The sequence below is a fragment of the Sphingobacterium sp. UBA865 genome (genome assembly GCF_002295765.1).
Taxonomy (GTDB): Bacteria; Bacteroidota; Bacteroidia; order Sphingobacteriales; family Sphingobacteriaceae; genus Sphingobacterium; species Sphingobacterium multivorum.
Window position 1 is genome coordinate 1 of sequence record NZ_DBGB01000013.1, and the last position, 57,671, is coordinate 57,671.

Sequence of the window (57,671 nt, forward strand, 5' to 3'; positions counted from 1 at the left end):
CCAAGAAGTCTGCTTGATCCTTTTTTTATTTACTGACTATTTTTTATACTTAGCTTAGCGTAGTTTCGCGCGGTTCCTTATTCATTTCCAAAATGAATGGTCTTATTCTTCTGGTTCTAAAACTTTTTTCCATTAAAATGTAATAGAAATAAAAAACACCACAATACAGCGTATTATGGTGTTACATGAATATGTGGTTTGATTAGTTTTTTGCTAAGACCATTTCTGGTTCTTCTTTTCCGCCATGACAGGTTTTACAGGAAATAGCTTTGGCAGGCGAGCTATCCCAGCTTCGATTAAAATACTTTTTGTTTATCTTTTGGGTCATCTTAATCATCGCTCGTCCAATCTCTTTTTTGTGGTTATCATCACTCGCAAAATCCATTTTTTTGGGATCTTCCTTCGACGGTGCATGACAGAAACCACATTTTACACCCAATGCGACATTAAATTCCTTCATAGTGGAAATTAATTCATCGTGGGAGATATTTTTGGGAAGAACTTTGAGATTAGTCGGTTTTGGTTCTTCTTTAGGTTTTTCCTGTTGGAAGCTAAATGCACTCAAAGCAATGGCAATAGCAAACACAGATGCAATTGCACCTAATTTATTTATTTTTTTCATTTCTCTTTTCCTTTATGCTTACCTAAATATAGGGAGAAAGAGATAATTTTCAAACAGAAAATGAAGTTAATATGACAATTTAGATTGATTATTATTTACGTACTGCATTATCCACAACCCAAGATTGGCTATTGGATTGATAATTAATTTTCAGCAACTTTCCTTCGATCTTCACGTCTTTTAAGAGTGTTGTATCAGTAGAAGTCCAAGTGCTATCATTGGTTTTATCAAATCGAACGCCTGTAATATTTGGGATGCCTGTGAAAAACTCAATTTTATAAGTATCGGTACCATCACGAAGCACCCGTATCAGGCGATTATCCCGGTCCACTTCAATGGAATTGCCTTGGTATTTAACACGACCGATAAAGCTGCCGGAAGCGTCCGCAGCACCACCTGTATTTTCATTTTTTTTACACGAGATAAATAAGATAACGAATAAAACGGGCGAGACTAAAGGCTTAAACAACTTCATGTGTGTAATTTTTGTGCTAAAATAAGCTTTTTTGGCCAAAATCTCAATTGATCAATCCAGAAATGATGTTAATGGTCAATGCAACGACAAACGTATTTAAAGCAAAGGAGAGGAGGCCATGAAATAATGCTACTCTTCTTATTTTTTTTGACGATATTTCCACATCAGATACTTGAAAGGTACAGCCCATCACAAATGAAAAATAAGCAAAATCTAAATAATCTGGATGGTCATCTCCTGGAAACTCCAGTCCAGCTCCATTTGCGTGATGTTCGTAGTATAATCGCGCATAATGAAAGGTGTATATGGTGTGAACCAATATCCATGAAGCCAACATGGCCAGCATACAAATAATGATAATGTAGGCATCATTCAGCTGTTTATCCTTACTTGATATGATAATCATTAATACTGAAATAAAACAGCCTATGGTCACTAAAATAATAAAAAGGGATACAAAGAGACGGCTGCCATCTTCCTGCTGTGCTTTGCGCGCAATGGTAGAAATAGGTGTGGTGTAGAATGTATACCAAGATATAGAAACGTAGGCAAGACAAAAACCAAGCCAGCACAACATTAAATTGAGCAAGGGAATGGTTTTAATGGGAGAGATGAAGTAGATCAATAAAAAAATACAGACCGAAATCATTGCCCTATGAATGGACTGCATTCGATGTAGGTAATAGTTTATTTTTTCCATTTCAGTTCTATTAACAATCAAACTGTTCTTCTGCATCAAAAATCAATGGATTGCCATGATTGGAAAGCAGCAGTAATAGTGCCTCTTCCTCATAATTCCTTGGATTGGAAAAAATAAAATCCAGCGCGCCATCCCGGTCAATATCTCCAACAAATAATGTCCTCATAAATACATGGTCATATTGATCTACCTGGAAAAGTGTCTTTTCTTTACCTCCATTGGTTGCGCTATAGTTGAGTTTATAATTGGCAACCTCATGAAATACTTTCTCGTGACCGTTTTCGTCGGTTTGCACTTCAGTTGATCTAATATCACCCACTGCTTTGAGGGTAACTTTTTGGTTTTTAAAAGTATACTGGACAGATTCTTTTGGCCAGATTTCGGCTTGATTTATTTTGACATGTTCAATGAGACCAGGCTTAAGTCCGCTTAACTTCAAGAATAACAATGAATTTCTGCGTGATTCGACACTCTTAGACGGTACCTGAGCACACTCGTCAAAACCATCTTTAATCACATAATCCGCCTTTGCCAAGTAATATTGTCCACTTTCTTCGTAAAGATCATACCATTCTTTATTTAAGACAGCCGTTGGGTCTTCCTTCTCCCAGATACGGTAACTACGAACAAGGAAAATCTGACCTTTAGCAGGGTCTGCTTTTTGGTAAATAGAAGATGTTGTATCATCCACAGTCGATACCGCTAAACTGTCTGATACTATTTTTGCATCAGGTCGATCTTGCTGTTGTTTTGTTGTCTGGTTTGAACATGCCTGCAGGGAGAGCAAACCCAATATCAGGCTGAAGGAAAAAAAAACATTCATATGCGGTGAATTTTGCTTAAATATATAAAATTCACCGTATATAAAGTAGTTTGGATTCTTACGTAAGAATTTCTTTCAACAATGATAATGAATGGAGACACTTTTCATCATCAAAGATATAGGAAGTCGCCATGATCTCGTCCACTTTGTGATCGTTTACGAATTTTTCTATTTCCGGAAGGATTTTAGGGCCATCGCCAATAAATGCACAGGAAGCCATACTTTGCACAGCTTGCTCTATCGCGGGAATGCCTTTGTAGATTACCTCTTGAGTAGGTTCTGAAAGTGGTCTTCTGGTATTTGTCACAATACCAGCGAATAGATTATAGAAGCTTGTTGCTAAGAAATTGGCTTCTTCCGTACTATCGGCAGCGATAACATTGACACAAGAGATGAAATATGGTTTTTCTAAGGTATTAGAAGGAACAAAATTTTGATGATAGATCATGCTTGCTGAGGCAAACTGTGCCGGAGCAAAATGCGTTGCAAAAGCATATGGAAGACCTAAGCTAGCAGCTAAATAGGCACTATCGGTACTTGACCCGAGGATATAGAGTGGGATGTCCAACCCTTCTCCTGGAAACGCACGTACTTTTGCGTCGTAGTTGTCTCCACTGAAGTAGCGCTGTAAGTCTTTTACCTCTTGTGGAAACTGAAAGGCTGTATTCAAGTTGTTTCTGCGCAAAGCCATTGCGGTCAATTGATCAGTGCCCGGTGCACGTCCCAAACCGAGGTCAATACGCCCGGGAAACAAGGTTTCTAATGTTCCAAATTGCTCTGCAATGACTAAAGGAGCGTGATTTGGTAACATGATCCCACCAGAACCCACGCGTATAGAACTGGTGTTTGATGCGATATGTTGTATGAGGAGTGAGGTTGCTGAACTGGCAATATATTCCATATTATGATGTTCGGCAACCCATATCCTTTCAAAATCTAATTTTTCTACATGTTGGGCCATTTTTACGGTGCGAGCCAACGCGCTTGCTGTATTTTCTCCTTTTTTGATCGGAGCCAAGTCCAATGCTGATAACGCTATTTTATCCATGCATTAAAATTACGGAGAAGTTATTCGACAATTGTAATGAAAATGTCTATTCTAAAATACGTTGTGTATGTATGACACTAAATTGATCATTCACGGTTGTCGTGAAAAATGTGAACGAGTCACCAGCGTCTTTGATTTTAAATTTCTTTTTGATCTCTTCGGTCTTCAAGGGAAAATTTTTGGCGATGATATCGGAATTCAATGCTCTTTTATTTTTCTTAAAATCTGTAAATGATTCCACCTCTTTGATGATGAATGTTTTACCGGGAAAATTTTCGATCTTTTGATCGGAGGTGTAGAGATGGGTATTTTTATGGAGTTTTTTTACGTTGAATACTTCGGCAATAGTCTTAAATGCTCCGGCTTTGGAGAGAGCTACATCCGGTTCGTATAAATAGGATAGCGGCCTACTGTAGTCATTTGAAATTGCACGTTCATTTTCGTAAGTGAAAGATATAATCTGCTGTTGTTCTTGATATAACCTGACCGCGTGGATGCAAGGTTCAGCTTCGTATCCTTTCTCCTGCACGAAGATAAGTTCTTTGCAGTCATTTTGCAAAGAGACGACATAAACGTCCTTAACATGTTGCAGCATGTGTATTGCTGCAGAAATATCCAATAGTGGAGCTAGCTTACTTATTATTTTGTTGGCATGTTTGAAAAATTCATCTTGCAAGGCAACCAAATTAGGTTCACATTCATCAAGTAGAAACACTTTTTTGTTTTGAACTCTTCTTGAAGGATCCAAATAGATATAATCAAATCTTCTCTTTGGATCGTTTAGTATATATTCAACTCCATTTGCCGCAATGATCTGAAGATTTTCTGCTTTCAATATCTTTGCATTATGTTGGGTGATTGCAGCGAGTTCGGGATTGAGTTCGCAAGATGTTACTTGCTTTGCCCGTTTAGAGAAGTAAAAGCTATCAACACCGAAGCCACTGGTAGCATCAATTAAATGGCTGTTTTTTTCGATGAGTGAACTTTTAAATAATCCGGTTTTCTCGGAAGAACATTGTTCGAGATTGAGTTTGGTGGGGAAGTAAATCCCTGCTGTTTCGGCCCATAGTGGAATTTTGCCGCTCGCCCGTTGTCTACCATCGAGTTGTGCCGCGAGCTCGGAAGATGATATTCCTTCAAAAGGAGATTTTTTTAAAGCGATTTTAGTCGGAGACTCCAGTTTGTTTCGTTCTAAAAACTGTTGAGCCTCCTCTTGAAGGATTAATGTGTTCATTTATATTTTCTTAACGAGAAGTTGGCAAGTATAGGTATCCTTTAGTTCGCTAATAACTTCTTTATCAACCAAAACGCGATCAATGGTTTCTTGATTATAATAACGGATTGTAATGAGTTCTAGCCCAGATTCATACCTGACTTTGAATTTTTGCTCCAGTTCGTTAATTAAGTCGACTAGATTTTTTCCAGTATCATCGACGGAAACCGTAAAGTTGATCGCCGTATTATGCATCATATTAATTTTAATACGATGTTCATGAAATAGGTTGAAGATGTCTCTCAGATTGTCTTCAACGATAAATGAGAAATCCCTCGGGGAGATGGAAATAAAAATCTGGTTCACCTTAAAGATGAAGGAAGGCACAGGTAAAGTTTGGTTTGTACTCTTTATCATTGTTCCAGGTGAGTCAGGGTCCACAAAGGATCGCACATTTAATGCGATCTTTTTATTCTGAAGCGGCTTGATTGTTTTCGGGTGAATAACCGTAGCCCCATAATAGGTAAGCTCGATAGCATCGGTATAAGATAGCTCAGGAATCAACTCGGTTTTCTCAAACCACTTCGGATCCGCATTAAGTACACCTGGAACGTCTTTCCATATAGTTACATTTTCGGCATTTAGACAAGAAGCAAAAATTGCCGCAGAGTAATCGGAACCTTCACGGCCTAAAGTGGTTGTGAAATTTTCAGAGGTAGAACCTAAAAATCCCTGCGTAATTACAATATACTCGTCTAGGATGGCTGGCAGTTCGGCACGGATTTTTTCTTCCGTTTTGTTCCAGTCTACGACAGCTTCGCGATAGGTGTTGTCCGTAAATATATAATCTCGTGCATCTAGCCATTTTACCTTTTCACCAATGAATGCAACGTAGGCTGCAACAATCTTGGTGGAGATAAATTCACCCATCGAAACAATTTGATCGAAAAGATAATCATATGAATCTTGAGGTGCTTCCTCTAAAATCCACTCGATCTCCACAAAGCAGTTGGAAATCTCATCAAATATAGGATGTTCAGCTTCAGGGAATAATTCTTGAAGGATTTGAAAGTGAAATGCTTTCGCCTCTTCAAGTGTCTGAAATTGGTTCCCCGTGTTGTTAAAATATTCTTTGGTCAATTTCTCTAGAAGGTTTGTTGTCTTTCCCATGGCGGATATGACGACTAACAAGGCGTCGCCTTTGTATTTAGAAATAATCCGCGCCGAATTTCTGACACTTTCAGCATCTTTTACTGATGCACCCCCAAATTTAAAAACCTGCATTTATTTATTAGTTTAGTTGATTGCTAGTTGATACTATTAATATAGTGTAATCCTTTTTCTGAAATCAGATGTTTAAATGTTGTATAGGGAATACGTAATTCAGTATTTCCTTCAGCATAAGATTTGATTTCGTATACGTTGTAGTAAAACAGGATGTCGTTTTTTTCAAAAGTGAAGTTATCGGCCAAAGAAAATTTACCATCTTCAAAAAAGTACTTTCCATTTAGGGAATCATCAGCACTTAATCCTTCTTGCTTACGGAAGTATTGCTCGGCGATTTGAACGAATTTATTTTTGTTCTCTTCCTGAATGACATCATTGATTGTAATTGCACTGTTAGATTGACGATCAAAATTGGAGTACAGCGTGAAATGGTCCCCATGCGCTCCACCAGTATATTCCTCTTGTTTGGTTCTTATACCCAAGAAAACAGGTGTATTGACGATCACATCAATCTGTAGATCCCGACTCCAGGTTGATGTAGATTTGCCATTATTGTCTTCCACATATTCGTTGTATGAATTTATAAAGCGATGTGCTGCATCTGCCATGCTTGTGTCGCCTTCAAGATGAACGATACTTGATATGAGGGTATTGATTTTATTTTCTTGGAAAATCGGGTATTTTGCGCGAAAATAAGTTGTGTCCAAGCGATCATCTTCTTTTAGAAAATAATTGCTATGCTCATCGATGATTTTTTGACTATAGGAAAGTGTGTCTGTGGGCTGTTTCGCTATAGCGGCCTTTTTGTGGTCACTGCAAGCGGACAGAACGCAGCTAATAAATAATACTATTAAAAAAAAGTAAAATCGCATTGAATTGATGATTCTCGTTATTTAATACGTGATTGACACATTAATCCATTCGGCATCGAAGTTTGCTTTATATTTTTCATAAAACTTTATAGCTGGCTCATTCCAATCGAGGACCTGCCACACCATGCCATGAAATCCACACTGTTTGCCGTAAGCTAAAGTTTTATCAAAAAGCAGCTTGCCTATCCCTAAACCTCGCATTCTTTCGGTAACAATCAAATCTTCCAAATAGAGTCTTCTACCTTTCCAGGTTGAATACCGGACATAATATAATGAAATTCCGACAATTTCGCCATCAACTTCGGCAACAAATGCACCCCAAACGGGATTCTTTCCAAATCCTGCATCTTTAAATTCTTCAAGCGACACGGTGACCTCGTCCGGTGCTTTTTCAAAAATAGCTAATTCTTTAATTAGCTCAAGCATTTGGATGCAATCACTTTCAATTGCCTCTCGTATCGTTGTTTTAATCATTGTTTTTGAAGTGTTTGATTACTCTTTTGCCAAATATTGTGCTTCCAATCCGTACCATTGTCGAACCTTCTTCAATCGCTAGCCTATAGTCTGAAGACATTCCCATGGATAGGATATTGAAATACTCTTGCTTCCGGTAGAAACTTACCTTAATTCCATCGAATAACATTTTTAACTCATAAAATTCGGCTTTAATTACCTTTTCATTATCTGTATTGGATGCTATGCCCATTAAGCCACAGATCCGAATATTTTTTAATTCAAGAAACTCGTCGTCGCGAAGAAGTTCGATTAGTTCAGCATGGTCGAAACCGAATTTTGTTTCTTCTTCTGCAATATATACTTGCAGCAAACAGTCGATTGTGCGGTTCGCTTTCTGCGCATGTTTGTTAATTTCCTTTAATAATTTTAAAGAATCAACTGACGCAATTAAGCTCACGAATGGTGCGATATATTTGACCTTATTTGTTTGAAGGTGACCAATCATATGCCACTGAATATCATTAGGTAAAAGAGCGGCTTTTTCGACTAATTCTTGAACATGATTTTCACCAAATATACGCTGTCCCGCCTCGTAGGCTTCCATAATGTCCGAATTGGATTTTGTTTTTGAAACTGCTACAAGTTGTACGCCAACAGCCTCGGTTTCCAATCTTAACGCTTCTAAATTACTAGCAATACTCATTTCCGATATAGTTTTGATGATGTAAAAAGTGCCAAATGTCGGTGCTTTTTGTAAATTTGTACAAAACTACAAAATGCTACGATTAATACTGAATCTACTTGCAGTGATTTTTTTATTTGGTTCTTGTATCGGAACTGGAGGGAAAGATATTATCTCCAAAAGTAAGTTTGTGGATGCATTGACCGAAATCCAACTGACAGACTCCTATCTCAATATTTTACCCATTGACAGCGCACGTAAAGTAATGTTGCCTTTGTATCAAGTGACCTTTGATAAATATGGATTGGATTCGGTTTCTTTTCGAAAGAACTTAGACTATTATGGTAAGGATGCTGAAGTGATGTCTGCGATTTATAAAAAAGTGGAGGATAATTTAACGAAGGAAAATAAGATTTACGCCGATATAGAACGGAAAAAGCAAGATTCAATTCGAACGCGCGATTCAATCCAGAATATGCGTATTCAAGATAGCACCAATCGCGTTATGCGTGCACAACAGGCTTATCAGGAACGAGTTGCAGCACTTATCCATTATCTGCCTAATAAGACGAAATTCACCTTTAGAGAAGCTTCTTCCTTGTTTAATACGAACTTTCAAACAAAGACTGGTATAAGCATGAACGGCTATCTCATGAACCAATTGTCGGTCGGTAATTCAAATTTACCAATTGAATCGCCTTCTCCACAGAAAGATACGGTTTCCCAACTGAAAACACCTGGTACTTCAGTCAAGGATACTCTTGTGATACAAAACCATGTGGAGCCACAATTACCAACAAGTGAATTGGAAAAAAGACCAATTCTTACACCGCCACGGCACATTAAGCCGCCGACGGAACTTTAACCATCAAAGAATATAATTTCTATGGTATATCCAATAAATGCAATTGATAAACTCGGATTTTCCGAGATAAAAGATAAAATAAAACAAAAATGCCTAAGTGAGTCTGGACGTGAGCTAGTTGAAAAAATTCAACCTCAAACCCGGTTTGACCAAATCGACCGATTTCTAAGACAGACCAGTGAGTTTAAGGATCTTCTAATGAATGATGGCGCATTTCCTGTTGAAAATTTCTTTCCGCTTAGATCCATTATCGAGAAAGCTCGAGTCGAGGGCGCGTTCTTACTCGAGGATGAATTTTTTCGGGTATTACTATCCCTCAAGACTGTTTACGCTATTATCCGTTATTTTAATGAGCGGGAAGGTCTCTATCCCAATTTAGAGGTATTGTTTGAGCATTTACCGATCGAGAAGGGGATTATTCGCGATATCGAAATGGTCATTGACGAGCGTGGAAAGCTTAAAAATAATGCTTCCCGATTACTGTTGGAAATAACCCAACAAATTCAACGGGCAGAACAGGAGGCCCTAAAACGTATCAATAGTATCTTTAAGAGCGCACAGGACAGCGGATGGACAGCGGATGGGAATCTGACGATACGGGATGGAAGGCTCTGTATTCCTATTCTTGCGGAAAATAAAAGAAAGCTCAAAGGTTTGATTCATGATGAGTCCGCTACGGGACAAACTGCTTATATAGAGCCTGAAGAAGTATTTCAGTTAAATAATAAAATTAGGGACCTAGAGTTTGAACGTAGGCGTGAGGTCATCCGTATTTTAGTCGAACTAACGGACAAGATCCGGCCACATATTCCGCTCTTGCTTTCCTATCACAGCCTATTAACCAAAGTAGATTTTGTGCGAGCGAAAGCACTTTTTGCCTTGGATATTGAGGCGGAGATGCCCGAGTTATCGAAGGAGGCTGAGATTAATTTGGTCAATGGTCGACACCCGCTTCTATTGCTGAATCAGCATCATATTGTTGTTCCATTGAACATTCAAATCGATCATATTCAGCGTATTATTGTTGTATCGGGGCCGAATGCTGGTGGGAAATCTGTGTGTATGAAAACGGTTGGTCTTTTGCAAATCATGGTGCAATCGGGCTTATTAATACCAGCGGAACCAACAAGTAAAGTCGGTGTTTTTAAGCAGCTATTTGCAGATATAGGGGATGATCAATCCATTGAAAGTGACTTAAGTACCTACAGTGCGCATCTATCCAAAATGAAATATTTTACGGAATTTGCAAATGGACGTACTTTGGTACTGATCGATGAGTTTGGAACCGGTACCGACCCTTTGTTTGGCGGACCTATTGCTGAGGCTGTATTGGAATCCCTTAACAAAAAACAAATCAGGGGAGTTGTGACCACCCACTATTCAAATCTCAAAGTTTTTGCCAGCAATACGACAGGTCTGGAAAATGCTTCAATGTTATTTGATAATCGCGAAATGAAACCGATGTATATCCTACAAATTGGTAAGCCAGGAAGCTCTTATGCTTTTGAAATCGCACAGAAAATAGGATTAGGTAAGGATATTTTGGAGTCTGCTAAAAGTAAAATTGGTGTTCAGCAGAAGAAGGTAGATACATTATTGATCGATCTTGAGCGAGAAAAGAAGGAGGTGTTTGATACAAAAGTTGCTATTAATAAGCGTGAAAAGGAACTGGAGTCAATTAAATCGGAGTATTTGGAATTACAAAGTTATTTAGAAGAAAATAAGCGTGTAATTTTGAAGAAGGCGAAAGAGGAGGCGCAGCAAATTATTAAAAGTTCGAACAAGCTAATCGAAAATACGGTAGCGCAGATCAAATCTGCAAAAGCGGATAAGGAGAAAACTCGTGAGTTGCGCAGCAATTTGGATAAGGCACTTCAAGCTGTTCTTCCCAAAGAGCAAAAACCGGCGAAGCAAATCGTCAAAGAAAAAACGCCTGAAGCCACCGAATTAAATATTGGGGATTGGGTACAGATTATAGATAATGGTGCTGAAGCGCAGATTGTCGAAATTGCAAAGAACAACCTTATTCTTGCCATGGGGGAACTTCGCACTGTTCAAAAGCGAAAGAATGTGATTAAACTCGAAGGGCGGGAAGGGAAGAAGTCTGCAAAAAGTCTATCAAGATCATTATCTTCTGGCAGTGTAGCTGATTTCAAGCCAGAACTTGATTTAAGAGGAATGCGCACAGAAGACGCACTGCATGAATTAGAACGTGTTTTGGATCGGGCCGTCATGATAGGTTATCCGTCCTTAAAAATTATTCATGGTAAAGGTGATGGTATTTTGCGCAAATTTATTCGCGATTACCTTCGTAAATATAGTCATGTAAGCCGTTTTGAGGACGAACATCAAGATCGTGGGGGCGATGGTATAACTTACGCTTATCTATAGTCTTAATTGCACGGAGCTGAGCATGTTCGAAGCTCCGTGTTTCATCTTTCTGTAAAGTTCGGTATGGAGAATATCATTAACTTTTTGACTAGTGAGCCATTGTTAAACGCTCTCACTTCAATTCTGTGTGGGAGTTTAATTGGTTTTGAACGTGAGTATAGGAATAAATCTGCTGGATTTCGGACGGTAGTGCTTATTTGTTTCGGTTCGGCGATGTTTACTATTGTTTCCTGTTTGTTTATTGGCAATAGTACTGATCGCGTTGCTGCAAATATTGTGACTGGTATAGGCTTTATTGGTGCTGGTGTGATCTTTAAAGGCAAACTATCGGTTAGTGGTCTCACAACAGCGGCCGTTATTTGGGCGACAGCTGGTATTGGCATGTTTGCCGGATTGGGGCAACTGGTTTATGCGATTTCCTTTGCTGTTTTTATGGTGGTAATACTCGCGCTTTTTCAGCGGATCGAAATTCTTTTGGCTCGTTACTACCTAGTCCGTTCTCTACACGTAAAGTTTAGTTCCAATGAGTTTTATCACTTACATGAGTTTGAACAATTGGCATTGGATTTTAAGATTAAAGCTACCAGGCGTGTTATTGAAAAGATTAGTGGTAAGTTAGAAGTAATGTATGATATTTCTGGGAAAATGACCGATTTAGATCGTTTTAACCAACAATTGGCAGGTTCATTAGTTATAGATGAGTTTTATTATAACAAATAAACACATCTATAACTAACCTCATTGTAGCTTAAGTCGTTTCTTTACCTCCGAAAGTAATCAAAACCATACCTGAAATGATGACAAACATACCCAGTACCTGCTGCCAGCTCAATGAACTTTTAAAATATAGCGCCATCGCCAATTGGACAGTCAGAAATGTGCCACCAGAACATAAGGCTATTACGATAGGTTGAGAGACGTTCTTAAATAACTGCACAAGAAACCAACTTGCTGATAAAAGAATAATGTTTCCTATAATTAAAGTTGTCCATTTATACTTTGGATGTATCCCGCCAAGTTTAAACAGGATAGATGAAATAATTTGACAGGCCCAAAATGCCACAAAATATATATAGTTCAGCATGGATTTTTTATTCGTATCTACTATAAGCACTATTAAAAGATTGGCGCATCAATGCGAATTGATCGATCACACTCTTCAGAAATTCTTCGTCAAGTAAATCAAAGACCCCATTTACACCTCCAATTATATCCATTTCTGCAATTTTATAAGATTGTTCTAAGTTTCCTTGTTCAAATTTAATAATGAATTTTTGATTCATACCAAAGATTGAAATCTTGCAATCGGGATGGGGGAGTTCAGCTATTAATCTCATTTAAATTTTGTGTTTTTTAAAATTAGCATAAAAGTATAAAAAAACGCCCAAATGCAATGCATTTGAGCGCTCAGGATTATGATATGATTAGAAAAAGGCGTGTTATACGATACCTTGTGCTTTCATCGCGTTAGCGACTTTTATAAAACCACCAATATTGGCACCTTTCAGATAATTAACGAATCCACTGTCTTGGCCATATTTCAAGCAAGTTTCGTGAATGCTTTCCATAATGGTTTTTAAGCGATTGTCAACTTCTTCTGTACACCATTGTGTACGGATTGAGTTTTGAGACATTTCCAAGCCGCTGACAGCAACACCACCAGCATTCGCAGCTTTGCCAGGTGCAAAACTGATTTTTGCATCTAGAAAAACTTTAATAGCTTCTGCAGTAGAAGGCATATTTGCACCCTCAGCTACGCAGATACAACCATTTGCTACAAGCGCTTTAGCATCCGATTCTTCTAATTCATTTTGTGTTGCACATGGCAGAGCGATATCACATTTAAATTGCCATGGCTTTTGACCAGGTAAGAATTTGGCGTTTGGATAGCGAGCAGGATATTGATCGAGGTTTCTTCCCAAAGTAGCCCCAAATGCCATTTTTTCAGCATTAAAACCATCAGGATCGTAAAGTGTGCCCAAGCTATTTGATACAGTGATTACTTTGGCGCCAAGTTGAACAGCCTTTTCAACAGCGTAAAAGGCTACGTTGCCAGCACCAGATACTGTAGCTACTTTACCTTGTAAAGATTTTCCTTGATATCTGAATATGCAGTCAACAAAATATAGGAGCCCATAGCCGGTAGCTTCAGGACGAATATATGATCCACCCCATAATTCACCTTTGCCCGTTAGAACGCCTGTAAAATTGTTTTGAAGTCGTTTAAATTGACCGAATAAAAAGCCTATTTCGCGTCCACCAACGCCGATATCTCCTGCAGGAACATCTGTATCTGCGCCAATATGGCGATAAAGTTCTGTCATAAAGCTTTGGCAAAAACGCATAATTTCATTATCTGATTTACCTTTAGGGTCAAAATCAGAACCTCCTTTACCACCACCAATTGGTAGTCCTGTTAAGCTATTTTTAAATACTTGTTCAAAAGCGAGGAATTTTAAAATACTTTGGTTGACAGAAGGGGCGAAGCGAAGGCCACCTTTATATGGACCGATTGAACTGTTCATTTGAACACGATAACCACGATTTACCTGTACTTGGTGATTATCATCCAACCAAGTTACGCGAAAAGATATAATACGTTCAGGTTCAGTAAGTCTTTCGAGAATTTTTTGGTCGAAAAATTCAGGATGATTTTCAGTAATATAAGGAAATAAATCCTCAGTAACTTCTTTTACAGCTTGTAAGAATTCTGGTTCATTTGGATTGCGTTTCTCAACGATTGAAATGAACTCGTTAAAGTTTTTTGACATGTTTTAATTAGTAAAATTTCCCTTTGGCTGGCACTAATTTATATAATTTTTAATAAAAAACCAATATTTGTTAATTATTTACAATTATTGGTCTTTTTTAATGAAATTTCATATTTTTTAAAATTATTTCAAACAGACTAATCAATAGCGAAATGAAGGCATAATGACCATTTAACAGTATTTTATTCGAAACTAAATCTAAAAGATAGAATCATTTTCGTTTTTGATAAAATAGCTATGAATACTCATTACAATTGATGAATATTTAATGTTTAGCTTTTTTTTCTGACTATTTGATAAATGTAGATGACCCCTATTTTCTTTATATATTTGGTAATTATAATTTATATTATGTTAAATAGTAAATATCCGAGTGTGCCCTCTCTATACAGTTGATCTTTAAGCTTGGTTCTTTAAAATAGATTCTGTGGTGTATAAGTTCAACTTCATAAAAAAAAGGAACCCAAACAATGCCTGAGTTCCTTGAATAATATTTAGGTTGAATATTTACGTTTAAAAAAATATTAATCGATTGCCTGAATCATTAAAGCACCAACGGTTAGATTTGTCCGTGGATCAATAACAATCGCTTGAGAATTTGCCGGATTTTCCTGCTGTAGATCAAATACTAGATTCTCAGCGGACTTAATGGCTATTCGACCAATATCATTTAGTTTGATTGGATCATTATATATTTTTTCCTGTGTATTGATATCAAATTTGTATAACACATCTACAATCTTAACCTTGGTTAATTTACTGTGGCTTTGGACAAGATAAACTTGCGCAGTATCCAAAGGCTTATTGTCGAACCAACATAAGTTTGCTTGAATATTGCGCTCAAACTTTGGCGGCTGTTCTACACTTGCAATGGTATCGCCGCGACTAATGTCGACATCGTCACTGAGGTGTACAATGACAGATTGTCCGTTTTCAGCCCGTTGAAGTTGTTGCCCGTTTAATTCAATCGCTTGAATTGTGCTATAGGTTTCTGCTGGATAAACAATAACCTGGTCACCAACCGTCAGCCCCTCTCCTAGTACTCGGCCTGCATAGCCTCTATAGTCGTGTAAATCATCGGTTTGTGGTCTTACAACCCATTGGACGGGAAACCTCCAACTGGCTGCTTCCTGTTCGTGAATTTCTACATTTTCCAGGTAATCCAATAAAGATTCGCCTGCATACCAGCTCATTCTTTCTGACTTATGGACAATATTGTCTCCTTTTAAGGCTGAAACAGGTATGAAATCAATATCCTTAAGTCCGAGATTGTTAGCTAAAGTTAAATAATCAGCCTTGATCTGTTCGAAAACAGAAGCGCTATAATCGACCATATCCATCTTGTTTATGCAGACCAAGACTTGTTTCATGGCCAATAATTTGGCTATAAAAGAATGACGTTTTGTTTGCTCTATTACGCCTTTGCGTGCATCAACCAGAATGATTATGAGATCTGAATTGGAAGCTCCAGTTACCATGTTTCTGGTGTATTGGATATGTCCTGGAGCATCGGCTATAATATATTTTCGGTGTTCAGTCTGGAAATATTTATAGGCTACATCAATTGTTATGCCTTGTTCACGTTCAGCTTTAAGTCCATCAGTCAATATGGCCAAGTCTACCGTCCCATCGTCATTTTTCCGGTTGGCACGCTGTATAGCTTCCAATTGGTCGTCCAAAATGGAGTTTGTATCATATAGTAATCGGCCAATCAAGGTACTTTTACCATCATCTACAGAACCGGCCGTTATAAATTTCAATATATTCATTGTTGTCAATATCAGGTATTTGATTTGAATTAAAAGTATCCTTGTTTTTTACGTTCTTCCATGGCTGCTTCCGATACCTTATCGTCCATTCTAGCGCCACGTTCACTTACCGTTGAGGCCTTGATTTCGGCGATAATATCATCTAACTCCGTTGCTGTTGAATCTACAGCTGCTGTACAAGTCATGTCGCCTACAGTTCTGAAACGTACAGATTTGCGTTCTATGATATCATCTGCATCGATATTTAAGAATGAGGCAGCAGCCATCAGTTGCCCATTGCGGGTAATAACATCCCGTTCATGGCTGAAATAAATCGATGGCAATGCAATCTGTTCACGTTTAATATAGTTCCAAACATCGAGCTCGGTCCAGTTTGAAATAGGAAACACCCGTACATTTTCGCCTTTGTTTATTTTGCCATTAAAGATGCTCCACAGCTCAGGTCTTTGGCGTTTCGGATCCCATTGTCCAAATTCATCACGCACGGAGAAGATTCTTTCCTTAGCACGCGCTTTTTCTTCGTCCCGACGTGCGCCACCGATACAGGCATCAAAACCATGTTTTGCGATTGTATCGAGTAAGGTAACTGTTTGCAAGGCGTTCCGACTTGCATTTTTTCCTTTTTGCTCAACGACTTTTCCTTGATCAATGCTGTCTTGAACATAACCAACGATAAGTTTTTCTCCTATGTCTTCAATCAATGAATCCCTGAACGTAATTGTCTCGGGAAAATTGTGACCAGTGTCAATATGAACTAGTGGAAAAGGAAATTTACCAGGTCTAAATGCTTTTTTTGCTAGGTGAACAAGTGTAATGGAGTCCTTACCACCAGAGAATAATAGCGCTGGTTTTTCAAATTGTCCGGCTACCTCCCTTAAAATATATATTGCTTCCGCTTCTAAATGATCTAAATAGTCCATTCTCTGAAATAATAAAATTTGATTTTAATGAATTTGGGTTTCTACTTCGCTATTTTATGATTTAACGGCGTGCAAACCACATTCTTTTTTACTTTGATCTTCCCACCACCATCTACCAGCGCGGAAGTCCTCTCCTTCTTGTATTGCTCTTGTACAAGGTTGACAACCGATACTTGGGAAACCCTTGTCGTGTAGCACATTGTACGGGATATATTGCTCTTTACAATAATTTTTAACTTCCTCAAAAGTCCAGTCAAATAAAGGATGGATTTTGATGATTTGGTTCGTTTCATCGTATTCGATAAAGTCCATGTCGTGGCGATTGATGGATTGATCTGATCGGATGCCCGTTACCCAAATTTTTTTCCCTTTAATCGCGCGTTGTAAAGGTTCAATTTTCCTTATCCTACAACATTCCTTCCGATTCTCAACCGACTCATAAAAGGAGTTTGGACCTTTTCTGCTGATAAAATCTTCCAACAATGTTGTATCCGCAGTATATGTTTTAATACGCAACTGATAACGTTCCAAGGTGCGGCTCCACAGGGAATAGGTTTCTTTGAACAGTCTTCCAGTATCCAGTGTGAATATGTCGATATTAATATTATTTTTACCGATCCATTCCGTGATTACTTGATCCTCAATACCGAAAGAGGTTGAAAAAACTACCTCATTAGGAAATAGTGAGGCTATTGTTTGTAAGAGCTCCACTCCTTTTTTTTCGCCAATAATTTCTTTAATTTCCTTAACGTTCATAACGTAATATATTTTTGGTATGCTCGTTCAACTGCTTTACTTTGTATTCAAAATCTCCTCGAAGCTGCTCTCGATAAGCACTCATGAGTGATAGTGTTTCGTCAATTTCCTCCGGTAACAAGTCATTTAATAGTTCCTTCACCCTTTTGGCAATCGTCGGTGATTTGCCATTGGTGGAAATAGCTATTTTCAAGTCGCCTTTCTTTACGATGGACCCCAGGTAGAAGTCGCATAATTCGGGTTTGTCCGCGGCATTAAACAGTATGTTATTTTGCCCTGTTAAATTACGCAGCTGCTCGTTGAGCTCCATGTTATTGGTTGCTGCAATAACAAGTTGTTTGTCCGTAAGGTCGTCTGGTCTAAACGGACGCATGTGGAGCTGAATTTGTGTGTAATTTTGTAATAGCTCCTTAAATTCCGGGATGATTTCCCGAGTCACAATGGTCAGTTTTAATCCCTCATCATTGGAAATTAAAGCTTGAAATTTTTCCAATGCAACTTTCCCGCCTCCAACAAGTAAGGTGTCAATTTGATTCAATTTGACGAATATTGGAAATAGCTGGTTCATATCTATAAAGCTAAAGCTTTTTCTTTAATGTGTTGGAATGAACGATGCTTGGCAACGACCTCGCCGATTACAATAATCGCTGGGACACCGACCCTTTTCTCTGTTGATTCATCAAGAATATTATCGATAGTACCTAGTACAACTTTTTCATTAGGCAATGAACCATTTTGAATCAAGGCTATTGGTAAATTATGAAGATTTCTTTGGCGGTAGATTTCCACGATCTCTGCCAATTTTCTGTATCCCATCAAGACAACGACAGTGGCCTTGGATTCTGCCGCCAGATAAAGATCTGTTGAAAGTGAACCGTCCGATTTGGAGCCTGTGATGACCCAAAAGCTCTCACTGATTCCCCGGTAAGTTAATGGAAGTTGCTGTAGTCCGGTAAGTCCAATTGCGGAGGAAATACCTGGCACAACGGTAGTTTCAATACCATATTGCTGTACGTAGTCAATTTCTTCGCCACCACGGCCAAAAACAAATGGATCACCACCTTTTAGACGTACAACATGGCCATAGTTTAAGGCATAATCCACCAAAAGGCGATTGATTTCATCCTGTGAAGTAGAGAGTTGTTCGGCTCGTTTTCCAACATATATCTTGATGCATTCAGCCTGTGCATAATCCAGTAGTTCATCATTCACCAAGGCGTCGTATAAAATGACATCTGCTTTTTCTATTGCTTTGATGCCTTTTAGGCTGATCAGATCCGGATCACCAGGGCCTGCTCCTACCAATGTTACTTTTGCTTTTATTGACATACCTATTCCCTCCTATACCAATACTGGTTTTAAATTTTTCCGTTGATAGACTTCATTGATAAACTTCGTTGCTTCCTGAAGGTAGTTGATTGCAAAATGCTCTGTTGGTTCATTTTTACTAATCTGTAGAACTAATTCTGGAAACGTTTGGTCAAAACTATATTCACCTGTTTCCACGAAATGTGTTTGGAATTCGTTGATTACAATATTTTGCGTGCTGGCGCTAATCCCTTTATCCAATAGTAGGGCTTTTGCTGCTTGTACAAAGGCATTATAAGCATGATAAATCGCATCCGAGAATTTGGATTCCCGAAATGTTTCATTTGCCCATTGTAATTTCTCTTCCGCCTCATAGATCAACGTAGCAACCAAGTCAATCACCACGCCTGCACACTCGCCAACTCCGATTGCCGTTTGGAAAGTTCCTTCATGTCCCCAGTCGACAAATTCGTCCGCAGCAAGATTGGTCAAATCCGATAGAGGCTTTAAAAGATTATAAAAGTAATTTTTACTTTGTCTGTCGTAGTAAGCATGGAAGTTTTCATTTGTTTCCGCATTTTTTTTATAATCATTCAGCACCCATTCTACAACATGCAAGACTCTTTTTGTCGGCACTTTAATAATACGCTCGGCAACACGTCCTTCACCATTACCAATTGTCCCGCCACCAAGCATAACTTGGGCTGCAGGGACCAATTTGCCCTCCGCTTTAACCGAGCTACCATGAAAGCCGATATGTGCCAGACCATGTTGGCCACAAGAATTCATACAACCCGAAATTTTGATTTTTAAATCCCGATTAAAGACAAAATCCTGATGAAATTCGGCGATATAAGATTCGATAACCCGCGCCATTTCAGTACTGTTTGAAATGCCTAGATTACAGGTATCCGTACCAGGGCAAGTTGTTACATCAGCAGTACTATCAAAACCTACCTGCGCTAGATCCAACGATTTAAGTAGTTGATAAATATGTGGCAGTGACTTTTCTGTTGCGTATTTTAGCAGTAGGCTTTGGTTTTGTGTGATACGGATATCGTCCGCGACCAAATCCTTCAGACCTGCAACCAACGCGCGTGCTTTATCTGTACCTATATCACCGGTGGATACCCGCACATAGACACCGTAATATCCTTTTTGTTTTTGTTCGAATGTATTGGTGCCCTTCCAAACTTGATAATTTAGATCACTATCTAGGTTAATCGTTGATAGCTGATTGTCGTCCGGTGGTATTGGCTGTTCGATTTTGGTTCGGTCGATCGGATAGCTTTTCACCTTCGTGGCGATTTTCTCGGCTTCAATTAAACTTAGCACTTCCTCTAACCCTAGTTTCTGAATAAGGTATTTGAATCGAGCTTTATTTCGGTTATTTCTTTCACCATAACGATCAAAGACACGAAGTGTCGCTTCGATATAAGGGATCAATTCATCTTCTGGTAAAAACTCGCTTGTCACTGATGCTAAGAAAGGCTGAGATCCCAATCCCCCACCCAATAACACTTTAAAACCACGAACTTCCACACCATCAACAATTTTTAGTTTTGGAATAAAACCAAGGTCATGAATATAGGAAAACGCAGTGTCTTCATCACTGGCAGAAAATGACATTTTGAATTTTCGTCCCATTTCCGCACATACTGGATTGCGCAAAAAATATTCAAAGGTCGCCTGAGCATATGGCGAAACATCAAATGGCTCCTTTGGATCGATTCCCGAACTTGGAGAAGCGGTGACATTACGGACTGTATTTCCACAAGCTTCGCGTAATGTAATATCGTCTTCAGCCAATTTGGACCAAAGTTCTGGTGTACGGTCAAGACTAACGTAATGAATCTGTATATCTTGACGTGTGGTCAGGTGCAGATTACGGCTTGCGTATTCGTCTGATATTGCTGCAATTTTGTTCAATTGCTTAAACGTAACCTTTCCAAACGGAAGCTTTATACGAACCATTTGAACTCCAGGTTGTCTTTGTCCATATACCCCCCTAGCCAAACGCAACGATCTAAATTTTTCGTCGGCAATTTTGCCCTCGTGGAACAATCGAATCTTTTTTTCAAGTTCGATAATTTCCTTCTCCACGATAGGATTTTCTAATTCTGTGCGGAAGCTTTGCATATAACAAATAAAATCTATTGATTTAGTATTCTTTTCTCGATGTCAAATGTAAAAATATTTTTTTAATATTCTATAATATCTACCAAATTAATATATATTTGCCCTATAAAATTTAATATATAAAACCTGTAGACTTTTAGGTGTAATGATGAGAAAGTTTTTTATAATCTTGATTTTAAGCTATGTAATCGTATTTAAAATGACTTCCTGTGCGCCAAAAGTCAAAAATGGTTATAGTAAGGAACATGGTTTTGAAGGTAATATTTCTTTGTCCGGTGCCTTTGCCCTTTATCCTTTAGCTGTAGTTTGGAGTGAAGATTTTAAAAAAATACACCCTAATGTTCGTTTCAATATTTCAGCGGGAGGTGCTGGAAAAGGAATCGCCGATGTTCTGACAGGTATGGTTGATATTGGAATGGTGTCGAGAGACCTACACGAGCAGGAAATAAAAAAAGGGGCTGTTCCAGTTATTGTTGCTAAAGACGCTGTTATCTGTACGATTAATCCCGGTAACCCTAATTATTCCGCTATTTTGAAGCGTGGTCTGAGCCGCGAAGAATTGCTGAATATTTTTGTAAATAGAAAGTTTAAGACCTGGAAAGAAATTGATCCTCAGTTTACGGCGGATCCTATCAACGTTTATGTACGTTCGGATGCTGCCGGAGCAGCTGAAACATGGGCTAAATTTTTTGGTCATAAGCAGGAGGATCTGCAAGGTATTGGCATTTTTGGTGACCCTGGGATTGCTCAGGCCATTAAAGATGATACTCACGGGATTGGATTCAATAACATTAACTACGTCTATAATCTGAAAACCAATAACGTGTTTGATCGTATTGCGGTTGTTCCTTTGGATCTCAATAAAAATGGGCACATTGAGGATGATGAGCAGTTTTATGGCACTCTATCTAATTTGACAGAGGCCGTCGCTACAGGAAAATACCCAGCTCCCCCCTCAAGAGAACTAACTTTTGTAACGCGCAATAAGACCGAATCCCTTCTCTTGAAAGAATTTATTTCTTTTGTGCTTCAAAAACAGGCGCAATCGCAACTCCTTGAGAATGGTTATGTCCCACTAAATGAAACATTGATAAAAGAAGAACTTAATAAGTTATAGCATGCTAAATACTCGTCTCGTTAAAGATTCTCTGGTCAAGCGATCCACCTTGCTCCTGCTACTGATTTCACTTTCAGTTGTGGTGATTATTGCGATTGGTTTAACTATAAAATCGATTCCGTTATTTGAATACAGTAATATCTTTCAACTGTTGACCGACAAGGTTTGGTCACCAATGAAAGGATCGTTTGGCTTTTTGCCTTTTATTGCAGGTACGCTTGCTGTTACCTTGATTTCTCTTGTTATTGCGATTCCGCTTTGTATACTGACTGCGGTTTATTTGACTGAATATGCTTCGGATGCCTTAAAAAATATGATGTTTCCGTTGGTCAATATTTTAGCAGCGATACCGCCGGTTCTGTATGGTGTTTGGGGGGTATTGTTTATTGTACCTTTAATTCAGCTGTATATCGCTCCCATCTTTGGGGTTGTTACATCGGGTTATTCAGTGCTTGCCGGTGGAATTGTATTGGCAGTGATGATCTTTCCCATTATGATTTCCATTATGGTGGAGGTGCTGCAAACGATACCTTATGAGCTAAAAGCGGCTTCGCTATCTTTAGGTGCAACAAAATGGGATACCATTAAGCATGTTATTCTGAAGAAGGCTAGACCTGGCATTGTTGCTGCAATTGTTTTGTCAACATCGAGGGCATTTGGTGAAACAATAGCGGTGTTGATGGTCTGTGGCAATGTTGCAAAAGTCCCTACTTCGGTATTTGATGCCGGATACCCAATTCCAGCATTAATAGCCAATAATTTCGGGGAAATGATGTCAATTCCACTTTATGAATCTGCGTTAATGTTCTCTGCGTTGCTGCTGTTTGTGATCATATTTGTTTTTAATTTAATATCTCGTCTTATATTGAGACGACTGGAAGGAGCTCAGCATGGATAATACGAAAAGACGGCTATTGAGTGAAAAGGTAGCCAAAGGTTTCATGCATCTCTCCGGGATAACTGTGACTGCTTCCCTATTTTTTATCGTAGGAACTATCTTATATAAGGGGCTTCCTTATCTCAGTTGGGAGATGGTTAGCCAGTTGCCAAAAGGTGGATTTTATATTGGAAAAGAAGGTGGGATTTTGAACGCAATCTTGGGCTCCCTCTATCTAGCAGGTGTAGCGACAGCCTTGTCCGCAATTATAGGTATTCCGATTTCGTTGTACCTCAACGTTTATTTGGGGGCGAAATCAAAAGTGACACAGCTTGCTAAATTGTTGTTTGATGTCTTGTATGGTGTTCCTTCTATTGTTTATGGGGCGGTTGGTTTTGGTATTATGGTTTATTTAGGTATTCGAGCATCGTTATTGGGGGGAATTATTACAGTGACACTGTTAACCATTCCAATTGTGGTTCGCACGGTTGATGAATTGATAAAAACAATTCCTGACGATTTAAAGAATGTCACTCTTTCCCTTGGGACCACACGCTGGGAATTGGCTAAGGTCATGCTAAGAAACATCCGATCAGGGCTTCTTACCGCGATTTTGCTGGCTTTTGGGCGTGCTATTGGTGATGTTGCGGGCGTTTTATTGACAACAGGTTTTAGTGACAATCTTCCAAAATATATTGATGAACCAGCGGCAACGTTGCCATTGTCCATTTTTTTTCAGCTAAGTAGTCCTATTCCTGAAGTTCAGGGGCGCGCTTATGCTTCAGCTTTAGTTTTAACAATCATTATTTTAATTATTGTAGTATGCACTCATATCCTTCAATCGAAACAAAAAAATCGTCGATAATAAGTCCTTTGAGCAATCCCCACATTGAAATCAAGGATCTTAATGTCTATATTGACGGCCGACATATACTTAAAAATATTAATCTCGCCCTTCCTAACAATAGTGTAACTTCGATTATTGGTCCTTCAGGTTGCGGAAAGACGACGCTTTTAAAGACACTCAATAGATTAGTAGATGATACCAAGGGGGTTGAAATAACGGGATCTGTACTTGTTAATGGTGAGGATATTTATGGTAGAAATGCTGAAGTAACACATATCCGTAAGAAAATGGGACTTTTATCCCAAAAACCTTATCCTTTACCAATGTCGATCTATGATAATGTGGCTTACGGTCCTCGCATACATGGTACTCGAAGCAAAAAGGAGTTGGACAGAATTGTGGAAACGCAATTGCGAAATGTGGCGTTATGGGACGAAGTCAAGGACCGTCTCGGACATTCGGCTAGCGGATTGTCCATCGGTCAGCAACAAAGGCTTTGTCTTGCAAGAGGTTTGGCTGTAGAACCTGAGATTATACTTGGAGATGAATCGACATCAGCGTTAGATCCGCTTTCAACTGCTAAAATTGAGGAATTACTAATTGAATTGAAGAAAGATTATACCATCGTATTGGTAACGCATATTTTACGACAGGCAAGACGGGTGTCTGACTATATTCTGTTTGTCTATGGTGGAGAAATTCTTGAGTTTGGACCGACGGAACAGGTTTTATTGAATCCGCAGAATGAAATCACAAAACAGTATGTAAAAGGATTTATTTCCTAGAAGCTTAAGAAACATCGACACTGGATTAGGTTTATGAGAAAGCAATAAGGATTGGCTGATAAAAAGAATAAGCCAAAGGCTTAATTTCTACTGCGGGATATCTTCCCTATAATTGTGAAGACGATTGCTTTGTTGGGATAAACATTAGCAAAATAAGCATATGACCGATATTGTTTCCATCAAATCAGTCCGTAACTTCGCTTAAGAAATTATGCGGGAGTATTCAGGGGTAAAATAGGAATACTCCCGCATTTATTTTATCATGGTATCAGATAGACTCTATTTCCTACTTCAGGTGGAATAAATCATCAACGCCAAGTATCTTCTTGGAAGTAAATCCTTCGGCATATTTCGCTTGGATATATCGTCCAAATTCTCGGGCTCTGGCAGCAGTTGATTCCATGAAATCCGGATTGGAAATGTAGGTTTGTGGTTCATCAGGATTTACGTTTTCTCCTGTGTAAAATTGAGTTTTATAGGCTAAAACGGATTTTTCTTTAACATGGTAATAATCTGTTATATCGATAACAACATCTGGTTTTATATAATAATCCTGTACAAATTGCAGTACCAATCGGGGGCGGTGGGCCTCCTGAGGAACATTGTCCTGATCAAAAGTTTCCACTCTTCTCAAGCCAGCAAGAAAGCAAGCTTCACTGACCATCTGCCCCGCTCTTCCATGGTCCGGGTGGCGGTCTGTGATGGCATTTGTAATAATAATTTCGGGTTGATATTTGCGGATAGCTCTTATTACTGCCATTTTCTCTCTTTCGGCATTTTCAAAAAAACCATCTCTTAAGCCCAGGTTCTCTCTAGCGGCCAGTCCTAGGATTTCGGCAGCATCTTTTGCTTCCTGAGCCCTGGTTTCTGCTGTGCCGCGTGTGCCAAGCTCGCCTTGAGTCAAATCAACAATTCCAACCTTTTTTCCTTCAGCAACATATTTTGCCATTACTCCACCTGCGCCTAATTCAGCATCATCAGGATGTACAGCAATGATAAGTAGATCTAATTTTAACATATGATATCTCTCTTTTTATTTGGCTCTTCAATGACAAATCATTCCATTTAATCAACGAACAATTTTACTGAGATGCTATAGACAGCTTCAATATACTATTGTTCCTGAGTCGATATACGATTAGATTGACGTTGTGAAAGCCGCGGCAAAGGTAAGCAGTTTATGGGTTACTCTTGTAAAAGACGCTCGATATTGCGGCAAATTTTACTTGATAATGGCGAAGTAGTCGGATAATAGAAATCAATGACCTCTCCTTTTTTGTTTATCAGGTATTTGTGAAAATTCCAGGAAGGTTTACTGTTAATATGTCCATTCTGATCTTTGCTTGAAAGAAAACTGTATAAGGGTGTTGTGTATTCGCCGATAACATGGCTACGCTTAAAAATAGGGAAACTCACCTGTTGATTGATCCGGCAGAATGTCTCTAGCGTACCACCGGTTAATGGTTCCTGGTTACGAAAATTATTTGCCGGAAATGCCAGGATTTCGAAACCTTGGTCTTTATATCTTTGGTAGAGTTTTTCGAGGGATTTAAATTGTCTGGTAAAGAGGCATTGACTAGCAGTATTGACGATGAGTAAAACTTTACCTTCAAAATCAGCGAGAGATTTTTTTTTACCATTAAACTGAAGTGCGTCAAAGTCGTATACTGTTTTCATCTGGTTTTAGTTTGATTGGTCACATGACAGGTTGGGGTCTCGATTTCTCAAATTCCCTAATGATATTTTCAATGGCAAAGTCTTCTTTTGGGTCATAAGTTGACTTTAGGTTGTGACCGAATATTTTCGCGACTCCCTGATAAAAAAAAGCGGAAATCCCACCCTTCATTTCCTTTACCATTTCATAGCCGGTATGTCCCGTATAACGATCGATCAATTTAATGAGTATTTTGCCTTGGGAAATAGTCATATTTTTGATTTCTCGGTCAAACATCTGTTTTACGTCACTTTCACATTTTTCAACCAATGCTTTATGTTCCTTCTTGTCCGAAGTCAGCGCTAGGTCTCTGTCAAGTTGATCATATCTTTTTTGCGCATAGATTGCATAAGGAAGAACCTTGAGGACATTTCTTCTAAAGCGGAGATATTCTCTTCGTGCTTCTTCACTTGACCAGGTCCTTTTGGCCACAACAGTGACCTGTGGAATCGGAAACCAGGGTAATACCTCTCCGTTTGCCAAGGTTGTTGTCATATAACTGTTTACGGTCTCCTGTGCCCCCTCTCCATACAAAGGAAGAGTGAGTGATTGAGACTGCGCCCATCCGGACAGAGTCGCTTTGAGGAATAGCAAACAAAATAATATTGTCTTCATTTGGGCAATTATATAACGCTTTTTAATTTGTCAATGCTATAATATTTTGGTAGATTTATTACAAAATAGTTAGCTTGAAAATTAGTATTCAAGAATACAATAACTAAATTACACAAATTTACTCAAAAAACATCATTTACCTGCAACGTTTATGAAAGATTATGTGATTGATATTGAAGCAGAAAACAAAGAGATAAGGAAACGTTACCGAGCATTGTTACGCGCCTGTAAACCAACTTTACAACGCGGGGACAAGCAAGAGATCCGCAAGGCATTTGATTTGGCGTTGGATAGTCATAAAGAGATGCGACGTAAATCAGGGGAGCCTTACATCTATCACCCAATTGCTGTTGCCCAAATTGCTGCTGAAGAGATTGGCTTAGGGACGACATCTATTGTATGCGCCTTGCTCCATGATGTAGTTGAAGATACCAATGTTACTCTGGATGAAATTGAAGAAATGTTTGGTAAGAAAGTTCGCCGAATTATCGATGGGCTTACCAAAATTTCAGGAATTTTCGATCCAAACAGCTCTATGCAAGCGGAGAACTTTAGGAAAATGTTGCTCACATTGGCCGACGATGTTCGTGTAATTCTCATTAAATTGGCAGATAGGCTCCACAATATGCGCACCATGGAATTTATGGCCAGGGATAAGCAGCTGAAAATTGCTTCAGAGACAAGCTACCTTTATGCGCCATTGGCACATCGTCTTGGGCTGTATGCGATAAAATCCGAATTGGAAGATCTCTCGATGAAATTTACTGATCCGGATACCTATAAATTTATCGCTAGAAAACTGAATGAGAAAAAAGCTGAGCGTGAAAAATTTATAGGCGATTTTATTGGTCCAATCAAAGAGATATTGGAGGAACAGGGTATTAAGGCGTCCGTATTTGGGCGACCTAAATCAATCCATTCTATTTGGAATAAGATGCGAAAAAAATCGATTCCTTTTGAGGAGGTTTATGATTTGTTTGCTATACGTATTGTAATAGATGCTGTGGATGAGAAAGAAAAGACAGAATGTTGGAAAGTTTATTCTATTGTCACTGATTTGTACCGTCCTAACCCCGACCGTCTTCGGGATTGGATCTCCTCTCCGAAAGGAAATGGTTATGAGTCCTTACACACTACGGTGATGGGGCCTAAAGGGCAATGGGTAGAAGTTCAGATTCGAACCAAACGGATGAATGAAATTGCCGAAAAAGGATTTGCAGCACATTGGAAGTACAAAGAATCAAATTCAGATTCTGGCTTGGATCAATGGATCAAAAAAGTACGTGACGTCTTAAGCAGTCCAGATCAGAATGCGATGGATTTTGTGGATGATTTTAAGATGAATCTCTTCTCCGATGAGATTTTTATATTCACGCCCAAAGGAACACTGATTCAACTCCCCAACAATGCCACTGCTTTAGATTTTGCCTTTGAGATTCACTCTGATATCGGTGCAAGTTGTATTGGCGCCAAAGTAAATCACAAACTTGTTCCTTTAAGCCATATTTTGCAAAATGGGGATCAGGTAGAGATTATTACATCAAGCAAGCAGTCACCTAAAGAGGATTGGTTGAATTTTGTTGTGACTGCGAAAGCCAAATCCAAAATCAGATCTTCTCTAAAAGAAGAAAAGAGAAGAGTAGCGGAAGATGGGAAAGAAATTTTGGAACGTAAGTTGAAATCGCTAAAAGTTACTTACAATACGGATAATATTAACAAAATTGCCAACTTTTTAAAATATCCCAGTTCGCAGGACCTTTTCTATAATGTTGCCAAGGGTATTGTTGATATCAGGCAACTGAGAGAATATGTTGCGCATGAGAAAGCGGTTGAAATTAATGTAAGTTCTTCATCAGGAAATCAATTTAATACCCATATAGGTGGGCTAGTTGAAAAGATAAATAAGAAGGAATTCGACACGATCTTGATCGGTGATGATATGCAGAAGGTTGATTATACTCTAGCACCCTGTTGTAATCCTATTCCTGGTGATGATGTCTTCGGTTTTTTGACAGTTAATGATGGTATAAAAATTCACCGTACGAGCTGTCCAAATGCCTCCAAGCTGATGGCAAATTATGGCTATAGAATTTTAAAAGCACGCTGGGCTTCTACAAAGGATTCTGCATTTTTGACAGGTTTACATATCGTTGGCATAGATGATGTAGGATTAGTAAATAAACTTACAACTGTTATTTCTCAAGAATTTGCTGTTAATATTCGATCCTTATCAATTTCAAGTAACGAAGGTATTTTTGATGGTAATATTATGGTGTATGTAAATGATACTGCTCAGCTTGAAAGTTTGATGAGAAATTTAAAGCAAGTCAGGGGGATAACAGGTGTCAATCGATATGAATCGGAAAATTAGTAGCCAACCATTGGATTGAAAATTACGCTAAGGCGACTACTATTAAGCACTATTTTTAATAGAGGAAATATCAATCTTAATTGGTAAATTTGTACAAGAATATTTTTACTATGAATCAAGCTGAAAATTTTGCAACTGTAAAAAAAATCTTTGAAGCCTACTTAGAAAATAAAAATCTAAGAAAAACACCAGAGCGCTATGCGATTTTGGAAGAGATTTATTCACGTACTGATCACTTTGATGTAGAGTCTTTGTATATCCATATGAAGAACAAGAAATATCGTGTCAGTCGTGCTACAGTTTATAATACTCTAGAACTTTTGGTCTCTTGTGACTTGGTTACAAAACACCAGTTTGGAAGGAACATGGCACAATTTGAGAAGTCATATGGGTTCAAACAACACGATCACGTGATCTGTATTGAATGTAATAAGGTTGTTGAATTCTGTGATCCACGTATCAACCAAATTCAGAGTCTCATGGGAGATCTTTTAAAATTTGATATTAAGCACCACTCACTCAATTTGTATGGTGTATGTCAAGACTGTCAACTTAAGAACAAAAAAGAAGAGACCGTCGCTCACGAAGCTATTTCAAATTAATCTTATATTTTCTTAAATATAATAGTACATTTGTTCAGGAATGTTCAGGGGAAAATTCCTGAACATTTTATTTTTAAATAGAGTCTATTTTTATTAATAACATTTTAATTACTATACTTTAAAAGCTATGCAAGTTGATGTGCTTTTGGGCTTACAATGGGGTGACGAGGGTAAAGGTAAAATCGTAGACGTATTTTGTCCAAAATACGATTTAATCGCTCGTTTCCAAGGCGGCCCTAACGCCGGACACACGTTGGAATTCGATAACAAAAAATTCGTACTCAACACAATTCCATCTGGTATCTTCAATGAAGGTACACTAAATCTTATTGGTAATGGTGTCGTTATCGATCCGATTATCTTAAAAAGAGAGTTAGACAACCTGAAGACAGCTGGTTTTGATCCGGTGGGTAAAGGCAATTTAGTTTTAGCGCGAAAAGCACACCTTATTCTGCCTACACACCAATTATTGGATGCTGCCTCAGAATCAAAAATGGGTGCAGGAAAAATTGGATCCACTTTGAAAGGTATCGGTCCAACTTACATGGATAAAACCGGTAGAAATGGTTTACGTGTAGGTGATACGACACTTCCGGATTTTCAAGAGCGTTACCAAAAGTTGAAAGAAAAACACCTAAGCATTCTTTCGCACTATGGTGAGATACCTGATTTCAGTGAAAAAGAGAAGGCATTTTTAGATGCTATCGAATTCATTAAATCTATCCCACATGTGGATTCAGAGCATTTGGTGAATCAATATCTGAAAGAAGGCAAACGTGTGTTGGCTGAGGGTGCGCAAGGTACGCTGTTGGATGTTGATTTTGGTTCTTATCCATTTGTAACTTCATCGAATACCACAACAGCCGGAGCTTGTACAGGCCTAGGTATTGCGCCAAATAAAATCGGCAAGGTATATGGTATCTTTAAAGCTTATGCGACTCGTGTAGGTGGTGGTCCCTTCCCTACTGAACTTCACGATGAAACTGGCGAAAAATTACGTCAATTAGGTCATGAATTTGGAGCAACTACTGGTCGTGCTCGCCGTACAGGTTGGATTGATATTCCTGCCTTGAAATATGCTATTATGCTTAATGGCGTAACAGACTTGATTATGATGAAGGCCGACGTTTTGGATACCTTCGACAAAATCTATGCATGTACACATTATAAATATAATGGTGAAGTGATTGATTATATGCCTTATGAAATCATCACACATCAAGCCGAACCTATCTTGGAAGAAATTGATGGGTGGAAACAAGATTTGACTGGTATAACGTCTGAACAGGAGATACCTGAAGCATTAAAAAATTACATTTCTTATTTAGAGAAAGCTCTTGAAGTACCTATCACAATCCTATCGGTAGGTCCTGATCGTAAACAAACATTAGCTTTATCAAAATAAACTATGCGGATCGAAAGTTTTGATCTTCTCGATTCTAAAGATAAATTTCATCAAAAAGCCCTGCATTGGTCGGGGCAATTTGATGAAATTTCTTTCTTTAATAGTAATGGGATGTCCGATCAATGGGGAAGATATGAGCAAGTTTTGGCTGTCAAGGCATTATTCTCCTTCCGTGCAAATGAAAATGTATTTGATCAGCTCGATACATTTTTGAATTTACATCAATCTCAGTTTATCCCTGGATTTCTATCCTACGACCTCAAGAATGAGATAGAGGAATTACAGACAACGGGAAAGGATCAGCTCGAATTTCCGGAAACTTATTTCTTCGTGCCAGCGATTACGCTCCGATGGACGGCAAATCAAGTGCATATAGAGGCTGAAGATCCAGTTAAAATCTATCAAGCTATTTCCGATACGAAGATTCCTTTAGCAGCTCCAATCGTAGTGCAAGTACAATCGCGTTGGACAAAAAGTGAATACATTAAAGCATTTGAAGATGTGCAAGCGCATATTCAACGTGGAGACATTTATGAAGTTAACCTTTGTCAGGAATTTTATGCGGAGAACGTCGACATCTCGCCGCTCGAAGTTTATCATCAATTAAATAGCCTATCACCTACCCCATTTAGTTCATTCTTCAGAGTAGGACATCATTTTATCATGTGTGCTTCTCCGGAGCGATTTTTAGCGAAAAGGCAGGGAAAGCTGATTTCTCAACCGATTAAAGGGACAGCTAGAAGAGGAACAAGCCCGGAAGAGGACCGACAGATTATAGCTGATATGTTGAGGTCAAAAAAGGAGATTGCGGAAAATGTGATGATCGTTGATTTGGTGCGTAATGACTTGACACGAAGTGCTCTTCCTGGAACAGTTGAGGCTACTCGCCTTTTTGAGATTCAATCCTTCGAACAAGTGCATCAAATGATTTCTACCATTACCTGCATGCAAGACCCAAAAGTCGCCAATGTGGATGTATTTAGAAATACCTTTCCTGCAGGTTCGATGACAGGTGCTCCTAAAATTGCAGCTATGCAAATTTGCGATCAGCTTGAAGCTCGAAAGAGAGGTATCTATGCAGGGTCTATCGGATACTTTGACACTGTACATGATGAGTTCGATTTTAATGTAGTCATCCGCTCACTGCTGTATAATAAACAAAAACGGTACCTTTCCTTTCATACTGGAGGGGCGGTCACCAATCAGGCAGCTGCAGATCAGGAGTATCAAGAATGCCTTTTGAAAGCTTCAGCCATCCTTGAAGCCCTAGATGCAAAGTTGAAAGAATAAAACTATACTAAATTTGTAGAGAATATTTTTTGCTTCAAGTATTTTTTCGACCTTTGTCCCATTGGTACCACAAGTTCCTTATATCGATCTACATACTCATCGGAATTATCCGATCAAAGAGCGCGCGATTCTCTCGGTGAAGAATATCGCATTGAATCATGCTGAAGAAATCACTGAAACAGATTGCTCCATAGGGTTACATCCATGGTATATAGACGGGAATTCTGAACTTGCTTTAGCCTTAATGAAAGGAGGATTAAAACAGGTTCAAGTTTTGGCGATAGGCGAATGCGGTTTGGATAAAAATATTGCTATTCCCCTCATCCAGCAGCAGCAGGTCTTTGATCGACAGGTTCAACTGGCTCAAGTTTATCGAAAACCGTTGATTATTCATTGTGTTCGAGCTTTTCAGGAGATTGTCAGTTGTTTAAAAAAAGTGAATTTTAACGAAGCTGTTGTTTTCCATGGCTATCGGAAAAATTGGACACTAGCTCGGCAATTAATTGATCAGGGGTACTATCTTTCAATAGGTGGACATTGTTTAAATGGAAGCCAAGACGAGCTTTTGGAAAATATTTCACTCAGTCAATTGTTTCTAGAAACGGATACAGATACGACCGTAGAAATTACTACGCTTTATCAATACGTAGCTCGGATCAGATCGATCGAGTTGGAGGAGCTAAAGCGGGCTTTATACCAGAATTATAAGAAAGTATTTAATAAGTGAGGCCGTCATAGTCTGTTTATTCACGTTGTCGGATAGCTATAAGGTTTCATGAAAATATAAAAAAACAAATTTAGATAGATGAAAGATTTAAGTTGGCTGTCACGTACCGAAGCATTGATAGGTCGATCAGCGGTTGAAAAATTGGCAAATTCACATGTGATGGTTTTGGGATTAGGTGGTGTTGGATCCTTTGCTGCGGAATTTATATGCCGAGCGGGAGTTGGGAAAATGACCATTATCGATGGAGACACAGTGGATCCGTCTAACCGTAATAGACAATTGCCTGCCTTGGCAACTAATCATGGTGAAGCAAAAGCTGAAATTATGCGGGAAAGATTGTTGGCCATTAATCCTGAATTGGATTTAACCGTAATACAAGATTTTATCATTCCAGAAAAGATACCCGCTTTATTAGATTTGGCGCCAGATTATTGTGTGGAAGCCATTGATAGTATTACACCGAAACTATTTTTCATTAGGAGGGCGTTAGAAGCCAATATACCATTTGTAAGTTCAATGGGTGCCGGTGGCAAAGTGGATCCGACAAAAATAAAAATTGCTGATATCGGTAAATCTTATAATTGTAAGTTGGCCCAACATATCCGTAAGAAATTGCGCAAACATGGTATACGTGATGGAGTGAAAGTGGCATTTTCAACCGAACTTCCAAACAAGGATTCATTATTGTATACCGATGGGAGTAATTTTAAAAAGTCCGCTTATGGCACCATGTCCTATCTACCAGCGGCTTTTGGTGGGGCAATAGCTTCTGTTGCTATACGAGATTTAATAGAAAATGCTTAACTTAGGTATTAAATAAACATATGAAGAAATGAAAGAAGCTGCCTGCCAATTGACGGTAGCTTCTTTTTTTCTTAGGCTATCGGCTTGTGACCCCTTTTATATCAATACCTTTGGGCTTGATATGTTCCAATCGTTTCTTGAGTGTATCTATTTTTGATTTTTCAAGATTACCCGTTGCAATTATAATCCCTTCTTTAACCTGTGCTGTAATGGTCGGAAAATCTTCCAGAACAAGGTTAACATCTCGTGTTAAGGTAGAATCTATCGCGCCGCCCAAAATTTCATGATATTTTTCACGGGCATCTTCTGGTTTTGGAAGATTTACGACAATATTGTTGTGAATGGATTTGATATCCTCTCCTCCGGCTAGCTTTGTTTTGTTTTCTATGTCCTGCTTGAGAGAGTCTGAACCTATTTGTCCATTCAAGGTTACATTCCCCTCTTCGACATCGACTCCGATTCCCGCAGTAGTTTCCAACGCTGTCTCGATTTTTGATCTTAGTTTTTCGTCCGACTCGGGCGATCTACAAGAGTGAATAAATAGTGCAGCACCAAGCAAGAAGATTAAAAGTAAACTATTGAATTTCATGTCATTCTTTGTTTCTGTACTAAATAAGAACAGATGCATCGGCATATTGTTTAATTTTTCGGTATTTTCATCACCTAGTAAATTGCAATAACTTTTTGATTAACGTTATTAAAAACAAAACTATCACCTATTTTTTTCCCGATAAGTAGTTGTCCAATTGGAGATGCAGACGAGATAACGAAGATATTATTGGTCCCTATTTTTACAGCTCCGATACTTGTGGCGATCAAATATAGTCCAACATTGGTTTGAACAAGTGTTCCTAATCTGACGACATCAATTACATCATTTGATAATGATTCTATACTGATCAGTTGCTGCAGATCTTTATTGGCTTCCACGAGTTGTTTCTGGTAGCGATTAATGTCCTGTTGGATCATTTCACGTGACGTCTCATATTTGTCTCCAGCACTACTTTTTGTATCGTCATTACTTGAATCCCGTGCGGTTTCCAAAGCAGATTCTATCATTGTAATACGTTCCCTGGTGCGTTTTAGCGCTATGTCAAGGACCTCCCCTTTTATGTCGAAATAATTATTTGTCATTCCGAAAAATAAGGAATAAGTTTTATTCATTAAAAAATAAAAACAATAGGCTTAGGCTCAATAGAATATAATAAATTGGATGGTAAATAATACGAATAAGGTTGCAATAAATTAAAAAATTACTACATTTGTGCACTGAAACACGGAAAGGTGTCAGAGTGGTCGAATGAGCAGTCCTGGAAAGACTGTATACGGGATGACTGTATCGAGGGTTCGAATCCCTCCCTTTCCGCAAAACAAACCGTTTTTAACACTGTTAAAAACGGTTTTTCTTTTTTGAGTACTAAATCGGCACCAAAAACAGCACTTAGATAAAAGCAAAGAAGTTCATGTTTAATGGGAGTGTCTTCTTCCAAATCCCACGTATAATAAGAGCCAAATCCGGTGACTGGAGAGTCGTTATGAATACGAGATTCGGAGCTAGATTAATGAGTTCGAAAGTTTTACATTATTGCTCTACATTTTGTTAGTTGTCTAAATTTTACCTTAAACTATTCAAATAGGTACATAGCTTTACCTATGAACTGTATAATTCTTTGTAGGCTTTCTTGCTAAAGAGAATAAACAACTCCAGTCAATTTTTATTAATGGATCTTGTTGCCAATCAAAAGTCAATTCATCAAATTATTGGCGTTTTTTATATTAATATTTTTTTATAATATATTAATATATGTTTATATTTAATTAATCGTACAAGCTAATGTTAATTAAGTTTTAAATGAAAAGGACAATTCAAGAAGAAGAACTTGTCAAAACTGGAAAGATGAAAAAAGATCCGCTCACTATGTCTGCGGATGAAAAGATACAATGGAGGCAAGAATTGCAAAAGAGCATTCGTTCCTATTTATTTTCTCGCGAACAGCCATTGGTTTATAACAAGGATGGGCAAATGGTTGAAGAGCATCGCGATGGCACGATTCAAAGTATTTGATCATGGCGACAATATATGTGATAACCGGTCCCCCTTACATTGGGAAAAGTACTTGTGGTCAGTATTTCATCCCAGAAGGGATTAAGATACTTGACCCAAATCTCTTTGTTCAAAGCTATGCTGAACTAGGTTTAAAAGATGGATATCGGAGATTTGAGGAACAGCTGTTGGGGCTGCTGAGTCATGACGAAGATTTTGCTGTTGAGGTCAATATCGTTAATAAGGTGCATCTTCAAATGCTACAAGACATTAAAGCCTTGTATCCTGAAAATAAGATTGAAATGATCTTTTTTTACACCGATAATATGTACATATGCCAAGCGAGGTCTAAGGCTAAGAAAAATAGTAGTTGCGACTCCGACCTTGACAAAATAACCCGTTCATATATTCATACCGTGCCGCTTGTGAAAAGACATCTAAATCTCTTTTCCTCTGTTAAGGGGGTGGATATAAGCGAAAACCACATAGTACCTGAAACTGTGTTTAAATACCAAGATAATGCTTTAGGAATCGAGGTATCTACATCTCTCCCCGTATGGGCTCAGTGAAGGAACATCATACCCACTTAAATTTCGATAAAAGGAGAAGTCTAAATTTAAAGGCTCTTGACCTGACCAACTTCTACCTTTGTTCGGCTTTTCCTCAGCTGGACTTTAAGTTGGCTTTGATGAAAACTTTCATATTCATACTTACTGCAGTTCCAAATGGTTGATCTTTTTAAGCGATAGATATTATTACTACCACAACGATTATAATAACTTTGGCCTATTATAATCATTATTTTAGTACAATATCTTTTATGCGGGCAAGACCCTCGGATGAATCTCTAAAGATGATCTTGCCATCTCGGTCAATGACAATATAGGTTGGAAAGATATAAACGCCCAATTCGAAGACGATAGAATTTGTTTTTTGCTTCATATCCACATATACCTGAGGCGAGTTTAAACAATAGTGTATTTATTACTATATTTGGGAATAAACCGAACTAAAAAAGCATGGATGCCCTCAACTTTCAACTTACACTTAGACCGACAGTATACACGGATTTAGAAACACATTATCAGTTTCAGCTTGATGAAGAAGCAAATTATCTCGCCGCATTTACCTCAAGTACTTCTTCAGACAAAGAAGCTTACCTTGAGAAATATGCTAAATTTCTCAATGAGCCAAGTATAAACAATCAAACGATTCTGGTTGATGGGACAATTGTAGGAAGTATTGCGAAGTTTGTTATTGATGGTGATGCTGAGATCACTTATTGGATTGACCGGAAATTCTGGGGACGTGGAATTGCAACAAAGGCGCTTAAAGAACTTCTTTCATTTGAAACAAGCCGTCCGATTTATGGGCGTGTCGCTTTCGATAATATCGGTTCTCAAAAAGTACTGGAAAATTGTGGTTTTGTTAAGGTTGGTACAGACCGAGGTTTTGCTAATGCACGCCAAATCGAAATCGAGGAATTTATTTACAGATTAGATGAATCAGTGATTTGATCAGCCTATTTATTACCAGCTTTCTTCTTAGTACATTTTGCATTTACGTTCCGGGCCTAACAAGAATACTCCAGTCTTAATACGGCTTATCGGACACACTACTAAACGCACTATTTATGATCGTCTTTATCGGAAAAGATCGCCTTTAACTTTTCTTCTAAATCTTCTCCCCTGAGGTCGCGGTATATAATTTTTCCTGTGGGATCCAATAAGAAGCTTGCTGGTATGGAATTTATGCCATAACGTTTTGCTGCTTGGCTATCCCAACCTTTTAAATCAGATACTTGTGGCCAACTGAGCTTATCATCTGCAATTGCTTTCATCCATTGTTCGCGTTGAGCCGCCTTGTCCAGGGATACTCCTAAGATCTCGAATCCCGAATCTTTGTATTTATTGTAAAGCGCTACAAGATTTGGATTTTCCTCACGGCATGGTCCACACCAACTAGCCCAAAAGTCTACTAATAGATACTTTCCTCGGAATTCAGTTAGTTTTAGACTCGTACCCATTTGCGTTTGTAGTTCAAGATCGGGGGCAATCTGTCCAACTTTCGTCCTGATCGACGATTCTAATTGCATGGGTATCTCTTTAGCCAAAGGGTAGCTTCTGAGCTCCTCCGCTAAACCGCTGTATATCCCTTTAACCTCTTCTATAAATTTCTCCTGTCCAGCAACAAAGGATAAACTGATTAAACTAAGGTAAGACGATGGATGTTGGCGAGCAAATGCTAAATGAACGCTATACAGGTCATCCATTAATCCCTTTTCCCGATCAATAAAAGCTTCCCGTACTTTAGGATCGCTCTGTTGATTAGCTGAAAGTGCATAAAATTCTTTATTAAGTGCTGTAAATTTATCATCTACAACGCTTCGCATTTTTTTTAAAGCATCTTGGTCGAGATTAATTTGAGACCCGCTAATTACAATGTTCTTCAAGGAGTCGCTTGCTCGCATTTCCATAGTCACAGGCTCAAGGTAAAAACGAAAAAAATCCATTTGCTCGTTGCGAGCTGGTCTATTTACATATGGATTTTTATTGAGATATAACGATGATGAAACAGGATAGTCTACGGTTCCCGAAAATGAAAAATTTCCTCCTCTGGAAAAAGTGGAATCCACGACAGACTTACCTTCTATTTCGTAGATCAAAAATACTTTAGCACCATCCTGCAGTGGGGGTATTGTGCCATTAATTTGATAGCGATTTTGCCCACAAACGAGGAAAGGAAGCGTAAGAGCCACTACTAGCAATCCTGCCCGAATTCTCATAATATAAAGTCTATTTTCAGTTAATTTACGAACCTAAATATACGGAATTTTTCTGTTCTAAACCAGTCACTATTTAGTATAATCCATGGTATATACCCGATAAAACAATTTGACAGGTGTTTTCTGCCATAAAAGAGGTAATAGATAAGTTATTAATTTGTGTGTTTTACCAAACTTTTGCATCTTTGCGTATTAGCACCAATATTTAACAAATCACCTTTATATTAACTTAAAGCTGTAAAATGCAAGACGAGATCATTAAGCACACGAAGAAAATTTATAAAACCGCAAAGGAGCCAAAGCATAGTCTCACCGAAAAATTGAAAGAAATATCCATTGAGATCTTCATTATCGTTTTTGCAGTATCACTTTCGATATGGCTTCACGGTTGGAGTGAGCATAGGCATGAACAACAAGAAGTAAAAGAATTTTTGGAGGACCTAAAAGTCGATCTCGAAAAAGATGTCCACGACTTAGAAAAGCAAAATTCCTACCTAACGAACACAGCGGAAGGATGTAAATTTTAAGGGGAATTAAACCAACAAAAAATTGATAGCTTGGTGAAAGTCAACCCAAATGACCGTATTAAGATGAACCTTAATCCGATCTTTAAGATCAGAAATACTGGAAATTATGAAGGATTTCGATCTAGTGGAAAAATCGGTCTCATTAAGGATCGAAAATTAAAAACAGGAATTTTGGAATATTATCAAACCGTAGTACCATCAAAAGACGATTGGCAAACCTACTATAACTCATTGGTTTTTAATCTCGCAGATGAGCTGGTATCCGTTCCCAATGCAAATATCAATCCTGATTTAATGTACAAAGCAATTAACGCATCGCCAAAAGTAAAAGGGATTCTTATCAATGCAGCATCTCAAGCAAATATGATTATTCAGCTGAATGATCAGGTGATTAAATCTGCCAAAGAAATCATTGCCGAAATTGAGCATAACAACGAATAAATCGGTTTAAAATGAGTGTGTAATGCCTTACCAATAAAAAAAAGACTTCTTTTAAAGTTTTAAAAGAAGTCTTTTTTACTTGTTATAGATATTATCTCATTGGATTTTCACTATTATCTGTCATCGATTTCCATACGCATTTCCAGAAGATTTGGTTTAAATCCTGCCTTTGCATAGGCTTTTATTGCACTGGTATTTTCTTCATAAACCTGAAGTCTTACTTCCGAGATATTTCTTTCTTTTGCCCAATCGATCAATCGGTGTAAAATCATCTTGTTGATACCCTGACCTCGATATTCTGGCCTAACGTACATAAAACCAAGATAAGCATACTTTTCATACTTTTGATAAGGTTTTGCATCCAATAATTTCGCATATCCTGATCCGACAAGTTGATCGTCAACAACTGCGACAAGGACTTCAGCCTCCCTAGACTTGATCAATTCGAGGAGATCAAAATAATGAATTTCGCCTGGCTTTAATGTGTTATCAAAAGGTCGTTCCGCTTCAACGATCCCTTGTTCAAACTCAATTAACACATTGATTTCGCTTTCTTTTGCTTGTCTGATGATTATTTCCATAATTAATATTCTGCGTCTATTATTCCGTCTTTTTCGGGCTATATCCACTGCTGGCAAACTACAAATCGCATAGCAACTGTAGTATTATTTTCATATTTTAAGTTCTAATTAGAAGGAACTTCGGAGCCTTTTTCACCTTTTCTACAAGTTACATATTTATCACTTATAACGGAGGGGCTACTTATCAAGAATATGGAACTCTCGTTTTTCCAATAATCCATTTTTGTATAGTTCAGTATAAATCAACGGTCCTCTTTTTCTTGTGTTGATTATTGGTTCCCCCGTTTCTTCATTATATTCCTGCAATAATTTATAACATTTCCATTCGCCATCAGGAAGACCTCCTTTATACTTTGCTTCCAAGTACGTATACGAATCTGTAAATGATGGATATTCTTGTAAGTCCACAAACCGATTTGTTTTAAATTCGATCCATTTTCCTTCTTTATGGTGATTTTTAATTGAGCCCTGTTCTTCATCTGTTTTATATAATCCATTCTGATCATAGTATCTGACAAATGTTCCGTTGCTTAAGAGCTGAAATTGACAAACAGGTTTTTGCCTAAAGGGATTCTCATTAAATTCATAATCCCGCAATGAGATTATAAAATTTTTATCGATATAGAATAGTGTATAGTCTGTGAATCCCATTTCTCCCTCATGATGAAGATAAATTCTTCTTATATCAACCGGCTTCCCATTCTTTACTGAAATTAAATATATTTTTTTTATGAATGGTTCACTATAGCGGACAGCGTTATAAATGGCCAGAAAATGAAGCGAATAATCCCCATAACGGAGGAAATTGGAGGCAAGTTTAATCTGATTATATTCTTTGCCGATATCTTGCTCAAATGGAAAAGAAACATCATATGCTTCGGGTATCGTTACGAGATTGTTTTTGATTGATTGATCAAATTTTAATGCATAGCGATTTCCTAAACCACGGTGATCTTGCATAGCCGACATTACGGAATCGACAGGTAGTTGTTTTGAAATATTTGAATACCCAAATGGAAGCGTTATACAATTCCTTTTATCCGTATTAAAAAAGTTAGATCCTTCAACTGATGCAGGTATATTTAAATTCTTATATCCGGTTTGTGCTTTGCTGTAGTTGGAAACAAGTACAAGCACAAGAAGGATAAAGGTTTTATTAATTTTACTAAACATATACTCTTTAGTTGTTCACATTGATCCTAACATTGCTCCATGAGTTTTCAGGCAAACTGAGCCATCATCTCCTATCTAACCTACCAAGCTATCTCCTTCGCTTTTTTTAATGTTTCTTCGATATTTTCACACAAAATCTTGGGAATAAAATCCTCTCTTGGCATTCCGTTGATATGATACAATCTTTCCGTTGGGAATTGGAATCCAATTTTTGTTTCTGTGAGACGGAAGTTTGAAATTGCGCCTAATAGCCCGGCCATAGGTGTGCCAATAACTGTCGCTCTATCAAGCGCGTCAAAACCTATAGCTATTCCTTCGCCCATACTTCCTGTCCAGTGCCCCACGAGAACATACACATTACCCTTGAAGATTTCCTTACGTGGGCTTACATACTCTACCCAATGTCGTTTTGTGTCATAATCCTTCTCATCAAATTCGTGAATTTGATAAGGTAGAACTTTATTGACAAACCGCCCCATAATGGCCCTCGCAACCGTTGAATTTCCACCGCTAGGGGTTTCAGTTAAATCCAAAATAAGGTTTTTATTAGAAATCAAACTGTCAAGCGCCGTATCAAATTCAGCGATCAAGTTGTTATTTCCCAGTGAATTATTGATTTTGATATAGGCTGTGTTTCCATTTATAATTTTATAATACAACAATTCATTCCGATTGCCATAGCTTACCGGTTCAAATGTTTTACGTTCGCCGTTTTCAACGACAGTAATCACGCGTTTCTTATCATGAGTTCCCGCAAAAAGCATATCTAAAGCATACTGATACATCTTTGGACTGTAATGATCTGTAAATCGAGGTAAGAAACTTTTTAACTGTTCATCGATTGCTTTTCCGTTGAAAAGAGTTACTTGCATACCAATTTTTAACCCAGCTAAATCTGCACCAAAACCTTTTCTTAAGTCTTTTATTAAATATTTGTTTCCATTTTTTTCGACACGTAGGTCGGACCATGATGGAATTATCCTGTTTGATGTATTAAGATTTGTGCTTAACGACGAATGTCCATTGTACAGCTCATTCAACGTATTTTCAAGCAACTGAATAAACTCGTTGTCATTTGTAACTTTTTCTACTTGTGAAGAATAAATTTCTTTGACTTTATTCCAGTCGATATTTTGCCTTTCTAAATAAGCATAATGTTTATTGATATCAGACCAAAACTCATAAAAATCCTTTTGGTATTTGGTTTGGGCGAAAATATTATTCTTTGTTAAAAATAAGAATACTATAGTAAAAATTGCTTTAGTCAATAGGCTTAATTTCATTGTTGTGTTCTTGAAGTGGTATTTCATTGGTCCAACCATAGCAAAAATAATAAAACCGGTGTTAAAATACTGAATCTTTTGAAAGCATTACTTTTTTCGTAATCTCTTTGTATAGATTTATAACTTGGAAAATCCTGGTGTTGTGATTCAGCAATTAAGCTGTTAACATCCCATTGGAGTTTTGATAATGATTAATTTGGTAACTTTTTTACCGTTATCTTTAAGACGACATGCGATCCGTAAGAAATAACGGCTTATACCGACTGCTGATGGATATTCAGATAGCGATTTTACTTTAGTCAAAAGTTTAAACCATTCTTCACCACACTGCTCTTTTACTTTTTGTTTCAATTCGTCCATAGATACGCTGGGAAAGGTCCGATGATCCTGATCAGTATATTCTTCACTTAGAAAAAGGCCATTCCCATTTTGTTTTAAAGGCTTCCAGTCTGAGTTAAAATGTTTCCATTCGGTAAGATCACAATGGGGACCTTCATTCATAATAGTTACGCTGGTTTCATAGCGTTGTTCCACCTTCAAGTCACGGACCTGATCACTTAAAATAGAAATATAAGTTCCCTCGATGCTTTCCCCGACTTCTGCTTCGATTTCTACGGTATCACGTTGTAGTCGATCCATCCTTTCTGGATCAAAAATGGCCATACCTTGAATCGAAACGACAAATTCATTGAACTTTATGGATGTTGTTGTCTTAACCTCATTCGTGGTATGCGAGGCGGGGACCGTATCTATCTGCTGCCTGGATATCACTACTTCTCCGTCAATAGGATGTTCTGATTGCTTAACATCCCGTTTTTGTAGGGGTACGCTAGGATTGTTACAAGAGCAAATTGCAGCAACAGTTAGCATGATGATATTTTGTTGTATGTTCATCTCTATACCTTAGTTTGTATTTTCTTTGCTTAACCGGGCAGTGTAGTACGCAAACTGCTTAATATTTTCATTGGCAACTTTTTTAAGCGTATATGCTTTTATGATAATCGTCATGCTATCGATCCATCTGATGTTTTCCACCGCCCAATTGTCCGTTTCAAAACTGTTGTATTCGGAAAGTTTGATCCGGAAAGGAGCCTTTTCTTTGCGGACAGCAAGTACCCCTATAAAGCAACTATTCGCAGCATAGACCTCATTATAATAATAAGCAAGAAAATCTCCGTTTGGAGATGGAATTGGTATTTCAACTGCACCGTCGCCGACTGAAGCAATTGTATGTTGACTACCGTTGATGCTATCGAGTAAAACTAAATCGCTAAAACCTAATGATTCAGCAACATGATTGCTTACGAGAATATGCATTTTCAGTTTGGGAAGATAGCCTTTATACGCCCAACCCTTAAATCCATCACCATAACCGGCTGAAAAACTATATTTCCTGAACTTTAGCTTGCCTTTGCCTGTAGGAATCACAAAGCTTTTCCGTTCAACAGCAGGAGTTTTATTGATAATGTTGGAGCTAAATGCTTTATGATAGTCTTCTGGTGTAGCTGCTTTGATTACTAATTTGGGAAGGCTATCATAGCGATCTCCATAACCTACTGTCAAATTTGGTGTAGATTGACCGTAAACAAGGTTTATCGAAAAAAGAAATATCAATAGCGATTTCATAATTATTTCTGGATTTTAGTAAAAACAGGATTCCATCTAAGATAACCCTCCCTGCGTTGCATGATGAAATAGATCTATTGTTTGTTCAAAAGTGACATCATGAATCGATCATCGTGTAAAAATAGGCCACAAGCCGCAAAAGTTTAAGACCATTTAATATTTGCATGTGGCGATTTATTATTCGCTATTTCTTTAAAGGATGAAGACTTGACGCTGTTGTATTACTATACAACTCTCCTGTTTTATCCCAACATTTGATCCTCTTGAAAACGATGACTTCGACTCATCGTCACTAGTCCAGCAGAGTGGCAACTAACAGTACAATAGTGGGTTTTTCCAAACAATCGCGAATCAAAATGAGTTTACAATGCTGTTTTATTATGGGATTGACAGATTGATCAATTTCGCTTAAAGACGGTATTCCCTTCTTTGATTGTTTCAATTACTTTGATGTCCCGTAATTTTTGGGGATTAATTGTTAATGGATTTTGATCCAAAATAACCAAATCAGCTAGTTTTCCTTTTTTAAGAGACCCTTTATCTTTTTCTTCCTGATACTGATAGGCAGCGTTGATGGTAATTGCTTTGAGCGCGTCCCTGACATCAATACGTTCATCTGGCCCCAACAACATTCCCGAACGTGTCGTCCGATTGACTGCAGCATACACCCCGGTCAATAGATCTGGAGGTGTTACTGGGCTATCATGATGGATGGTAAACAGTATTCCCGCTTTTTTTGCCGACTGAGCTGGACTAATAAACGCCGCACGTTTGGGACCAAAAACACTTTGATAGTGCCAATCTCCCCATAAGTAAACATGGGATGAAAAATAGGAAGGAATAACACCGATATCTTTTATCTTGGCGATATGATCGGGGCGGCTGTTCTGCACATGTATCAAGGTTGCCCTAAGCTCAGGCTTATAAATTCCTTCGGCTTTCAATCTGCCGATCACACGAAGTACCTGATCAATAGCCGCATCGCCATTAACATGTAGTTGTGCCGTAATATGATTTGAAAACACTGTTTTTAAATCATTGTAGAGGGTCTGGTCCGAAAAGATTGGAAAGCCTTTGTAATCTGCCGGTTGACCTTCTGGTGGAACTAGGTATGGTTCTGTCAACCAAGCTGTCTTCCCCTGAGGCGAACCATCATCCGAAAATTTAAATCCACCAAATTTCAAACGCTTTTCGTATTTCATGTAATTGGGTTTAAAGGATTTCCATTCGGCTTTGTTTGCTTCAAAATCCGGAAAATAAACCACATCTGCCTTTAGAAGATTTTTCGAAGCTGCTTCCTTCAACAGGCCAACCCCCACTCCCATCGAACGTCCGTCACAGATTGTTGTCTGCCCATAACTAAGCCATTCGTCTTGCGCTTTGACAAAATCTTTTAGGGATTGAGATAGCTCATTTTTGGCCTGTTGAGGCTTGGGAATCATATTCGTCAACTTCACCAGTGCGGCAAAAGAGGCATTTTCTTCTAGTTTGCCGTTTAGTCGATTATCGGGGCTTCGGCCGTAATGTCCCCCCTCCGGGTCTTTTACATTTTCGGCAATACCTAATAACTTCAACATCGCACTATTGGCAACACTTGCATGACCAGAAGCATGAATGACAATAATAGGATTTGTCGTACTGATCGCATCCAATTCCTGACGAGTCGGATGGCGATGCTCACGCATGATAGCATCATCGTAACCATTTCCTAATACAGGAACAGACGCGCCTAATTTTGTTCGCTTAATAACTGATAATATAGTCTTTTGAAGATCTGGTATTGAATTAACGGTACCATATGGACTGGGCGATAAATCTATTGCCTGTTCCATTCCTGCTCTTGAAGTGATATGGCCATGGGCATCAATAAAGCCAGGCAGTAAAGTTTTTCCCTTTAAATCGATCTGTTTCGTGTTTTCCCCTACATAGGGGGCCGCTTCTTTCCGGCTACCGACGAAAAGAATTTTCCCGCCTTTTACTACTAACGCATCTACCTGGGGAAAATCATCTTCCATCGTAATAATATTTCCACCAAAATAGAACGTATCCCCTTTTTGCTGACTGCTCTTACAGCTTAAAATAAAAAAGGGTAAAAGGAAAAATAGATATTTTGTAATAATTGCCATGTGAGAGGTTAACTGTACTGATGAATAACAACAGAAAACAGTTAATTGTTTCGCAGCTCTTTGCTGGGTAACAGCCGGTAGAAGAAATGCGCATCTAGATGCGCATTTTCGATTAAAGCAGAATCGGTAACAGTTGATCTAGACTTTCTACCTGCAGGAAATTGCTTGGTTTAACCTCATCACAAGCTTGCTCATGTGTCCAAGTCACATGGTAAGGGACATGTATTGCCTGTCCCCCCAATGCCAAAACAGGCAGAACATCGGAGTTGATTGAATTTCCGATCATGATAAAATTTTCAGCGGGGCATTCAATTTTTCTTAATAATTTTGAGTAATCGTCATTTTTCTTGTTACTCATAATTTCCACATGATGGAAGTACTTTTGGAGACCCGAATTTTTCAGCTTTCTTTCCTGATCCAAAAGGTCGCCTTTTGTGGCTACGATTAGCTTATAATGTGCACTCAGCCTTACCAACGTATCTTCAACACCTTCCAATAATTCAATCGGCATCTTTAATAAATCTTGTCCAATCGCTATGATTTTGTTTATTGTCTTCAGCGATAACTGTCCTGCCGAAATACGGCTGGCAGTCTCTATCATACAAAGAATAAAGCCTTTCACACCATACCCATAGAGGGACAGGTTATTCATTTCTGTTTCAAATAATTCTTTTGATACTGCATGCTGTGGAAGATAATTTTCTAACAGCGCACAAAAATCATGTTCTGCTTTTTGAAAATATGGTTCGTTTACCCATAATGTATCATCTGCATCGAATGCGATGACTTTAATGGCAGTTTTATTGATAATCATTCTAATTTTAATTCAATTTAAGTAGTTTACTTGATCTTGATGCCATTATATTGTTCCCATAACCCGGTCAAGTTTAGGTCTGAATCATATACGGCATTAAAAGCAAACAGTTTTCCCTTAGCCACATAATCATAAATATAAAGATCGGTTAAAGGGGTCGGAATAGATTCCAGTTCGTCTGCAGCGATCCATTCGAGGTCACCCTCATTACAATAGGGGGCCTCTACATATTCGATATCGGATACATATACATAGCTGATCCAATTGTAATTGATCGGTGATGTTTCGGTTAACATGCCACAAAATTGTTTTGACGTGATATGGATCCCTGTTTCTTCCATGACTTCACGAACTACCTCATCATCCGGGTTTTCAAATGGGTCTAATTTCCCACCAACGGGAACATACATATCTTTATTGGGTTCTTTAAGGCGCTTTAACAATAGAAACTTATCTTTATTTCTTAATATACATAGTGTGGCTACACGCTTCAAACCTGTCACTTCAGTGCTCATTTCTTTTCTGTTTGTAACAAAAATAGAAAATGTTGCGAGAGTCTTCAAGTATTTTAGCGAATTCATTCAGTCTATCTCTCCTCAGTAAGGACTTGCATATCTATTGCATCGGCATAAGTCACCTTGGCGATCACTTTTCCATGAAGCGGACCCCATAATCTTTACGCACTCACTCTCATGGGGTACCGAAATTTATTTTTGAGGGAAAGCCCATTATCCAATGAACGATCGGCATAATGGGCTATATCCATAGAATTAAACATTAAATTATGCGGGTCTTAAATGATAGGCTTTAGGCTGAACAAATGCTCGTATACCTTGAGCCGATAAGGTCGAACCTAAGCCAGAATTTCGTCTTCCGGACCAAGGCACATTAGGGCTTACCCTATCACAGCAGTTCCAATATACCGTTCCTGTATCCATTTTGCTAAGGATATTCATTGCTCTATCCTGATCGGACGAAAACACCGCTGCAGTAAGGCCATAGGTCGTATCCTGCATCAACGTAATTGCCTCTTCGTCTGAAGTTACCTTTTGTATACCTATCAACGGACCAAAAGTCTCTTCACGCATAAGTAGCATGTTGTGATTACAGTGCTCAAATACTGTGGGAGCATAATAATATCCCTTACCTTCTAATACATGTCCGCCCAACCGTAGTGTTGCTCCCTTTTCAAGGGCATCTTTCACTTGATCTTCAAGGACGTCCAGCTGAGCAGCCCTCGTTAAAGGACCGATAAATGTGTCTCCAGCGCATGGATCGCCAACCTGATAGGAAGCTACCTCCTCAATAAATGCCTCGACAAACTCATCGTATATCTGTTCTGAAACATAGATACGTTCAACAGCACAACAGCTCTGCCCATTGTTGTAGAAAGCGCCCTCAGCTGCCGACACTGCCGCCTGTTTTATATCTTTCACATCTTCTGTTACGTATAGTGGATCCTTTCCGCCTAGCTCAAGCTGGACTGGAACTAATTTATGCGCTACGGCCCTAGCAATATGTACTCCAGTTTTATAGGATCCAGTAAAGAAATAGCCATCCAATGGCAATGATAAGATATGCTCGCCAATCCTCCCATCTCCAACAACACAGTGAAATACATCATCAGGTATACCGGCTTCATAAAGGTATTTTGCAAACTGCAATCCGGTCAGCGTAGCAAATTCAGAAGGTTTATAGAGCACGGCATTGCCCGCAACCAAGGCGTACAGAAAAATATTAAAGCCCACATTATAAGGGAAATTCCATGCAGAAATATTGGCAATGACACCAAGTGGTTCATAGCGAATATGTTCTAGTGTAGCCCCCTCATTTACAATAATTTCTTCTGAAAGCCATCTTTCAGCATTTTTTCGAAGATGCTCAATACGGTTTTGTGCTCCGTTAATTTCATTAAGCGATTGTGTGATGGGTTTGCCCGTCTCCTTGGTAAGGATCTCCGCAAGTTCCTGTTTATTCGCCAAGATCAGCTCCCCAAATTGTATGATGCACGCTAAACGATCCCTCAAAGGAACGTTGGCCCATTTTTGCTGTCCCTGTCTTAGTAAGGAGAGTGTATTTTCCAATTCAACTGTTGTGGTTGAAGGCAACGTTGCTACTACAGCACCGGTTGCAGGATTTCTAATTTCTATGTTGTCTTGCATGTTCGATAAAAACATTAAGAATTAAATTTTCATCTAAAAGTATTCCCTTCTGTGTTTGGGAAAATTCGGGATGCCATTGTACACCCATCACTTTCCCGGCCGCTTCTTTGGTATAACCAAATGCTTCGATAAATCCGTCTTCCGAGCGCGCAAAGACTTCGAGATCACGGCCAAGATCTTTAATAGCCTGATGATGTACAGTGTTGACCAATGGATTGGCAACATGGCCATATAGTCTGTCGAAAAGTGTTCCTGGTTCTATATGTACGGGATGATTGATGGTGTCGTATAGACTTGCTGAACGATGTACAGCCGACTGAGGAAGCTGACTACCGATATCCTGATACATTGTGCCTCCAAAATAGACGTTCATTAACTGAAATCCCCGACAGATACCTAAGACTGGCTTATGATTTCTGATGGCATAATCCAATATCTTTAGCTCATATTGATCCCGATAAGGGTCTCCTTTCCAGGGTCCGATAGGCTCTTCTCCATAATGCTGGGGTGCTATATCGCTTCCACCTTGAAGAACTATGCCATCCATCTGGTGTAAGATGTCCGCTAATAATGATTCTTCAAGATCCGGCAATAATATAGGAAGAACGCCTTTTTTAGTTATCCATCGAACCATATCATTTTCCATATAGCTCAGTGATTTGTGTCCAAAGACCGTCCTCTCGGGGTCTGGATAAAAAAAACACGCACTAATACCGATTTTTAACATATTATTTTCCTTCGTAAGCGGTTTCATAAATTGCAAGAAAATCTGCTTTGCTAACGGGCTTGGGGTTTGATGGGTGACAGAAATCTGCAAACGCCAGTTCTGATAACGGTTGCAGATGTTCCTTTTGCACGCCTATCGCAGATAATTGTGTAGGCAGTCCCAAACGTACATTGAGGTCAAACAGATAGTCTACAACCCTGTCTCCAGCATGACTACCGAGCCCTAAAGCCATGGCCATCTTATCGAAACGATCTTCAAAACCGACATAATTAAACTGCATTCCATAAGGAAGATTCACCGCGTTGGCCAGTCCATGATGGGTATCAAGGAGCGAGGACAGCGGATGCGCTAAACTATGAACGACTCCTAATCCCTTCTGAAAAGCAACAGCTCCCATCAATGATGCCAAAAGCATTTTGGAGCGGGATGGCAAGTCTGATTCTTTCGTAGCACACTCAATAGACGTCGCCACCATGGCCATTCCTTCAAGCGCTATACCATCACACATCGGATGATACCCTTTGGCCAAATAGGCTTCCATATTGTGGGTAAGTGCGTCCATTCCCGTTGCTGCCGTAATAAACGGTGGCAGATCCATTGTAAGCAAAGGATCGGCAAATACAATTTTTGCCATCAATCTGGGACTAAACAGAATTCGTTTTTTCTTGGTTTCATCTTCTGAAATAATAGCACTACGCCCCACCTCACTCCCAGTCCCGGCGGTCGTAGGTACAGTAATCAATGGTGGTATCTCGTTGGTCACATAGATATCGCCACCGATCAGATCGTCGTAATCAAATAAATCACGATGATGATTTGCGCGCAAGGCAATTGCCCGTGCTACGTCGAGTGCTGCTCCACCGCCAACGCCAATAATTGAATCTCTATTTTGCCCTCTAAAGACATCTCCTCCCAAGAGGACATCAGATTTTACTGGATTTTTATGCAAATCATGAAAGACAATAACGTCGATCCCTTTGTTCGTCAGCTTTTGTTGGACTCCCTTAAAAAATGGTAGTTGGGCGATAGTCGGATCCGTTACCAGTAAAGGGCGATTAAGTCCATTGGTCAATAAATAGTCTGGTAGCTCGTCGATCACTCCAGCACCGAAACGGATCGGTGTCGGAAAATTAAAACCGTAAATTTTTGCTGTATCCATTGTTCAGTTAAATAATTTCAAAATATCTTTTTGTTTCCCAATCTGTGACCTGCTCAGAAAATTGTCGCCATTCCCATAACCGTGATTTACAAAAATGATCGACAAACTTTTGGCCAAATAGCTCGGAGGCTATTTGCGATTGCGCCATTCGAGCGGTCGCATCGTGGAGGTTTCTTGGTAACACGCCGTGTTGCAGATCTTTATAACCATTACCGCTAGTATGTCGATTATCCAATGGCAATTTATACTTGATGCCATACAACCCGCTAGCCAAACATGCTGCTACTGCCAAATAAGGGTTCACATCTGAACCGACAACACGGTGTTCAATGCGTGTGGCTTTGGGACCACCGTCGATGACGCGGAGTGCTGTGGTACGATTATCTATGCCCCAAGTCAGGGTTGTCGGTGCCCATGCTCCTTCAGTCAGCCTTTTATAACTGTTAACAGTGGGCGCCAATAACGGTAGAATATCAGGTAAACAATACAATTGCCCCGCAAGAAAATGCTTCATCAACTGGCTCATTCCGAGTTCATCTTCTTTATCATAAAAGAGGTTGTTCTGTTTGTTGAGATCCCAAAGACTTTGATGCACATGGCCGCTGCAGCCTGGTAAGTCCTTGGTCTGTTTCGCCATAAAACTCGCCGTGATATTATGTTTTTTTCCGATGTCCTTAACCGCAGATTTAAAGAGCGTAGCCCTATCCGTAGCTTCAAGAGCATCACTACATTGGATCGCAGCTTCCAGAACACCTGGCCCGGTCTCCGTATGTAGCCCCTCAAGAGGTACACCGAATCTTTCGAGCATAGCCAAAAGATCCTGAAAAAATCCGTAATTGTCAGACATCCGTAAGATGGAATAACCAAACATACCAGATGTTATCGGTGTCATATCTCTAAAACTATTTTGGGGAGCGGCATTATCGGCTTTCACGAAATTAAACCATTCAAATTCCTGTGAAAAAATTGGTTTAAATCCGGCAGTCTCCGCCTGTGCAATTATGTTTTTAAGGAGTGATCTTGGGCACACATTTTGGTCCCGAGAAAGCGGAGATTCAAAATCAGCTAGAAAAAAGGGAATATCTTCTTGCCAGGGAATCTGTCGAAATGTATTTCCATCAATACGCGCCGGGAAATCGCCGTATCCTGTATGCCAGCCTGTAATTTCCACATTGTCATAAACCTGATCGTTAACATCCATCCAAACACCACCGAGCAAAACCCAAATTCATTGTCCAGTGCAGAGATAAACTTATCCCGATGCATAAATTTCCCACGGAGCACCCCGTCTATATCAGCGACGGCAACTTTAACGTGCGTACTTGTGCTTGCTGTTAATTTGGCAATAATTTCATTTTTAGTTATCATAATTTGATGGTTTTGTCCTTGTCAAGGAAGATTAGGAAATAGAGGTATGATAAGATGACAAGCCCAAAGAATAATAGAGCTGTCAAGGGGTTATAATATATCATTGCAATGAGACACACGACAGCAATAATAAATGCAATTGCCGGAAACAGCGGATACAATGGAACTTTGAATGGGCGTTCCAAATCGGGTTCCTTTTTTCGCAAGGCAAAAAATGACCACATGGATATTATATAAAGACAGATTGCCCCAAAACATGCGATGGTAATAATACCTGCGGTCTTTCCGGTCAATAATGCTATGATGCCAATAGCCATATTGATTAAGAGTGCATTGGCCGGAGTCTTAAATCGTTGATGTACTTTTCCAAGAATCGACGGTGCATACCCCACTCTCCCAAATTCGAAGGTAGCTCTGCCACCAGCGAGAATGATACCATGAAATGAGGCTATAAGACCCAAAAGACCAACGCCTATAAGTAGTTTATAGAGAATATGGCGATTGTCAATGACATGTGCAATGGCAAGTAGCAATGGTGAATCGGAGGGTTCAGTGCTTCCGACAGGATAAACAACAGCCTCCCAGCCGCCGACACCCACCGCCGACAAAAATGTAATGATACAAAGCACAACTAAAGTTACGATGGCCGATCCAAAGCCGATTAATACATTTTTCTGTGGATTGATCGTTTCCTCAGCAACATTCGCTACACCTTCAATAGCGAGAAAAAACCAGATGGCAAACGGAATAGCTGCAAAAATACCCGAGAAGCCATTGGGCAATGCGTTGTGCTCAAGGTTGGAAAATTCGAAAGCCGGAAATGTAACACCGGCAAATATTAGTAATTCGATAACCGCAAGAACAGTTACGACCAATTCAAATGATGCAGCGAGCTTTACGCCCAGTATATTCATTGAAGTGAAAATCACATAGGCCCCAATGGCAAAAATAAGATAGTCAACCGAAGGATGCAATAAATGTAGATAAGCACCTATAGCAGCAGCAATAGCAGGCGGAGCAAAAACAAACTCGATATTTTGTGCAATACCGGCGACAAATCCCAAATGCTTGCCCAATCCTCGATTGGCATATTCAAAGGCTCCGCCAGCCTTAGGGATCGCACACGCCATCTCTGTATAGCTGAAGTTAAATGTAAGGTACATGATAATAACGAACACTGTAGCAATGGCCAATCCCAATGTGCCGCCTTCTGCCAAACCGAGATTCCATCCAAAATACATTCCCGAGATAACATAGCCTACACCCAATCCCCATAACATAACCGGACCAAGGACTTTTTTTAATTGAGGCTCACTCATAATTTTATTTAGGTTGGTAAATGATAGTAATTAATTAATTTAAATTTACTACATATAGTTTAAATGATAGTATTATATATCTGTAATTATGGCTATTTTAGTAAAATAATATGGTTGTATTTTATTTACTAGTGTTTACGATCTAACTACAGTCATAGATATAGTTTTTTTAGATTTAATTTACTACGATAATGAAATTGGATGAGAAAGACCTCATGCTTCTGGACCTTTTGCAACAGGATGCGAACATAAGTAACAAGGAAATAGCTGACCGTGTTAATTTATCCATGACTCCCGTTTACGAACGTATTAAGAAGTTAATGGCAACCTCCGTTCTCAAACAGAAAGTCTTTCTGCTGGACAGAAGAAAACTTGATCTTAATCTAATGGTCCTTGTATCCATTAGTATGGAAAAACATTCCAATGAAAGTGCCTTGTTATTTATGGAGGAGATACAAAAATTTCCAGAAGTAGTCGAGTGTTTCCACGTAACGGGTGCATTTGACTATCAAATAAAGGTGATGGTTAGGGATGTTGATCACTATCATGAATTCAATTTTAATAAACTGGCAACAATCAAGGGAATCAGACATATGGAAAGTTATTTTGTCATGAAAGAAATCGTGAATACAACCCGTCTCCCAATCTTTCTTTGATAATTAGTTTAGCATATTTTAGCTTTACTATGCTGCGCTGACGACTCTCCTAATTTAATTTCCCGGAATTGATGGGTTTCATTGGTATGGCACCTACACTTAGGCAATGGTTCATACTTGCAGAACCATGCCTTCTATTTGTATCGTGTTGTTTATAAGAGCACAATATTCTCAAGCGATACGCCTACTCCCTTAAGAGCTGCGTAGGTTAATTTGTCCATTGAGGCCCCGTCAAAATCGATTGTTTTAATACTCTTATAATATTTATTGGTAAGCGCAAACGTGGGCCGAAAGGAAACATTTCTAAGAATAACCCCTCTAAATGAACTGTTTGCTAGGTCTGCATTATCGAATTTTACGTCGACAAATACTTGCCCATCAAAGCTTATGCCTTTCATATCACAGGACTTAAAGCAAACACCATTGAACTCACAGTGTTCAAAAATGGTTTTTCTGAGATCCGACGCCGTAAATTTGACATCTGTCAGCTTTATACTATTAAATCTAGCATTGTTCAACTCCGACGCATAAAATTCTGTACGTGCGAGAACGGTCTTGTTGAAATTTGCGTTCGTCATATTACTAGCAGAAAATGTACAGTCCGTAAGGTTCGACGAATCAAAATTAGCATCGCGGATATCACTTCCTTTAAAAATGCTTGCCGTGAAATCTGCTGTACTGAAGTCTGTGCCACGCAGCTCACTTCCGAGAAATTTTCTCTTTGGCGCATTTACGCCAGAAAAATCAGTTTCGGCTAGCGTGTTACCGCTAAAATCTGTCAGTAGCGGCTTTTGTCCCGTATCAGAAAATTTTGCCTCTTCCAGAGAATTTCCTTTCGTGTCATCTAAAGTGCCAATGACCACCTTTTGACTTGCTACGCTATCTCCTAATTTCGAATTTTCGGCGAAGTAGTTTAGATCGACTGCGAATATTTCCGCAAGTCTATGTATTGTTAAAAAGTCTGGTAAAGACTCTCCCCGCTCCCATTTTCCAACTGCTTGGGGGCTGACGAATAAAAGTTCAGCAAGCTGTGCTTGCGACATATTTCGCTCTTTCCGCACTTTGGCAATATTATTACCTAATGTTTTGTTATCCATAATTATTGTTTATTGATGATGTTCAACTTTACAAATATATTGAGGCTAATCTGTAATTATCGCGAAAAGGGAAATACCTCTAGTTGTAATTATGCTACTTATCGTTGTATTCGAACAGCTTCGGGTTGTTATTCCTAGAGTATTGTCCTATACTGTTATTGAAACTATATTTTAAGTAAAACTTCTCAAAGACGGGCCTTTCTTTATAATAATGCCATCCCATATTTTAGATCGTGGGTTATGAGAAAGACAAACTTTAACTAATTTAGGAAGATCTACCACCATGAATACCGCCAAGCTAGTTTAAATATTTCTAGAAATTTGATCTATATTTATATACCTAAAATTTACATATGTTAGAGAATTTTGAGTTTTACCTTTTTTTAGTCCTACTAATTACGATGTTGATCATGCTGGCGAGAAAAATTCAGGTTGCATACCCTGTTTTACTCGTATTAGCGGGACTTGTAATAAGTTTTATCCCGGGAGTTCCCCCTATAAAGATAGAACCCGAATTGATATTCATTATTTTTTTACCGCCGCTCCTCTACGAGGCAGCTTGGTCAACTTCCTGGAAAGAACTCTGGCGATGGCGCCGGATTATCTTCAGCTTTGCCTTTGTTGTGGTCTTTTTTACAGCATTGTCCGTTGCCGTTTTTGCCAACTATTTTATCCCGGGATTCTCCTTAGCTCTCGGTTTTCTATTGGGCGGAATAGTTTCCCCTCCTGATGCGGTTAGTGCCGGTGCAATTTTAAAATTCGTGAAGGTACCCAAAAGGCTGGCGTCCATATTGGAAGGTGAAAGTTTGTTGAATGATGCTTCCTCACTAATAATTTTTCGCTTTGCAATGATTGCTGCTGCTACTGGGCAGTATGTATGGTACCAAGCGGCCGGGAGCTTTATTTGGATGTGTATTGGCGGAGTGGGAATCGGACTTACAATTGCCTATGTTTTTCTGAAAATGCACAAACTTTTACCAACCGATTCCAATACAGACATATTGCTAACTTTTATTGCACCTTTCTCGATGTATTTGATCGCAGAACAACTTCATGCTTCTGGGGTTCTTGCGGTTGTCAGTGGCGGCTTATTTCTCTCGTATCGTAGTCACGATTTTTTGAGCAGTGCATCCCGGATCCGGACAGTGACCGTATGGGAAAGCTTTTGCTTTCTGCTGAATGGCATTGTCTTTATGCTTATCGGATTAGATTTACCGGAAATTGTATCTGGATTGGGTGATACCAATATCTCCACTGCTATTGGCTATGGCGTCGCCGTTACAATAGTCCTTATTCTTGTACGAATTTTTGCAGGGTATGCTGCAGTAATTACGACCTTGATCATGAGAAATTTTATAACGGTTGCAGACGATCAATCGCCTGGTTGGCAAACGCCAATGATTATCGGCTGGACTGGAATGCGTGGCGTCGTTTCTTTGGCAGCAGCGCTATCTATCCCATTAACTTTGGCCGACGGAACTCCTTTTCCTCAAAGGAATCTCATTCTTTTCATCACATTTGTTGTGATTCTGTTAACCTTACTTGTTCAAGGGTTAACCCTCCCTTTTATCTTGAGGAAAATCAAATTAGTA

The 57,671-nt window shown here is 38.8% G+C and carries 60 protein-coding genes and 1 tRNA gene (1 of these 61 running past the window's edge); 21 read left to right on the plus strand and 40 right to left on the minus strand.

Going from position 1 to position 57,671, the window contains the following annotated elements:
* Positions 1 to 202 precede the first annotated feature (202 nt).
* From B2O97_RS07175 to B2O97_RS07220, 10 genes are all read right to left on the minus strand, one after another.
* Positions 203 to 622: a c-type cytochrome gene (locus B2O97_RS07175; protein ID WP_070564210.1), complete on the minus strand. Its 420-nt coding sequence runs from the start codon at positions 620 to 622 to the stop codon at positions 203 to 205.
* 91 nt (positions 623 to 713) lie between these two features.
* A complete protein-coding gene (locus B2O97_RS07180; RefSeq protein ID WP_286751870.1) occupies positions 714 to 1,097 on the minus strand; it encodes a hypothetical protein in 384 nt (127 codons plus the stop codon).
* Positions 1,098 to 1,140: 43 nt separating this feature from the next.
* Entirely contained in the window at positions 1,141 to 1,797 is a 657-nt protein-coding gene (locus B2O97_RS07185; RefSeq protein ID WP_286767197.1) for a DUF1345 domain-containing protein, read from the minus strand.
* A gap of 10 nt (positions 1,798 to 1,807) precedes the next feature.
* Positions 1,808 to 2,620 (minus strand): hypothetical protein, encoded by an 813-nt coding sequence (locus B2O97_RS07190; RefSeq protein ID WP_070564203.1) that lies wholly within the window; start codon positions 2,618 to 2,620, stop codon positions 1,808 to 1,810.
* A 58-nt stretch (positions 2,621 to 2,678) separates the two neighbouring features.
* Positions 2,679 to 3,668 (minus strand): LLM class flavin-dependent oxidoreductase, encoded by a 990-nt coding sequence (locus tag B2O97_RS07195; protein WP_286710288.1) that lies wholly within the window; start codon positions 3,666 to 3,668, stop codon positions 2,679 to 2,681.
* A gap of 46 nt (positions 3,669 to 3,714) precedes the next feature.
* Positions 3,715 to 4,902 carry a THUMP-like domain-containing protein gene (locus B2O97_RS07200; protein WP_115048679.1) on the minus strand — a complete coding sequence of 396 codons (1,188 nt, stop codon included), beginning with the start codon at positions 4,900 to 4,902 and terminating at the stop codon, positions 3,715 to 3,717.
* A complete protein-coding gene (locus B2O97_RS07205; RefSeq protein ID WP_115048681.1) occupies positions 4,903 to 6,165 on the minus strand; it encodes an aspartate kinase in 1,263 nt (420 codons plus the stop codon).
* 23 nt (positions 6,166 to 6,188) lie between these two features.
* Positions 6,189 to 6,980 (minus strand): DUF3298 and DUF4163 domain-containing protein, encoded by a 792-nt coding sequence (locus B2O97_RS07210; RefSeq protein WP_112374796.1) that lies wholly within the window; start codon positions 6,978 to 6,980, stop codon positions 6,189 to 6,191.
* Between the two features lie 21 nt (positions 6,981 to 7,001).
* Positions 7,002 to 7,454: a GNAT family N-acetyltransferase gene (locus B2O97_RS07215; protein WP_112374797.1), complete on the minus strand. Its 453-nt coding sequence runs from the start codon at positions 7,452 to 7,454 to the stop codon at positions 7,002 to 7,004.
* Entirely contained in the window at positions 7,447 to 8,139 is a 693-nt protein-coding gene (locus tag B2O97_RS07220; protein ID WP_112374798.1) for a YggS family pyridoxal phosphate-dependent enzyme, read from the minus strand. The genes B2O97_RS07215 and B2O97_RS07220 overlap by 8 nt, the downstream gene beginning before the upstream one ends.
* Positions 8,140 to 8,212: 73 nt before the next feature.
* Here B2O97_RS07220 and B2O97_RS07225 point away from each other — a divergent pair, with 73 nt between their 5' ends.
* The 3 genes from B2O97_RS07225 to B2O97_RS07235 all read left to right on the plus strand — a co-directional run bounded on the left by B2O97_RS07225 (position 8,213) and on the right by B2O97_RS07235 (position 12,094).
* Positions 8,213 to 8,983: a DUF4296 domain-containing protein gene (locus B2O97_RS07225; RefSeq protein ID WP_112374799.1), complete on the plus strand. Its 771-nt coding sequence runs from the start codon at positions 8,213 to 8,215 to the stop codon at positions 8,981 to 8,983.
* Between the two features lie 21 nt (positions 8,984 to 9,004).
* Positions 9,005 to 11,374, plus strand: coding sequence for an endonuclease MutS2 (locus tag B2O97_RS07230; RefSeq protein WP_115048683.1), 2,370 nt, complete (start codon positions 9,005 to 9,007; stop codon positions 11,372 to 11,374).
* A 63-nt stretch (positions 11,375 to 11,437) separates the two neighbouring features.
* Complete coding sequence (locus B2O97_RS07235) at positions 11,438 to 12,094, plus strand: MgtC/SapB family protein (RefSeq protein ID WP_112374139.1); 657 nt, start codon at positions 11,438 to 11,440, stop codon at positions 12,092 to 12,094.
* Positions 12,095 to 12,122: 28 nt separating this feature from the next.
* On the opposite strand, the gene B2O97_RS07240 is transcribed toward B2O97_RS07235, so the two are convergent.
* From B2O97_RS07240 to B2O97_RS07280, 9 genes are all read right to left on the minus strand, one after another.
* On the minus strand, positions 12,123 to 12,458 hold the full coding sequence (locus tag B2O97_RS07240; protein ID WP_231585243.1) for a hypothetical protein: 336 nt from the start codon (positions 12,456 to 12,458) through the stop codon (positions 12,123 to 12,125).
* Positions 12,459 to 12,465: 7 nt separating this feature from the next.
* Positions 12,466 to 12,711 carry a hypothetical protein gene (locus B2O97_RS07245; protein ID WP_046673390.1) on the minus strand — a complete coding sequence of 82 codons (246 nt, stop codon included), beginning with the start codon at positions 12,709 to 12,711 and terminating at the stop codon, positions 12,466 to 12,468.
* A gap of 102 nt (positions 12,712 to 12,813) precedes the next feature.
* Positions 12,814 to 14,145: an NADP-specific glutamate dehydrogenase gene (gene gdhA / locus B2O97_RS07250; protein WP_070564173.1), complete on the minus strand. Its 1,332-nt coding sequence runs from the start codon at positions 14,143 to 14,145 to the stop codon at positions 12,814 to 12,816.
* A gap of 524 nt (positions 14,146 to 14,669) precedes the next feature.
* Positions 14,670 to 15,914, minus strand: coding sequence for a sulfate adenylyltransferase subunit 1 (locus tag B2O97_RS07255; RefSeq protein ID WP_112374138.1), 1,245 nt, complete (start codon positions 15,912 to 15,914; stop codon positions 14,670 to 14,672).
* A 29-nt stretch (positions 15,915 to 15,943) separates the two neighbouring features.
* Positions 15,944 to 16,834, minus strand: a complete 891-nt coding sequence (cysD, locus tag B2O97_RS07260; RefSeq protein ID WP_070564167.1) for a sulfate adenylyltransferase subunit CysD — start codon at positions 16,832 to 16,834, stop codon at positions 15,944 to 15,946.
* Between the two features lie 54 nt (positions 16,835 to 16,888).
* Positions 16,889 to 17,590, minus strand: coding sequence for a phosphoadenylyl-sulfate reductase (locus B2O97_RS07265; RefSeq protein ID WP_070564164.1), 702 nt, complete (start codon positions 17,588 to 17,590; stop codon positions 16,889 to 16,891).
* Positions 17,580 to 18,158, minus strand: coding sequence for a precorrin-2 dehydrogenase/sirohydrochlorin ferrochelatase family protein (locus tag B2O97_RS07270; RefSeq protein WP_070564161.1), 579 nt, complete (start codon positions 18,156 to 18,158; stop codon positions 17,580 to 17,582). The genes B2O97_RS07265 and B2O97_RS07270 overlap by 11 nt, the downstream gene beginning before the upstream one ends.
* Positions 18,159 to 18,160: 2 nt before the next feature.
* Entirely contained in the window at positions 18,161 to 18,919 is a 759-nt protein-coding gene (gene cobA, locus B2O97_RS07275; RefSeq protein ID WP_070564158.1) for a uroporphyrinogen-III C-methyltransferase, read from the minus strand.
* Between the two features lie 12 nt (positions 18,920 to 18,931).
* Positions 18,932 to 21,037, minus strand: coding sequence for a HEPN domain-containing protein (locus B2O97_RS07280; protein ID WP_070564155.1), 2,106 nt, complete (start codon positions 21,035 to 21,037; stop codon positions 18,932 to 18,934).
* Between the two features lie 199 nt (positions 21,038 to 21,236).
* Here B2O97_RS07280 and B2O97_RS07285 point away from each other — a divergent pair, with 199 nt between their 5' ends.
* The 4 genes from B2O97_RS07285 to B2O97_RS07300 are packed head-to-tail and all read left to right on the plus strand — an operon-like array spanning position 21,237 to position 24,663.
* A complete protein-coding gene (locus tag B2O97_RS07285) occupies positions 21,237 to 22,154 on the plus strand; it encodes a PstS family phosphate ABC transporter substrate-binding protein (RefSeq protein ID WP_236560197.1) in 918 nt (305 codons plus the stop codon).
* Position 22,155: 1 nt separating this feature from the next.
* Positions 22,156 to 23,052, plus strand: a complete 897-nt coding sequence (gene pstC / locus B2O97_RS07290) for a phosphate ABC transporter permease subunit PstC (RefSeq protein WP_070564149.1) — start codon at positions 22,156 to 22,158, stop codon at positions 23,050 to 23,052.
* A complete protein-coding gene (locus B2O97_RS07295) occupies positions 23,045 to 23,896 on the plus strand; it encodes a PstA family ABC transporter permease (protein ID WP_286767198.1) in 852 nt (283 codons plus the stop codon). Before pstC ends, B2O97_RS07295 begins: the two co-directional genes overlap by 8 nt.
* Positions 23,854 to 24,663: a phosphate ABC transporter ATP-binding protein gene (locus tag B2O97_RS07300; RefSeq protein WP_046673379.1), complete on the plus strand. Its 810-nt coding sequence runs from the start codon at positions 23,854 to 23,856 to the stop codon at positions 24,661 to 24,663. Before B2O97_RS07295 ends, B2O97_RS07300 begins: the two co-directional genes overlap by 43 nt.
* Positions 24,664 to 24,949: 286 nt before the next feature.
* Here the strand turns inward: B2O97_RS07300 and bshB1 are convergent, their stop codons facing one another.
* The 3 genes from bshB1 to B2O97_RS07315 all read right to left on the minus strand — a co-directional run bounded on the left by bshB1 (position 24,950) and on the right by B2O97_RS07315 (position 26,992).
* Entirely contained in the window at positions 24,950 to 25,681 is a 732-nt protein-coding gene (gene bshB1, locus B2O97_RS07305) for a bacillithiol biosynthesis deacetylase BshB1 (RefSeq protein WP_046673378.1), read from the minus strand.
* A 167-nt stretch (positions 25,682 to 25,848) separates the two neighbouring features.
* A complete protein-coding gene (locus B2O97_RS07310; protein ID WP_070564142.1) occupies positions 25,849 to 26,340 on the minus strand; it encodes a glutathione peroxidase in 492 nt (163 codons plus the stop codon).
* Positions 26,341 to 26,359: 19 nt separating this feature from the next.
* Positions 26,360 to 26,992, minus strand: a complete 633-nt coding sequence (locus B2O97_RS07315; RefSeq protein ID WP_286767199.1) for a DUF4294 domain-containing protein — start codon at positions 26,990 to 26,992, stop codon at positions 26,360 to 26,362.
* A gap of 151 nt (positions 26,993 to 27,143) precedes the next feature.
* Between B2O97_RS07315 and B2O97_RS07320 the strand changes: the two genes are divergently transcribed.
* The 6 genes from B2O97_RS07320 (at position 27,144) to B2O97_RS07345 (ending at position 34,191) form a co-directional block, all read left to right on the plus strand.
* Entirely contained in the window at positions 27,144 to 29,363 is a 2,220-nt protein-coding gene (locus B2O97_RS07320) for a RelA/SpoT family protein (protein WP_070564136.1), read from the plus strand.
* 110 nt (positions 29,364 to 29,473) lie between these two features.
* Positions 29,474 to 29,965 (plus strand): Fur family transcriptional regulator, encoded by a 492-nt coding sequence (locus B2O97_RS07325; protein WP_046673375.1) that lies wholly within the window; start codon positions 29,474 to 29,476, stop codon positions 29,963 to 29,965.
* A gap of 127 nt (positions 29,966 to 30,092) precedes the next feature.
* A complete protein-coding gene (locus B2O97_RS07330) occupies positions 30,093 to 31,370 on the plus strand; it encodes an adenylosuccinate synthase (protein ID WP_070564133.1) in 1,278 nt (425 codons plus the stop codon).
* Positions 31,371 to 31,373: 3 nt separating this feature from the next.
* Positions 31,374 to 32,660: an anthranilate synthase component I family protein gene (locus B2O97_RS07335; RefSeq protein WP_286767200.1), complete on the plus strand. Its 1,287-nt coding sequence runs from the start codon at positions 31,374 to 31,376 to the stop codon at positions 32,658 to 32,660.
* 61 nt (positions 32,661 to 32,721) lie between these two features.
* The gene (locus B2O97_RS07340) at positions 32,722 to 33,387 is read left to right on the plus strand and encodes a TatD family hydrolase (RefSeq protein WP_070564127.1); all 666 of its coding nucleotides are present in this window, start codon (positions 32,722 to 32,724) and stop codon (positions 33,385 to 33,387) included.
* A gap of 78 nt (positions 33,388 to 33,465) precedes the next feature.
* Positions 33,466 to 34,191, plus strand: coding sequence for a tRNA threonylcarbamoyladenosine dehydratase (locus tag B2O97_RS07345; RefSeq protein ID WP_112374130.1), 726 nt, complete (start codon positions 33,466 to 33,468; stop codon positions 34,189 to 34,191).
* Positions 34,192 to 34,267: 76 nt separating this feature from the next.
* Here the strand turns inward: B2O97_RS07345 and B2O97_RS07350 are convergent, their stop codons facing one another.
* On the minus strand, positions 34,268 to 34,780 hold the full coding sequence (locus B2O97_RS07350) for a BON domain-containing protein (RefSeq protein WP_175441969.1): 513 nt from the start codon (positions 34,778 to 34,780) through the stop codon (positions 34,268 to 34,270).
* Between the two features lie 74 nt (positions 34,781 to 34,854).
* Positions 34,855 to 35,325: a GreA/GreB family elongation factor gene (locus B2O97_RS07355; protein ID WP_070564543.1), complete on the minus strand. Its 471-nt coding sequence runs from the start codon at positions 35,323 to 35,325 to the stop codon at positions 34,855 to 34,857.
* Positions 35,326 to 35,469: 144 nt separating this feature from the next.
* Here B2O97_RS07355 and B2O97_RS07360 point away from each other — a divergent pair.
* The 3 genes from B2O97_RS07360 to B2O97_RS07370 all read left to right on the plus strand — a co-directional run bounded on the left by B2O97_RS07360 (position 35,470) and on the right by B2O97_RS07370 (position 36,804).
* A tRNA-Ser gene (locus B2O97_RS07360) sits at positions 35,470 to 35,557 on the plus strand.
* A 486-nt stretch (positions 35,558 to 36,043) separates the two neighbouring features.
* Entirely contained in the window at positions 36,044 to 36,256 is a 213-nt protein-coding gene (locus B2O97_RS07365) for a hypothetical protein (protein ID WP_070564118.1), read from the plus strand.
* Between the two features lie 2 nt (positions 36,257 to 36,258).
* The gene (locus tag B2O97_RS07370) at positions 36,259 to 36,804 is read left to right on the plus strand and encodes a hypothetical protein (protein ID WP_286767201.1); all 546 of its coding nucleotides are present in this window, start codon (positions 36,259 to 36,261) and stop codon (positions 36,802 to 36,804) included.
* Positions 36,805 to 37,033: 229 nt separating this feature from the next.
* On the opposite strand, the gene B2O97_RS07375 is transcribed toward B2O97_RS07370, so the two are convergent.
* Complete coding sequence (locus B2O97_RS07375) at positions 37,034 to 37,177, minus strand: hypothetical protein (protein WP_159332943.1); 144 nt, start codon at positions 37,175 to 37,177, stop codon at positions 37,034 to 37,036.
* A 77-nt stretch (positions 37,178 to 37,254) separates the two neighbouring features.
* Between B2O97_RS07375 and B2O97_RS07380 the strand changes: the two genes are divergently transcribed.
* Positions 37,255 to 37,752 (plus strand): GNAT family N-acetyltransferase, encoded by a 498-nt coding sequence (locus tag B2O97_RS07380; RefSeq protein WP_070564113.1) that lies wholly within the window; start codon positions 37,255 to 37,257, stop codon positions 37,750 to 37,752.
* A 110-nt stretch (positions 37,753 to 37,862) separates the two neighbouring features.
* Here B2O97_RS07380 and B2O97_RS07385 read toward each other — a convergent pair whose 3' ends face one another.
* Entirely contained in the window at positions 37,863 to 39,020 is a 1,158-nt protein-coding gene (locus B2O97_RS07385) for a TlpA disulfide reductase family protein (protein ID WP_286767202.1), read from the minus strand.
* 242 nt (positions 39,021 to 39,262) lie between these two features.
* On the opposite strand from B2O97_RS07385, the gene B2O97_RS07390 reads away from it, so the two are divergent.
* Both B2O97_RS07390 and B2O97_RS07395 read left to right on the plus strand, forming a co-directional pair.
* Positions 39,263 to 39,547 carry a hypothetical protein gene (locus tag B2O97_RS07390; protein ID WP_070564107.1) on the plus strand — a complete coding sequence of 95 codons (285 nt, stop codon included), beginning with the start codon at positions 39,263 to 39,265 and terminating at the stop codon, positions 39,545 to 39,547.
* Positions 39,548 to 39,580: 33 nt separating this feature from the next.
* A complete protein-coding gene (locus tag B2O97_RS07395) occupies positions 39,581 to 39,988 on the plus strand; it encodes a hypothetical protein (protein ID WP_286767203.1) in 408 nt (135 codons plus the stop codon).
* Positions 39,989 to 40,101: 113 nt separating this feature from the next.
* On the opposite strand, the gene B2O97_RS07400 is transcribed toward B2O97_RS07395, so the two are convergent.
* From B2O97_RS07400 to eat, 13 genes are all read right to left on the minus strand, one after another.
* The gene (locus B2O97_RS07400) at positions 40,102 to 40,569 is read right to left on the minus strand and encodes a GNAT family N-acetyltransferase (RefSeq protein WP_070564101.1); all 468 of its coding nucleotides are present in this window, start codon (positions 40,567 to 40,569) and stop codon (positions 40,102 to 40,104) included.
* A 177-nt stretch (positions 40,570 to 40,746) separates the two neighbouring features.
* Complete coding sequence (locus tag B2O97_RS07405) at positions 40,747 to 41,742, minus strand: hypothetical protein (protein WP_070564098.1); 996 nt, start codon at positions 41,740 to 41,742, stop codon at positions 40,747 to 40,749.
* Positions 41,743 to 41,822: 80 nt separating this feature from the next.
* Entirely contained in the window at positions 41,823 to 43,025 is a 1,203-nt protein-coding gene (locus B2O97_RS07410) for a S41 family peptidase (RefSeq protein WP_070564540.1), read from the minus strand.
* Positions 43,026 to 43,187: 162 nt separating this feature from the next.
* On the minus strand, positions 43,188 to 43,919 hold the full coding sequence (locus tag B2O97_RS07415; protein ID WP_254667679.1) for a hypothetical protein: 732 nt from the start codon (positions 43,917 to 43,919) through the stop codon (positions 43,188 to 43,190).
* 9 nt (positions 43,920 to 43,928) lie between these two features.
* Positions 43,929 to 44,651, minus strand: coding sequence for a hypothetical protein (locus tag B2O97_RS07420; protein ID WP_083295859.1), 723 nt, complete (start codon positions 44,649 to 44,651; stop codon positions 43,929 to 43,931).
* A gap of 398 nt (positions 44,652 to 45,049) precedes the next feature.
* Positions 45,050 to 46,777: an amidohydrolase gene (locus B2O97_RS07425; RefSeq protein ID WP_115048700.1), complete on the minus strand. Its 1,728-nt coding sequence runs from the start codon at positions 46,775 to 46,777 to the stop codon at positions 45,050 to 45,052.
* Positions 46,778 to 46,889: 112 nt separating this feature from the next.
* The gene (locus tag B2O97_RS07430; RefSeq protein WP_286767204.1) at positions 46,890 to 47,591 is read right to left on the minus strand and encodes an HAD family hydrolase; all 702 of its coding nucleotides are present in this window, start codon (positions 47,589 to 47,591) and stop codon (positions 46,890 to 46,892) included.
* Between the two features lie 26 nt (positions 47,592 to 47,617).
* On the minus strand, positions 47,618 to 48,106 hold the full coding sequence (locus B2O97_RS07435) for an NUDIX hydrolase (protein ID WP_070564092.1): 489 nt from the start codon (positions 48,104 to 48,106) through the stop codon (positions 47,618 to 47,620).
* A 267-nt stretch (positions 48,107 to 48,373) separates the two neighbouring features.
* The gene (locus B2O97_RS07440; protein ID WP_236560200.1) at positions 48,374 to 49,753 is read right to left on the minus strand and encodes an aldehyde dehydrogenase family protein; all 1,380 of its coding nucleotides are present in this window, start codon (positions 49,751 to 49,753) and stop codon (positions 48,374 to 48,376) included.
* Entirely contained in the window at positions 49,731 to 50,507 is a 777-nt protein-coding gene (locus B2O97_RS07445; RefSeq protein ID WP_201303532.1) for a gamma-glutamyl-gamma-aminobutyrate hydrolase family protein, read from the minus strand. Before B2O97_RS07445 ends, B2O97_RS07440 begins: the two co-directional genes overlap by 23 nt.
* On the minus strand, positions 50,482 to 51,639 hold the full coding sequence (locus B2O97_RS07450) for an iron-containing alcohol dehydrogenase (protein WP_070564090.1): 1,158 nt from the start codon (positions 51,637 to 51,639) through the stop codon (positions 50,482 to 50,484). Before B2O97_RS07450 ends, B2O97_RS07445 begins: the two co-directional genes overlap by 26 nt.
* 7 nt (positions 51,640 to 51,646) lie before the next feature.
* Complete coding sequence (locus tag B2O97_RS07455) at positions 51,647 to 52,840, minus strand: glutamine synthetase family protein (protein ID WP_286767205.1); 1,194 nt, start codon at positions 52,838 to 52,840, stop codon at positions 51,647 to 51,649.
* Between the two features lie 163 nt (positions 52,841 to 53,003).
* The gene (gene eat / locus B2O97_RS07460; RefSeq protein WP_286767206.1) at positions 53,004 to 54,326 is read right to left on the minus strand and encodes an ethanolamine permease; all 1,323 of its coding nucleotides are present in this window, start codon (positions 54,324 to 54,326) and stop codon (positions 53,004 to 53,006) included.
* A gap of 191 nt (positions 54,327 to 54,517) precedes the next feature.
* On the opposite strand from eat, the gene B2O97_RS07465 reads away from it, so the two are divergent.
* Positions 54,518 to 54,982, plus strand: coding sequence for an Lrp/AsnC family transcriptional regulator (locus B2O97_RS07465; protein WP_070564088.1), 465 nt, complete (start codon positions 54,518 to 54,520; stop codon positions 54,980 to 54,982).
* Between the two features lie 152 nt (positions 54,983 to 55,134).
* Here the strand turns inward: B2O97_RS07465 and B2O97_RS07470 are convergent, their stop codons facing one another.
* A complete protein-coding gene (locus B2O97_RS07470) occupies positions 55,135 to 56,079 on the minus strand; it encodes a pentapeptide repeat-containing protein (RefSeq protein ID WP_070564086.1) in 945 nt (314 codons plus the stop codon).
* 353 nt (positions 56,080 to 56,432) lie between these two features.
* On the opposite strand from B2O97_RS07470, the gene B2O97_RS07475 reads away from it, so the two are divergent.
* Positions 56,433 to 57,671: the 5' portion of a Na+/H+ antiporter gene (locus B2O97_RS07475; RefSeq protein ID WP_070564084.1), read on the plus strand. It continues 339 nt past the right edge of the window; the window shows 1,239 of its 1,578 coding nt (coding positions 1–1,239); it begins with the start codon at positions 56,433 to 56,435; the stop codon falls past the right edge of the window.

Coding starts and splice junctions, on each gene's coding strand:
- B2O97_RS07220 (WP_112374798.1), bottom strand. CDS start 8,139: ATGAGTATTGCTAGTAATTTAGAAGCGTTAAGATTGGAAACCGAGGCT.
- B2O97_RS07370 (WP_286767201.1), top strand. CDS start 36,259: ATGGCGACAATATATGTGATAACCGGTCCCCCTTACATTGGGAAAAGT.
- B2O97_RS07180 (WP_286751870.1), bottom strand. CDS start 1,097: ATGAAGTTGTTTAAGCCTTTAGTCTCGCCCGTTTTATTCGTTATCTTA.
- B2O97_RS07325 (WP_046673375.1), top strand. CDS start 29,474: ATGAATCAAGCTGAAAATTTTGCAACTGTAAAAAAAATCTTTGAAGCC.
- B2O97_RS07430 (WP_286767204.1), bottom strand. CDS start 47,591: ATGATTATCAATAAAACTGCCATTAAAGTCATCGCATTCGATGCAGAT.
- cysD (WP_070564167.1), bottom strand. CDS start 16,834: ATGGACTATTTAGATCATTTAGAAGCGGAAGCAATATATATTTTAAGG.
- B2O97_RS07455 (WP_286767205.1), bottom strand. CDS start 52,840: ATGGATGTTAACGATCAGGTTTATGACAATGTGGAAATTACAGGCTGG.
- B2O97_RS07310 (WP_070564142.1), bottom strand. CDS start 26,340: ATGAAAACAGTATACGACTTTGACGCACTTCAGTTTAATGGTAAAAAA.
- B2O97_RS07390 (WP_070564107.1), top strand. CDS start 39,263: ATGCAAGACGAGATCATTAAGCACACGAAGAAAATTTATAAAACCGCA.
- B2O97_RS07225 (WP_112374799.1), top strand. CDS start 8,213: ATGCTACGATTAATACTGAATCTACTTGCAGTGATTTTTTTATTTGGT.
- B2O97_RS07295 (WP_286767198.1), top strand. CDS start 23,045: ATGGATAATACGAAAAGACGGCTATTGAGTGAAAAGGTAGCCAAAGGT.
- B2O97_RS07210 (WP_112374796.1), bottom strand. CDS start 6,980: ATGCGATTTTACTTTTTTTTAATAGTATTATTTATTAGCTGCGTTCTG.
- B2O97_RS07435 (WP_070564092.1), bottom strand. CDS start 48,106: ATGAGCACTGAAGTGACAGGTTTGAAGCGTGTAGCCACACTATGTATA.
- B2O97_RS07175 (WP_070564210.1), bottom strand. CDS start 622: ATGAAAAAAATAAATAAATTAGGTGCAATTGCATCTGTGTTTGCTATT.
- B2O97_RS07415 (WP_254667679.1), bottom strand. CDS start 43,919: ATGAACATACAACAAAATATCATCATGCTAACTGTTGCTGCAATTTGC.
- B2O97_RS07385 (WP_286767202.1), bottom strand. CDS start 39,020: ATGAGAATTCGGGCAGGATTGCTAGTAGTGGCTCTTACGCTTCCTTTC.
- B2O97_RS07235 (WP_112374139.1), top strand. CDS start 11,438: ATGGAGAATATCATTAACTTTTTGACTAGTGAGCCATTGTTAAACGCT.
- B2O97_RS07350 (WP_175441969.1), bottom strand. CDS start 34,780: ATGAAATTCAATAGTTTACTTTTAATCTTCTTGCTTGGTGCTGCACTA.
- B2O97_RS07445 (WP_201303532.1), bottom strand. CDS start 50,507: ATGAAACCGCTTACGAAGGAAAATAATATGTTAAAAATCGGTATTAGT.
- B2O97_RS07270 (WP_070564161.1), bottom strand. CDS start 18,158: ATGAACCAGCTATTTCCAATATTCGTCAAATTGAATCAAATTGACACC.
- B2O97_RS07265 (WP_070564164.1), bottom strand. CDS start 17,590: ATGAACGTTAAGGAAATTAAAGAAATTATTGGCGAAAAAAAAGGAGTG.
- B2O97_RS07400 (WP_070564101.1), bottom strand. CDS start 40,569: ATGGAAATAATCATCAGACAAGCAAAAGAAAGCGAAATCAATGTGTTA.
- B2O97_RS07465 (WP_070564088.1), top strand. CDS start 54,518: ATGAAATTGGATGAGAAAGACCTCATGCTTCTGGACCTTTTGCAACAG.
- eat (WP_286767206.1), bottom strand. CDS start 54,326: ATGAGTGAGCCTCAATTAAAAAAAGTCCTTGGTCCGGTTATGTTATGG.
- B2O97_RS07285 (WP_236560197.1), top strand. CDS start 21,237: ATGACTTCCTGTGCGCCAAAAGTCAAAAATGGTTATAGTAAGGAACAT.
- cobA (WP_070564158.1), bottom strand. CDS start 18,919: ATGTCAATAAAAGCAAAAGTAACATTGGTAGGAGCAGGCCCTGGTGAT.
- B2O97_RS07300 (WP_046673379.1), top strand. CDS start 23,854: ATGCACTCATATCCTTCAATCGAAACAAAAAAATCGTCGATAATAAGT.
- B2O97_RS07315 (WP_286767199.1), bottom strand. CDS start 26,992: ATGAAGACAATATTATTTTGTTTGCTATTCCTCAAAGCGACTCTGTCC.
- B2O97_RS07470 (WP_070564086.1), bottom strand. CDS start 56,079: ATGGATAACAAAACATTAGGTAATAATATTGCCAAAGTGCGGAAAGAG.
- B2O97_RS07230 (WP_115048683.1), top strand. CDS start 9,005: ATGGTATATCCAATAAATGCAATTGATAAACTCGGATTTTCCGAGATA.
- B2O97_RS07440 (WP_236560200.1), bottom strand. CDS start 49,753: ATGCAAGACAACATAGAAATTAGAAATCCTGCAACCGGTGCTGTAGTA.
- B2O97_RS07335 (WP_286767200.1), top strand. CDS start 31,374: ATGCGGATCGAAAGTTTTGATCTTCTCGATTCTAAAGATAAATTTCAT.
- B2O97_RS07205 (WP_115048681.1), bottom strand. CDS start 6,165: ATGCAGGTTTTTAAATTTGGGGGTGCATCAGTAAAAGATGCTGAAAGT.
- B2O97_RS07320 (WP_070564136.1), top strand. CDS start 27,144: ATGAAAGATTATGTGATTGATATTGAAGCAGAAAACAAAGAGATAAGG.
- B2O97_RS07365 (WP_070564118.1), top strand. CDS start 36,044: ATGAAAAGGACAATTCAAGAAGAAGAACTTGTCAAAACTGGAAAGATG.
- B2O97_RS07330 (WP_070564133.1), top strand. CDS start 30,093: ATGCAAGTTGATGTGCTTTTGGGCTTACAATGGGGTGACGAGGGTAAA.
- B2O97_RS07280 (WP_070564155.1), bottom strand. CDS start 21,037: ATGCAAAGCTTCCGCACAGAATTAGAAAATCCTATCGTGGAGAAGGAA.
- B2O97_RS07245 (WP_046673390.1), bottom strand. CDS start 12,711: ATGAGATTAATAGCTGAACTCCCCCATCCCGATTGCAAGATTTCAATC.
- B2O97_RS07200 (WP_115048679.1), bottom strand. CDS start 4,902: ATGAACACATTAATCCTTCAAGAGGAGGCTCAACAGTTTTTAGAACGA.
- B2O97_RS07375 (WP_159332943.1), bottom strand. CDS start 37,177: ATGAAGCAAAAAACAAATTCTATCGTCTTCGAATTGGGCGTTTATATC.
- B2O97_RS07425 (WP_115048700.1), bottom strand. CDS start 46,777: ATGGCAATTATTACAAAATATCTATTTTTCCTTTTACCCTTTTTTATT.
- B2O97_RS07215 (WP_112374797.1), bottom strand. CDS start 7,454: ATGATTAAAACAACGATACGAGAGGCAATTGAAAGTGATTGCATCCAA.
- B2O97_RS07410 (WP_070564540.1), bottom strand. CDS start 43,025: ATGAAATTAAGCCTATTGACTAAAGCAATTTTTACTATAGTATTCTTA.
- B2O97_RS07195 (WP_286710288.1), bottom strand. CDS start 3,668: ATGGATAAAATAGCGTTATCAGCATTGGACTTGGCTCCGATCAAAAAA.
- B2O97_RS07355 (WP_070564543.1), bottom strand. CDS start 35,325: ATGACAAATAATTATTTCGACATAAAAGGGGAGGTCCTTGACATAGCG.
- pstC (WP_070564149.1), top strand. CDS start 22,156: ATGCTAAATACTCGTCTCGTTAAAGATTCTCTGGTCAAGCGATCCACC.
- B2O97_RS07255 (WP_112374138.1), bottom strand. CDS start 15,914: ATGAATATATTGAAATTTATAACGGCCGGTTCTGTAGATGATGGTAAA.
- B2O97_RS07420 (WP_083295859.1), bottom strand. CDS start 44,651: ATGAAATCGCTATTGATATTTCTTTTTTCGATAAACCTTGTTTACGGT.
- B2O97_RS07345 (WP_112374130.1), top strand. CDS start 33,466: ATGAAAGATTTAAGTTGGCTGTCACGTACCGAAGCATTGATAGGTCGA.
- B2O97_RS07190 (WP_070564203.1), bottom strand. CDS start 2,620: ATGAATGTTTTTTTTTCCTTCAGCCTGATATTGGGTTTGCTCTCCCTG.
- B2O97_RS07405 (WP_070564098.1), bottom strand. CDS start 41,742: ATGTTTAGTAAAATTAATAAAACCTTTATCCTTCTTGTGCTTGTACTT.
- B2O97_RS07185 (WP_286767197.1), bottom strand. CDS start 1,797: ATGGAAAAAATAAACTATTACCTACATCGAATGCAGTCCATTCATAGG.
- B2O97_RS07450 (WP_070564090.1), bottom strand. CDS start 51,639: ATGGATACAGCAAAAATTTACGGTTTTAATTTTCCGACACCGATCCGT.
- B2O97_RS07380 (WP_070564113.1), top strand. CDS start 37,255: ATGGATGCCCTCAACTTTCAACTTACACTTAGACCGACAGTATACACG.
- B2O97_RS07240 (WP_231585243.1), bottom strand. CDS start 12,458: ATGCTGAACTATATATATTTTGTGGCATTTTGGGCCTGTCAAATTATT.
- bshB1 (WP_046673378.1), bottom strand. CDS start 25,681: ATGTTAAAATTAGATCTACTTATCATTGCTGTACATCCTGATGATGCT.
- gdhA (WP_070564173.1), bottom strand. CDS start 14,145: ATGTCAAAAAACTTTAACGAGTTCATTTCAATCGTTGAGAAACGCAAT.